General features: G+C 63.3%; 58 protein-coding genes, 2 tRNA genes and 1 pseudogene (2 of these 61 running past the window's edge). 40 read left to right on the top strand and 21 right to left on the bottom strand.

The features are described 5' to 3' along the window. Together K3146_RS02520 and K3146_RS02525 are read right to left on the bottom strand one after the other, a co-directional pair. Positions 1–192, bottom strand: the beginning of a protein-coding gene (locus K3146_RS02520) for an acetyl-CoA acetyltransferase (RefSeq protein WP_221544620.1). It extends 1,320 nt beyond the left edge of the window; only the first 192 of its 1,512 coding nucleotides appear in the window; it begins with the start codon at positions 190–192; its stop codon lies off the left edge, out of view. A 46-nt stretch (positions 193–238) separates the two neighbouring features. Further along, positions 239–313: transfer RNA gene (locus tag K3146_RS02525), tRNA-Gln, on the bottom strand. A gap of 80 nt (positions 314–393) precedes the next feature. Here K3146_RS02525 and argE point away from each other — a divergent pair. After that, the gene (gene argE, locus K3146_RS02530; protein WP_221544621.1) at positions 394–1,545 is read left to right on the top strand and encodes an acetylornithine deacetylase; all 1,152 of its coding nucleotides are present in this window, start codon (positions 394–396) and stop codon (positions 1,543–1,545) included. Here the strand turns inward: argE and yghU are convergent. Then, complete coding sequence (yghU, locus tag K3146_RS02535; protein ID WP_221544622.1) at positions 1,542–2,393, bottom strand: glutathione-dependent disulfide-bond oxidoreductase; 852 nt, start codon at positions 2,391–2,393, stop codon at positions 1,542–1,544. The two genes, argE and yghU, sit on opposite strands and share 4 nt — an antisense overlap. Positions 2,394–2,489: 96 nt before the next feature. Here yghU and K3146_RS02540 point away from each other — a divergent pair, with 96 nt between their 5' ends. From K3146_RS02540 to K3146_RS02550, 3 genes are all read left to right on the top strand, one after another. Further along, positions 2,490–3,491, top strand: coding sequence for a DNA topoisomerase IB (locus K3146_RS02540; RefSeq protein WP_247710988.1), 1,002 nt, complete (start codon positions 2,490–2,492; stop codon positions 3,489–3,491). A gap of 274 nt (positions 3,492–3,765) precedes the next feature. After that, positions 3,766–5,826 (top strand): NAD(+) synthase, encoded by a 2,061-nt coding sequence (locus tag K3146_RS02545; protein WP_221545203.1) that lies wholly within the window; start codon positions 3,766–3,768, stop codon positions 5,824–5,826. A gap of 157 nt (positions 5,827–5,983) precedes the next feature. Continuing rightward, positions 5,984–7,276: an MFS transporter gene (locus K3146_RS02550; protein ID WP_221544623.1), complete on the top strand. Its 1,293-nt coding sequence runs from the start codon at positions 5,984–5,986 to the stop codon at positions 7,274–7,276. A gap of 73 nt (positions 7,277–7,349) precedes the next feature. Here the strand turns inward: K3146_RS02550 and K3146_RS02555 are convergent, their stop codons facing one another. Genes K3146_RS02555 through K3146_RS02565 form a run of 3 tightly spaced genes read right to left on the bottom strand, consistent with a single transcriptional unit; the run spans position 7,350 to position 9,082 of the window. Continuing rightward, positions 7,350–7,745, bottom strand: coding sequence for a DoxX family protein (locus tag K3146_RS02555; protein ID WP_221544624.1), 396 nt, complete (start codon positions 7,743–7,745; stop codon positions 7,350–7,352). Positions 7,746–7,771: 26 nt separating this feature from the next. Next, on the bottom strand, positions 7,772–8,365 hold the full coding sequence (locus K3146_RS02560) for an FMN-dependent NADH-azoreductase (protein WP_221544625.1): 594 nt from the start codon (positions 8,363–8,365) through the stop codon (positions 7,772–7,774). 15 nt (positions 8,366–8,380) lie between these two features. Continuing rightward, positions 8,381–9,082: a pirin family protein gene (locus K3146_RS02565; protein WP_221544626.1), complete on the bottom strand. Its 702-nt coding sequence runs from the start codon at positions 9,080–9,082 to the stop codon at positions 8,381–8,383. Positions 9,083–9,189: 107 nt separating this feature from the next. Here K3146_RS02565 and K3146_RS02570 point away from each other — a divergent pair, with 107 nt between their 5' ends. Next, on the top strand, positions 9,190–10,119 hold the full coding sequence (locus K3146_RS02570) for a LysR family transcriptional regulator (protein ID WP_221544627.1): 930 nt from the start codon (positions 9,190–9,192) through the stop codon (positions 10,117–10,119). Here the strand turns inward: K3146_RS02570 and K3146_RS02575 are convergent. Further along, on the bottom strand, positions 10,116–11,195 hold the full coding sequence (locus tag K3146_RS02575) for a branched-chain amino acid aminotransferase (RefSeq protein WP_221544628.1): 1,080 nt from the start codon (positions 11,193–11,195) through the stop codon (positions 10,116–10,118). The two genes, K3146_RS02570 and K3146_RS02575, sit on opposite strands and share 4 nt — an antisense overlap. A gap of 434 nt (positions 11,196–11,629) precedes the next feature. After that, on the bottom strand, positions 11,630–12,013 hold the full coding sequence (locus K3146_RS02580) for a hypothetical protein (RefSeq protein ID WP_221544629.1): 384 nt from the start codon (positions 12,011–12,013) through the stop codon (positions 11,630–11,632). A gap of 226 nt (positions 12,014–12,239) precedes the next feature. On the opposite strand from K3146_RS02580, the gene K3146_RS02585 reads away from it, so the two are divergent. From K3146_RS02585 to mce, 5 genes are all read left to right on the top strand, one after another. After that, entirely contained in the window at positions 12,240–12,977 is a 738-nt protein-coding gene (locus K3146_RS02585) for a TlyA family RNA methyltransferase (protein ID WP_221544630.1), read from the top strand. A 98-nt stretch (positions 12,978–13,075) separates the two neighbouring features. Continuing rightward, on the top strand, positions 13,076–13,702 hold the full coding sequence (locus K3146_RS02590) for a hypothetical protein (RefSeq protein ID WP_221544631.1): 627 nt from the start codon (positions 13,076–13,078) through the stop codon (positions 13,700–13,702). Beyond that, positions 13,702–13,935 carry a helix-turn-helix domain-containing protein gene (locus tag K3146_RS02595; protein ID WP_221544632.1) on the top strand — a complete coding sequence of 78 codons (234 nt, stop codon included), beginning with the start codon at positions 13,702–13,704 and terminating at the stop codon, positions 13,933–13,935. Before K3146_RS02590 ends, K3146_RS02595 begins: the two co-directional genes overlap by 1 nt. A gap of 55 nt (positions 13,936–13,990) precedes the next feature. Continuing rightward, entirely contained in the window at positions 13,991–15,523 is a 1,533-nt protein-coding gene (locus K3146_RS02600; protein WP_221544633.1) for an acyl-CoA carboxylase subunit beta, read from the top strand. A 246-nt stretch (positions 15,524–15,769) separates the two neighbouring features. Continuing rightward, the gene (gene mce, locus K3146_RS02605; protein WP_221544634.1) at positions 15,770–16,219 is read left to right on the top strand and encodes a methylmalonyl-CoA epimerase; all 450 of its coding nucleotides are present in this window, start codon (positions 15,770–15,772) and stop codon (positions 16,217–16,219) included. 6 nt (positions 16,220–16,225) lie between these two features. On the opposite strand, the gene K3146_RS02610 is transcribed toward mce, so the two are convergent. Next, positions 16,226–16,690, bottom strand: coding sequence for an Lrp/AsnC family transcriptional regulator (locus tag K3146_RS02610; RefSeq protein WP_221544635.1), 465 nt, complete (start codon positions 16,688–16,690; stop codon positions 16,226–16,228). 118 nt (positions 16,691–16,808) lie between these two features. Between K3146_RS02610 and K3146_RS02615 the strand changes: the two genes are divergently transcribed. From K3146_RS02615 to K3146_RS02640, 7 genes and pseudogenes are all read left to right on the top strand, one after another. Then, the gene (locus K3146_RS02615; protein ID WP_221544636.1) at positions 16,809–18,281 is read left to right on the top strand and encodes a serine hydrolase domain-containing protein; all 1,473 of its coding nucleotides are present in this window, start codon (positions 16,809–16,811) and stop codon (positions 18,279–18,281) included. 37 nt (positions 18,282–18,318) lie between these two features. Continuing rightward, entirely contained in the window at positions 18,319–20,571 is a 2,253-nt protein-coding gene (scpA, locus tag K3146_RS02620; RefSeq protein ID WP_221544637.1) for a methylmalonyl-CoA mutase, read from the top strand. Between the two features lie 14 nt (positions 20,572–20,585). Next, entirely contained in the window at positions 20,586–21,044 is a 459-nt protein-coding gene (locus K3146_RS02625; protein WP_221544638.1) for a DUF6998 domain-containing protein, read from the top strand. Between the two features lie 159 nt (positions 21,045–21,203). Continuing rightward, positions 21,204–22,007, top strand: a complete 804-nt coding sequence (locus K3146_RS02630; RefSeq protein WP_221544639.1) for a heme-dependent oxidative N-demethylase family protein — start codon at positions 21,204–21,206, stop codon at positions 22,005–22,007. Beyond that, a pseudogene (locus K3146_RS13640) lies at positions 22,007–22,267 on the top strand (winged helix-turn-helix domain-containing protein); the annotation flags it as partial. The gene K3146_RS02630 and the pseudogene K3146_RS13640, both read left to right, overlap by 1 nt. Before the next feature lie 114 nt (positions 22,268–22,381). After that, entirely contained in the window at positions 22,382–24,436 is a 2,055-nt protein-coding gene (locus tag K3146_RS02635) for an ATP-binding protein (RefSeq protein ID WP_345723801.1), read from the top strand. Between the two features lie 179 nt (positions 24,437–24,615). After that, positions 24,616–24,864, top strand: a complete 249-nt coding sequence (locus K3146_RS02640; RefSeq protein WP_221544641.1) for a hypothetical protein — start codon at positions 24,616–24,618, stop codon at positions 24,862–24,864. A 6-nt stretch (positions 24,865–24,870) separates the two neighbouring features. Here K3146_RS02640 and K3146_RS02645 read toward each other — a convergent pair whose 3' ends face one another. From K3146_RS02645 to K3146_RS02660, 4 genes are read right to left on the bottom strand one after another with little or no spacing between them, the layout of a single operon-like run. Next, positions 24,871–25,329 carry a GNAT family N-acetyltransferase gene (locus K3146_RS02645; RefSeq protein WP_221544642.1) on the bottom strand — a complete coding sequence of 153 codons (459 nt, stop codon included), beginning with the start codon at positions 25,327–25,329 and terminating at the stop codon, positions 24,871–24,873. After that, on the bottom strand, positions 25,326–26,096 hold the full coding sequence (locus tag K3146_RS02650) for a cyclase family protein (protein WP_221544643.1): 771 nt from the start codon (positions 26,094–26,096) through the stop codon (positions 25,326–25,328). The genes K3146_RS02645 and K3146_RS02650 overlap by 4 nt, the downstream gene beginning before the upstream one ends. A gap of 11 nt (positions 26,097–26,107) precedes the next feature. Further along, entirely contained in the window at positions 26,108–27,217 is a 1,110-nt protein-coding gene (aroB, locus tag K3146_RS02655) for a 3-dehydroquinate synthase (RefSeq protein ID WP_221544644.1), read from the bottom strand. Then, the gene (locus K3146_RS02660; RefSeq protein WP_221544645.1) at positions 27,208–27,777 is read right to left on the bottom strand and encodes a shikimate kinase; all 570 of its coding nucleotides are present in this window, start codon (positions 27,775–27,777) and stop codon (positions 27,208–27,210) included. The genes aroB and K3146_RS02660 overlap by 10 nt, the downstream gene beginning before the upstream one ends. Positions 27,778–27,846: 69 nt before the next feature. Here K3146_RS02660 and K3146_RS02665 point away from each other — a divergent pair, with 69 nt between their 5' ends. The 5 genes from K3146_RS02665 to K3146_RS02685 all read left to right on the top strand — a co-directional run bounded on the left by K3146_RS02665 (position 27,847) and on the right by K3146_RS02685 (position 33,273). Further along, on the top strand, positions 27,847–27,987 hold the full coding sequence (locus K3146_RS02665) for a hypothetical protein (RefSeq protein ID WP_221545242.1): 141 nt from the start codon (positions 27,847–27,849) through the stop codon (positions 27,985–27,987). Further along, positions 27,984–29,837, top strand: a complete 1,854-nt coding sequence (locus K3146_RS02670; RefSeq protein ID WP_221544646.1) for a hypothetical protein — start codon at positions 27,984–27,986, stop codon at positions 29,835–29,837. Before K3146_RS02665 ends, K3146_RS02670 begins: the two co-directional genes overlap by 4 nt. A 10-nt stretch (positions 29,838–29,847) precedes the next feature. Next, positions 29,848–30,726: a tyrosine recombinase gene (locus K3146_RS02675; RefSeq protein WP_221544647.1), complete on the top strand. Its 879-nt coding sequence runs from the start codon at positions 29,848–29,850 to the stop codon at positions 30,724–30,726. 10 nt (positions 30,727–30,736) lie between these two features. Further along, positions 30,737–31,681 carry an acetyl-CoA carboxylase carboxyltransferase subunit alpha gene (locus tag K3146_RS02680; RefSeq protein ID WP_221544648.1) on the top strand — a complete coding sequence of 315 codons (945 nt, stop codon included), beginning with the start codon at positions 30,737–30,739 and terminating at the stop codon, positions 31,679–31,681. Positions 31,682–31,800: 119 nt separating this feature from the next. Beyond that, positions 31,801–33,273 carry a M48 family metalloprotease gene (locus tag K3146_RS02685; protein ID WP_221544649.1) on the top strand — a complete coding sequence of 491 codons (1,473 nt, stop codon included), beginning with the start codon at positions 31,801–31,803 and terminating at the stop codon, positions 33,271–33,273. A gap of 91 nt (positions 33,274–33,364) precedes the next feature. On the opposite strand, the gene K3146_RS02690 is transcribed toward K3146_RS02685, so the two are convergent. Together K3146_RS02690 and K3146_RS02695 are read right to left on the bottom strand one after the other, a co-directional pair. After that, positions 33,365–33,544: a Flp family type IVb pilin gene (locus K3146_RS02690; RefSeq protein WP_221544650.1), complete on the bottom strand. Its 180-nt coding sequence runs from the start codon at positions 33,542–33,544 to the stop codon at positions 33,365–33,367. A 124-nt stretch (positions 33,545–33,668) separates the two neighbouring features. After that, complete coding sequence (locus K3146_RS02695; RefSeq protein WP_221544651.1) at positions 33,669–33,845, bottom strand: Flp family type IVb pilin; 177 nt, start codon at positions 33,843–33,845, stop codon at positions 33,669–33,671. Positions 33,846–33,952: 107 nt separating this feature from the next. On the opposite strand from K3146_RS02695, the gene K3146_RS02700 reads away from it, so the two are divergent. Together K3146_RS02700 and K3146_RS02705 are read left to right on the top strand one after the other, a co-directional pair. Next, complete coding sequence (locus K3146_RS02700) at positions 33,953–34,354, top strand: (deoxy)nucleoside triphosphate pyrophosphohydrolase (protein ID WP_221544652.1); 402 nt, start codon at positions 33,953–33,955, stop codon at positions 34,352–34,354. Positions 34,355–34,398: 44 nt separating this feature from the next. Next, positions 34,399–34,475: transfer RNA gene (locus tag K3146_RS02705), tRNA-Arg, on the top strand. Between the two features lie 113 nt (positions 34,476–34,588). Here K3146_RS02705 and K3146_RS02710 read toward each other — a convergent pair. Continuing rightward, positions 34,589–34,987 carry a metallopeptidase family protein gene (locus K3146_RS02710; RefSeq protein ID WP_221544653.1) on the bottom strand — a complete coding sequence of 133 codons (399 nt, stop codon included), beginning with the start codon at positions 34,985–34,987 and terminating at the stop codon, positions 34,589–34,591. 94 nt (positions 34,988–35,081) lie between these two features. Here K3146_RS02710 and K3146_RS02715 point away from each other — a divergent pair, with 94 nt between their 5' ends. The 5 genes from K3146_RS02715 (at position 35,082) to K3146_RS02735 (ending at position 38,764) form a co-directional block, all read left to right on the top strand. Beyond that, positions 35,082–35,573, top strand: a complete 492-nt coding sequence (locus K3146_RS02715; RefSeq protein ID WP_221544654.1) for a hemerythrin domain-containing protein — start codon at positions 35,082–35,084, stop codon at positions 35,571–35,573. A 2-nt stretch (positions 35,574–35,575) separates the two neighbouring features. Next, positions 35,576–37,141 carry a phospholipase D-like domain-containing protein gene (locus K3146_RS02720; RefSeq protein ID WP_221544655.1) on the top strand — a complete coding sequence of 522 codons (1,566 nt, stop codon included), beginning with the start codon at positions 35,576–35,578 and terminating at the stop codon, positions 37,139–37,141. Then, positions 37,138–37,746, top strand: a complete 609-nt coding sequence (gene folE / locus K3146_RS02725) for a GTP cyclohydrolase I FolE (protein WP_221544656.1) — start codon at positions 37,138–37,140, stop codon at positions 37,744–37,746. The genes K3146_RS02720 and folE overlap by 4 nt, the downstream gene beginning before the upstream one ends. 424 nt (positions 37,747–38,170) lie before the next feature. Next, positions 38,171–38,596, top strand: coding sequence for a PEPxxWA-CTERM sorting domain-containing protein (locus tag K3146_RS02730; RefSeq protein WP_221544657.1), 426 nt, complete (start codon positions 38,171–38,173; stop codon positions 38,594–38,596). Positions 38,597–38,608: 12 nt separating this feature from the next. After that, positions 38,609–38,764, top strand: a complete 156-nt coding sequence (locus K3146_RS02735; RefSeq protein ID WP_221544658.1) for a hypothetical protein — start codon at positions 38,609–38,611, stop codon at positions 38,762–38,764. Between the two features lie 85 nt (positions 38,765–38,849). On the opposite strand, the gene K3146_RS02740 is transcribed toward K3146_RS02735, so the two are convergent. From K3146_RS02740 to K3146_RS02750, 3 genes are all read right to left on the bottom strand, one after another. Beyond that, positions 38,850–39,026 carry a hypothetical protein gene (locus K3146_RS02740; RefSeq protein WP_221544659.1) on the bottom strand — a complete coding sequence of 59 codons (177 nt, stop codon included), beginning with the start codon at positions 39,024–39,026 and terminating at the stop codon, positions 38,850–38,852. Between the two features lie 87 nt (positions 39,027–39,113). Then, positions 39,114–39,371, bottom strand: coding sequence for a hypothetical protein (locus K3146_RS02745; RefSeq protein WP_221544660.1), 258 nt, complete (start codon positions 39,369–39,371; stop codon positions 39,114–39,116). A gap of 99 nt (positions 39,372–39,470) precedes the next feature. Then, a complete protein-coding gene (locus K3146_RS02750; RefSeq protein ID WP_221544661.1) occupies positions 39,471–39,950 on the bottom strand; it encodes a peroxiredoxin in 480 nt (159 codons plus the stop codon). Positions 39,951–40,125: 175 nt separating this feature from the next. Here K3146_RS02750 and K3146_RS02755 point away from each other — a divergent pair, with 175 nt between their 5' ends. The 11 genes from K3146_RS02755 to K3146_RS02805 all read left to right on the top strand — a co-directional run bounded on the left by K3146_RS02755 (position 40,126) and on the right by K3146_RS02805 (position 55,029). Continuing rightward, on the top strand, positions 40,126–40,584 hold the full coding sequence (locus tag K3146_RS02755) for an S-adenosyl-L-homocysteine hydrolase (RefSeq protein WP_221544662.1): 459 nt from the start codon (positions 40,126–40,128) through the stop codon (positions 40,582–40,584). 153 nt (positions 40,585–40,737) lie between these two features. Continuing rightward, positions 40,738–42,147 (top strand): adenosylhomocysteinase, encoded by a 1,410-nt coding sequence (gene ahcY, locus K3146_RS02760; RefSeq protein WP_221544663.1) that lies wholly within the window; start codon positions 40,738–40,740, stop codon positions 42,145–42,147. A 136-nt stretch (positions 42,148–42,283) separates the two neighbouring features. Then, a complete protein-coding gene (locus K3146_RS02765) occupies positions 42,284–44,626 on the top strand; it encodes a sensor histidine kinase (RefSeq protein ID WP_221544664.1) in 2,343 nt (780 codons plus the stop codon). After that, positions 44,623–45,060, top strand: a complete 438-nt coding sequence (gene tsaE / locus K3146_RS02770) for a tRNA (adenosine(37)-N6)-threonylcarbamoyltransferase complex ATPase subunit type 1 TsaE (RefSeq protein WP_221544665.1) — start codon at positions 44,623–44,625, stop codon at positions 45,058–45,060. Before K3146_RS02765 ends, tsaE begins: the two co-directional genes overlap by 4 nt. Continuing rightward, positions 45,057–46,043 (top strand): aminoglycoside phosphotransferase family protein, encoded by a 987-nt coding sequence (locus K3146_RS02775; protein ID WP_221544666.1) that lies wholly within the window; start codon positions 45,057–45,059, stop codon positions 46,041–46,043. The genes tsaE and K3146_RS02775 overlap by 4 nt, the downstream gene beginning before the upstream one ends. Further along, on the top strand, positions 46,040–46,762 hold the full coding sequence (locus tag K3146_RS02780; RefSeq protein WP_221544667.1) for a nucleotidyltransferase family protein: 723 nt from the start codon (positions 46,040–46,042) through the stop codon (positions 46,760–46,762). Before K3146_RS02775 ends, K3146_RS02780 begins: the two co-directional genes overlap by 4 nt. Continuing rightward, a complete protein-coding gene (gene addB / locus K3146_RS02785) occupies positions 46,755–49,790 on the top strand; it encodes a double-strand break repair protein AddB (protein WP_221544668.1) in 3,036 nt (1,011 codons plus the stop codon). The genes K3146_RS02780 and addB overlap by 8 nt, the downstream gene beginning before the upstream one ends. Then, positions 49,787–53,263 (top strand): double-strand break repair helicase AddA, encoded by a 3,477-nt coding sequence (gene addA / locus K3146_RS02790; protein ID WP_345723590.1) that lies wholly within the window; start codon positions 49,787–49,789, stop codon positions 53,261–53,263. Before addB ends, addA begins: the two co-directional genes overlap by 4 nt. A 54-nt stretch (positions 53,264–53,317) precedes the next feature. After that, positions 53,318–53,638 (top strand): thioredoxin, encoded by a 321-nt coding sequence (gene trxA, locus K3146_RS02795; protein ID WP_221544670.1) that lies wholly within the window; start codon positions 53,318–53,320, stop codon positions 53,636–53,638. Between the two features lie 67 nt (positions 53,639–53,705). Continuing rightward, on the top strand, positions 53,706–54,491 hold the full coding sequence (locus tag K3146_RS02800) for a LysR substrate-binding domain-containing protein (RefSeq protein ID WP_221544671.1): 786 nt from the start codon (positions 53,706–53,708) through the stop codon (positions 54,489–54,491). A gap of 10 nt (positions 54,492–54,501) precedes the next feature. Next, positions 54,502–55,029, top strand: a complete 528-nt coding sequence (locus K3146_RS02805) for a GNAT family N-acetyltransferase (protein ID WP_221545204.1) — start codon at positions 54,502–54,504, stop codon at positions 55,027–55,029. Here the strand turns inward: K3146_RS02805 and K3146_RS02810 are convergent. Continuing rightward, on the bottom strand, positions 55,026–55,733 hold the full coding sequence (locus tag K3146_RS02810) for a helix-turn-helix transcriptional regulator (protein ID WP_221544672.1): 708 nt from the start codon (positions 55,731–55,733) through the stop codon (positions 55,026–55,028). The two genes, K3146_RS02805 and K3146_RS02810, sit on opposite strands and share 4 nt — an antisense overlap. A 48-nt stretch (positions 55,734–55,781) precedes the next feature. Then, a protein-coding gene (locus K3146_RS02815; RefSeq protein ID WP_247710990.1) for a GNAT family N-acetyltransferase crosses the window boundary here: on the bottom strand, positions 55,782–56,089 show its 3' portion. 295 nt of this gene lie beyond the right edge of the window; the window shows 308 of its 603 coding nt (coding positions 296–603); the start codon falls outside the window, past its right edge — the gene reads right to left on this strand; the stop codon is at positions 55,782–55,784.

The raw sequence follows: 56,089 nt of genomic DNA on the forward strand, positions 1-56,089 counted from the left end.
GCCGAGCTGTGACACGACTGCCAGCGAATCGCGTGATGCCAACCAGTCGCCACCGGCATCCTCGTCTGCGCGCCGCAGCGCTTCTGCCATGAGCCCGATCGGATCTAGGCCGTCTGCCGGATCGTCGGGGCGATCGTTGATCTGGCCTACGCCGATGATGACGGGAACTGCGTGCGGATCCGTTTCGCTCATGCGCAAGGGCTTAGCGAGACAGGAGAATTTGGCAAATGCGGGAAAGTGGCTGGGGTGGCAGGGATCGAACCTGCGAATGTCGGTACCAAAAACCGATGCCTTACCACTTGGCTACACCCCAGCAGGCGGGCGCTCCTATAGCGTGCTTGGCGGCAATGTGAAGGGGTAGCGGCCAGCAATCGGATGGGCGATAGCAGGCACATGACCGATGTTGCCGCCGCCCGCTCGATTCTCGAAACGCTTGTCGGTTTCGACACCACCTCTTCGCGCAGCAATATCGATCTGATCGACTGGGTCGAAGCCTATCTGGCGCAGCATGGCGTGGCCGCGACGCGCGTACTCGGAGAAGGCGGGAAGAAGGCCAATCTCTTCGCTACGGTCGGGCCGATGGTAGAGGGCGGGGTGATCCTTTCGGGGCACAGCGATGTCGTGCCGGTGGAGGGGCAGGACTGGTCGAGCGATCCCTGGACGGTGCGCGAGGCAGACGGGAAGCTCTTTGGGCGCGGCACCTGCGACATGAAGGGCTTCATCGCGCTGGCGCTCGCCTATGTCCCGCGTTTCCTTGGCGGGTCGAAGCCGGTGCACCTCGCGATCAGCTATGACGAGGAGGTCGGTTGCAAGGGTGCGCCCGCGATGATCGAGCGGATGGCTGCTACCATTCCGGCGCCTCGTCTCGCGGTTGTTGGTGAGCCGAGCAGCATGAAAATTATCACCGGCCACAAGGGTAGCGCGACCTTCGAGGTCTCGGTGCGGGGCCACGAAGCCCATAGTTCTCTCGTCAATCATGGGATTTCTGCCAACATGGTGGCGGTCCGGCTAATGAGCGAACTGCTCGAGATTGCGCGTGGACTGGAAGAGACTGCTGACCCCTACAACGGTTTCGACCCGCCGCAGGCCACGCTGACGATCGGCAAGATGGCAGGCGGCACGGCGAACAACATTCTTGCAGGTCACGCGTCCTTCCTGTTCGACTTACGCTGCCCTCCGGCGATCGATCCGGAAGCGGTCATCGCTCCCTTCCGCGATAGCTGCGCGGCAATGGACAGCGAGATGAAGGCGCGCTTTCCTGATGCCAGCGTGAGCTTCGAACAGCGATCGTCGATCCCGCCCATGGTGGCACATGGGAGCGAGGATGCGGTGGCTTTCGTGCGCACGCTGACCGGCGAAAATGCACCGCCCTCGCAGGTCGCTTATGCGGCGGAGGGCGGGCAATTCCAGCAAGCCGGTTTCCCGACCGTGATATGCGGTCCGGGCTCGATCGAGCAGGCGCACCAGCCCGACGAGTGGATCGCGATCTCGCAGTTCGAGGAAGGCGCCCGCTTCATGGAGCGCCTCGCCGAAGCTCTCGCTTAAAGCTTCTTGCCCTCGAAATCGGCCGCGGAGTGCCGTTCGAGAAGCTGCGTATCCTCATCGCCCCAAGCCTTGTTGACGATGCGCCCGCGCTTCACCGCCGGACGCTCGCCGATCTGCTTGGCCCAGCGGCCGACGTTCTCGTACTCGTCGATCGAGAGGAACTTGCGCGCCTCGTTATAGATTGTGCCTTCGACGAACGGCGCCATCCACGGCCAGGCGGCGATATCGGCGACGGAGTAATCCTTGCCACCGAGGAATTCGCTGTCCGCCAGCCGCTTGTCGGCCACATCGAACAGGCGCTTGGTTTCCATCGCATAGCGGTTGATCGGATATTCGTATTTCTCCGGCGCATAGGCGTAGAAATGGCCGAAGCCGCCGCCGATGAATGGTGCGCTGCCGATCTGCCAGAACAGCCAACTCAGCACTTCGGCGCGGGTGTGGTCGGTCGGCAGGAAGGCTCCGAACTTTTCTGCCAGGTGCAGCAGGATCGCGCCGCTTTCGAAAATGCGCACGGGCGTGTCGCCGCTGCGATCGAGTAGCGCGGGAATCTTGCTGTTGGGGTTCAAACCGACAAAGCCGCTGGTGAACTGCACGCCATCGCCGATGTTGATGGTGTAGGCGTCGTACTCCGCGCCCGAGTGGCCGGCCTCGAGCAGTTCCTCCAACATCACCGTCGCCTTCACGCCATTGGGCGTGGCGAGCGAATAGAGCTGGAAGTCATGCTCGCCGCTGGGGAGCTCCTTTTCCTCGCGCGCGCCGGCGGTGGGGCGGTTGATGCTGGCGAACCTGCCGCCGTTCTCGGCGTCGTTGGTCCAGACTTCGGGCGGAGTGTAGGTAGGATCGGCCAAATGAGTTCTCCTCTTCGGATGGGGTGGCTATTACGCCCAACCGTTCGTCGCAAGATGGGGAACGGATACAGCGATCCCACGGTTCTTCGCTTCGTCATGACGAAGCTCATCTATGTCGACGATCAACTGCCCGGCATCACCCGCAAGGGTGCGGGCAAGGGGTGGGCCTATTACGATCCGCAAGGAGAGCTAATCACCGACCGCGCGGAGAAGACGCGCCTCAACGCCATCGCGCTGCCGCCTGCCTATGTCGATGCCTGGTTCTGCCCGGCGCCCAATGGTCACATCCTTGCCACCGGGATCGACGCCAAGGGACGCAAGCAATATCGCTACCACCCCGATTTCCGCAGCCAGCGAGAAAGCGAGAAGTTCGACAACTGCCTCGCATTCGGAAACCTGCTGCCACTCGTGCGCAAGAAGGTCGAAGAGGATTTGAATGGGCGCAAGCTCACGCGCCAGCGCGCGGTTGCAAGCGTGGTGCGGCTGCTCGACCTCGGAGCCGTCCGCGTCGGGAACGAGGGTTATGCGGAGCGCAACAAGAGCTTCGGCGCGACAACCTTGCGCCGCCGCCATGCCGAGGTCACGGGCAAGACGCTCAAGCTGCGTTACAAGGGCAAGTCCGGCATCCGCCGCGAGGTAACGCTGACCGATGGCAGCCTCGCGCGGATCGTGCGCAACATGCAAGACCTGCCCGGCCAGAACGTCTTCAAATATGTCGACGACGATGGCGAAGTACAGGCAGTCGGATCGTCCGATGTGAACGAGTATCTCGAAGCCTGCATGGGTGAACGCTTCACGGCGAAGAATTTCCGCACCTGGCATGCCAGCGTGATGGGCTTCGAATGCTTGCGTACGGGCGAAGGGCGCTTGCCGATGAAGGACGTTCTCGAATGCGTGGCAAAGCAGCTCGGCAATACGCCAGCCGTGACGCGCAAGAGCTATATCCATCCTGCGGTCATTGATCTGGTCGAGCGACAGGAGGATTGGCGCGAGGGCCTGCAACTGCCGCGTGCCACGCGCTGGCTGACGCGCGAAGAGCGCGGGCTGATCGATCTCCTGCAGGAAAGTCCCAGCGCCGCAGAATTGCTCGCCGCCTGAGCAGGTCTTGCAGTAATTATCTTTTCGAGATAATTGCTCTTGCATGCATAAGGCAGGACAGAAACTCAAGGCATGGCGCCTCTCGCGTAATCCGCCCCTATCGGCAGAGGAATTCGCCGGGCGCTATGGCTTCAAGACGCAGACCGTATTCGGCTGGGAAAGCAAGGGGCGGATCGCACGCGCCGATGCACAGCGCAAGCTGGCCGATCTCGGCATCTGCCAGCCCGCCGACTGGATCACGCCCGCCACAACTTCCGCAAAGGATAGCCAGCCAATGGCGAAGAGCGCCACGCATCACTTTTACGATCTGCACACGCACGGCTTCGTTCGCGTGGCGACCGCTACGCCCAAGGTGCGAACGGCCGATGTCGCCTACAATGCGGAGGGAATCCTGGAGCAGGCGCGCGCGGCGCATGAACGCGGCGTCGATTTGCTGCTCTATCCCGAGCTCTGCCTGTCGTCCTATGCCATCGATGACCTGCACCTGCAGACAGCGCTGCTCGAAGCGGTCGAACGCCACCTGGCCGACATTGTCGAGGCCTCGCGCTCTCTTTCTCCCGCGCTTGTGATCGGCGCACCGCTCCGCCGGAATGGACGGATGTACAACTGTGCCATCGTGATTGCGCGCGGCCAGCTGCTCGGCGTAGTTCCGAAAAGCTACCTGCCCAACTACCGCGAATTCTACGAAAAGCGCTGGTTCAGCCACGGGCGCGAATGCGTTGGGCTGGATATCGAGGTGATTGGCGAGACTGTACCCTTCGGTACCGACCTCGTCTTCGACGCGGACGATCTGCACGGTTTCACTTTCGGTATCGAGATCTGCGAGGATTTCTGGTCGCCCAATCCGCCCGGCACCCTCGCAGCGATCGCGGGAGCGACGATCCTGCTCAATCTTTCCGCCTCGAACATCACCATCGGCAAGTCCGACGAAAGGCACATGCTCACCCGCGCCAGTTCGAGCCGCTCGGTCTGCGCCTATGCCTATTCGGCCAGCGGCTATGGAGAGAGCACGACCGATCTCGCGTGGGACGGGCAGGGCATGATCTACGAACTGGGTGACCTTCTCGTCGAAAGCGTGCGTTTCGACCATGCGCCCGAGCTCTGCGTTGCCGATGTCGACACGAAGCGCATCCTTGCCGAGCGTATGCGGATGCAGACATGGGGTGATGCGGCCGACGCCGCCGGTCGGCCCGAGGACTGGTATCGCCGCGTCTCCTTCGAGCTTGGCCACGCGCCCAAGGACATCGGGCTGGAGCGCCCGATCCGCCGGTTCCCCTTCGTTCCCAACCGCCAGGAGAAGCTCGACGAGGACTGCTACGAGGCCTTCAACATCCAGGTCGATGCCATCATGCGCCGGATCGAGGCGACGCGGCCCAAATCGCTAGTCATCGGCATCTCGGGCGGTCTCGACAGCACCCATGCGCTGCTCGTGGCAGCGAAGGCGATGGATCGGCTCGGCCGCCCGCGCACGGACATTCGCGGCTACACGATGCCGGGATTCGCGACCTCGGACGGCACCAAATCCAACGCCTGGAAACTGATGGACGCCTTCGGCATCACGGCGGAAGAGATCGACATCAAGCCTACTGCCAGGATGATGCTGGAGAACATCGGCCACGCCTTTGCCGATGGCGAGCCGGTCTACGATACAACCTTCGAAAACGTGCAGGCGGGCCTTCGCACCGATTACCTTTTCCGCCTGGCAGGGCAGCACGGCGGCTGGGTCATCGGGACAGGTGACCTTTCAGAACTCGCGCTGGGGTGGTGCACCTACGGCGTCGGCGACCAGATGAGCCATTACGGCGTCAATGCCGGCGTGCCCAAGACGCTTATCCAGTACCTCATCCGCTGGACGACAACGACGCACCAGTTCGATGACCATGTCGATGAAGTGCTGCTCGACATCCTCGAAACCGAAATCAGCCCGGAACTGGTCCCGGCGGACGCGGACGGCACGATCCAGAGCACGCAGTCGATCATCGGGCCCTACGAGCTCAACGATTTCTTCCTCCATCACATCATCCGCTGGGGACAAAGCCCGAGCCATGTCGCTTTCCTTGCATGGCATGCCTGGAGGGACATCAAGGCGGGGCAGTGGCCGATCGATTTTCCGGAAGGGTCCAAGAACGAGTACGACCTCGCCACCATTGCCAAGTGGCTGGAAAACTTCGTCAAACGCTTCTTCGGCTTCAGCCAGTTCAAGCGCAGTGCGCTGCCGAACGGGCCCAAGGTGAGTGCGGGCGGGGCGCTGTCCCCCCGTGGCGACTGGCGCGCACCCAGCGATGCCGTAGCCGACGTTTGGCTGGAAGACTTGCAGAGGAATCTGCCCCGCTGACCTTGCGGCCCAGGTTCGATTAGGGCAGCAACCAGCTGTTCGGATCGTAGGGACGCGAGCGGCCAAGGGCAGAAAGCCAGCCGCCACTCAAGCTGGGGGCCTTGCGATGGCATCTGCCGCGTCGAATAAGTCATTGATCCTGGAAAACAGCCAGCGGTTGCGGCTTTTTACACTCTTCATCCTTTATGTCGGGCAGGGAATGCCCATCGGGCTTTTCTGGTTTGCCATCCCTGCATGGATGGCGGTTAACGGCGCATCGGCGGCCGATGTCGGATCGGTTGCGGCGCTCACCGCACTGCCGTGGTCACTCAAGTTCACCAATGGCTTCTTCATGGACCGATACACCTACCTGCCGATGGGCAGGCGGCGCGCATGGATACTCGGCGCCCAAGGCCTGATGATCGTCGTGCTGATTGTGGGGGCGTTGCTGTCACCTGCTGTGACCGATATCGCCATCCTCGGCGCATTGGGCTTCATGCTCAACACGGCCACTGCTTTCCAGGACGTCGCTGTGGACGGGCTGGCGGTCGACATCATGACCGAAGAGGAGCGCGCCCGCGGCAGTGGAATGATGTTCGGCGGGCAGTCGATCGGTATTGCCGCGGCCACCGCCATCTGCGGCTTCGTAATCGAGGATTTCGGCGCGCCCGGCGCCTTCTTGACAGTTGCCGCAATACTGCTGGCGCTCTGTGTTTATACAACCGCTTTTCGCGAACGGACTGGCGAGCGGCGCTATCCGTGGAGCGAAGGTGATGCCCATTCGCGAAATATCGACATCCAGCTCGACGCATGGTGGCCGATACTGCGCTCAACCTTCGTATCGCTGTTCGCCGGCAAGAGCCTCTTGTGGATGATCGCGATGTTCAGCGCGGGTATCCTCTATGGCGGGATGACCGGGGCCGTGCCGCTGATCGGGGCGAACTATGTGGGCTGGGATGTCTCTACCATCTCCTCGCACAATGCGAGCGCGGGGCTGGTCGGAGGCATCTTGTGCATGACGCTCGGCGGCTGGCTGGGCGACCGCTATGGCGCGAAGCGGATCGGGATCATGTGGATTGTCATCACTCTCGCGCTCCTGTCCACCATGTACCTTTCGGTCTCCTATTGGGGAGTGCCGGCGCTTTTCCTCGTCTTCGTATATGGGTGGATGGCGCTCAATGTTCTGCGCACCGTGGCCCTTCTGCCGGTGTCGATGCGGCTGTGCGACCCCACGGTCGCCGCAACCCAGTTCACGATTTACATGGCGGTCGCCAATTTCGGCATTTCCTTCGGAGCATTCATGCTGGGCCAGTCGGAGAGGTTGGGCGGGCTCCAGTCCATCTTCGTCGTCTGCGGTGCGGGACTGATGGTGACGCTTATCTTGCTGCTGACGGTACAATTCCCGCGCCGCCCCGAATATTACGAAATCCAGAAGCGGCGCGAGATATTGGCAGCTCACAAGCCGGCCTGAATTCGTGGGCCAAAATCGAGAACCGCCGGGGAGCAAAGGCGCCCCGGCGGATTGTTCTCAACGGTGGGAGGCCCTACTTTCGGTCGAAAGACAAGCTACCCGGACCGAATGCCGCGATCTGCAGCAGGCCACCCGCAATCGCAATGTTCTTGAAGAACATCACGAATTGCATCTGGTCACCCAGCTGGTTGTGGAACACGGCGGCAGTCACCAGGCTGAACGCAGCCAACACGATGGCGGCAATCCTAGTTTTGAAGCCCGCGATGAGCGCCAGGGCGCCAAGGACCTCGATTGCGACCGCTCCCCAAAGGGCGAGGGTGGGAGCGGGCATTCCGACTGACTGGATGTACCCGATGTTCCCGGCGGGATCGGCGATCTTGCTCAACCCCGCGAGAAGGAAGATCGCTGCGATCATGATCCGCGCAGCAAGCGGGAGCCAGCTTTGGCCAAGGGTGGACTCGGTGCTCATGCCATTTCCTTTCTCTTGCTCGGCCCTCAGGCGGCCAGTTTTTCGACTTCTTCGTGAGCCTCGGCGATCTTCTCTTCGCCGCCCTGGCCCATAATGCCGTCGGCGGCGACGAGTTCGACATCGTGCATGCCGAGGAAGCCGAGGAAGAACTTCAGCCAGGGTGACATGAAGTCGATCTCGCTTCCCATCGCCGTGCCGCCCGATGCTGCGGTAATGTAGACCTTCTTGCCCGTGAGCAGGCCTTCGGGGCCATTCTCGGTGTAGCGGAAGGTCGTCCCGGCGCGGGCAACGAGGTCGGCCCAGGCCTTGACCGTTGCGGGCACCGAGAAGTTGTAGACGGGCACGCTGAAGACGATGGTGTCGGCAGTTTGCAACTCATCGATCAGTTCATCCGCGACCCTTGCCAGCTCGTGCTGCTCGGGAGAACGCTCGGCATAGGGTGCGAGGTTGGCCGCGAAGCGCTCGGCGTCGATGAAAGGGATGTCGTTCTTCGACAGGTCGCGATGGACGACCTTGGCATCCTGCTTCGCTGCGAGGCCCTCGACGAGCTTGGTGCCGAGGCTGCGCGAAACGCTTTCGCCGTTGCGGATGCTTGCGGTGATGTGGAGGATATTGGTCATGTGAGGTTCTCCTGCTCAGGCCGCGTCGACGAGGACGAGTTCGCTGTCCTCGAGCGCGGTAATGGTGATGCTGTCTTCCTTGGTGATGGCCAGGCCGTCGCGGGCCTGCGCCTCGATATCGCCGACGCGGATGCTGCCGGTGGCGGGCACGAGATAGAGGTGCCGGTCGGCGGTGCGGGGAGTGTAGGTGACGCTCTCGCCTGCCTTCACCGTTGCACCCAGAACGCGGGCATCGGTGCGGATGGGCAGGGCATCGTCGTCATTCGCCACTCCGCTGGCGAGTGGGACGAACTGGCCGGCACGGTCCCCCTTGGGGAACTGCCGCGCGCCCCAGCCGGGATCGCCGCCACGTTCGGACGGAATGATCCAGATCTGGAAGAGCGTGGTTTCCTCGTCCTCGAGGTTGAATTCGGAATGCTGGACGCCGCGACCGGCGCTCATCACCTGAACGTCGCCGGCTTCGGTGCGGCCTTCGTTGCCCATGCTGTCGCGGTGTGTGATCGCGCCTTTGCGGACATAGGTGATGATTTCCATGTCCTGGTGCGGGTGGGTCGGAAAGCCGCTGTTGGGGGCAATGCGGTCGTCATTCCACACACGCAGCGCACCCCAATTGACGCGCGACGGGTCGTGGTAACCGGCAAAGGAGAAATGGTGGTTCGCATCAAGCCAGCCATGATTGGCCTTGCCGAGCGTGTTGAAGGGACGATGTTCGATCATTGTGTGGTCTCCTCGGAAGGAATGCTTCGTTGGGCCAACAGATAGCCATTGCGCCGTGTTCCGATAACTGCGATAAAACGCGGCAAGATGTTCAGGAAATCCGAACAATGAAATTGGGGGAGCCAAGTCTCGATCAGCTCCGCATCTTCCTTGCGGTGGCGGAAGAAGGCAGCTTTGGCGCCGCCGCGCGCAAGATGGGACGCGCCGTTTCGGCAGTCAGCTACGGCATTGCGCAGATGGAAGCGCAACTTGGCGTCAGGTTATTCGAACGCGAAGGCTCGCGCCGGCCGGTGTTGACGGACGAAGGTCGGGGCTTGCTCGCGGAAGCCAAGGCCGTGGCAGACGGCATCGACACGCTGCTCGCCAAGACGCAGAGCTTGCACGCTGGGCTGGAAAGCGAGGTGTCGCTGGTGGTCGACGTGATGCTCCCCGGCGAAGCCACTGCAAGCGTGTTGCGGGACTTCCGCGAAATGTATCCGAACGTGGCACTTCGACTGCAGGTCGAAGCTCTTGGCGCGGTCGAAGCATGCCTGCTGGGCGGGAGCGCCGATCTGGCTATCGGAGGGCCACTGATGGCCGATCACGCCGAGCTGGAGCGGCAGGCGATCGGCGCAGTCGAGCTCGTGCCGGTGGCCGCGCCGACGCATCCGCTCGCTCGCACGGGCATTCGCCCTGGCGAAAGCCGCAAACACCTCCAGTTGGTCCTCTCCGACCGTTCGCAACTATCCGAAGGCCGCGAGTTCTCGGTTCTCTCGCCGCAGAATTGGCGGCTGGCCGATCTCGGCGCAAAGCACGCGCTGCTCAAGGAAGGCATCGGCTGGGGAAACATGCCGCGCCACATGGTCAGCGCAGACATTGCCGAGGGGCGGCTATGCGAACTGGACCTGCCGGAAAAGCCGGGCGCGAACTACACGCTCAGCGCCTTGTGGCGACGCGATGCAAGACCCGGACCTGCGACGAGCTGGCTGATCGACGCGATCCGCGATCGGTTGGGAGCGTGTAGTGGTGTGGAGCCCTCGGTAACTGCCGAAAGCTAGAGCTTCATCGTCCAGCCGTAGGTGTCCTCGACCGCACCCTTCTGGATGCCGACCAGCTTTTCGCGCACCTTGTTCGTCATCTGACCGGTGCCGCCGCTGCCGATGGTGAACTCGCCGTCGGGGCCGAGCACGGTGCCGACCGGAGTAACGACTGCCGCAGTACCGCAGGCCATGGTCTCGAGCAGCTTGCCTGTAGTCGCATCGGCGCGCCACTGGTCGATGCTGTAGGGCTCCTCGCGGACCTGCAGGCCTTCCTCGCGCAGCAGCTGGATCAGGCTGTCTCGGGTGATCCCGGGCAGGATAGTGCCGGTGAGCGGCGGGGTGATGACCGTACCGTCGTCGAATACGAAGAACAGGTTCATACCGCCCAGTTCTTCGATCCACTTCTTCTCTACTGCATCAAGGAACACGACCTGGTCGCAGCCGTGTTCGATGCCTTCAGCCTGCGGGACGAGGCTGGCCGCGTAATTACCGCCAGTCTTTGCCGCGCCCGTGCCGCCGGGTGCGGCGCGCGTGTAGTTGCGGCTGACCCAGATTTTCACCGGCTTCGCGCCGCCCTTGAAATAGGGGCCAACGGGGCTGGCAATGAGGATATATTTGTATTGCCGCGCCGGACGCACGCCGAGGAATGCCTCGGAAGCGAACATAAAGGGGCGCAAGTAGAGCGAGCCGTCCGGATCGCCCGGCACCCAGTCGCGGTCTGCGGTGACCAGCTGGCGGATCGACTCGAGGAAAAGTTCCTCGGGCAGTTCGGGCATCGCCATCCGCTTGGCGCTTTCGTTGAACCGGCGCGCATTCTGTTCCGGGCGGAACAGGGCGAGCGTGTCGTCTCCCTGCTTGTAGGCCTTCATGCCTTCGAAGACTTCCTGAGCATAGTGCAACACCGCAGCAGCCGGATCGAGGCTGATCGCCTCGCGCGGGCCGAGCGTCGCCTTGTGCCAACCACCCTTGTCGGCATCGTAATCGATTACGACCATGTGGTCGGTGAAGAGCTTGCCGAAACCCGGGTCCTTCAGCGCCTGCTGACGCGTTTCGGCGGGGGTCGGGGCGGGGTGCGAAAGATGCTCGAATTCCATGCCCGCGCGGTTAATGCGCGCCGCGTTGCAGGGCAAGGCCTGTCGCCACAAAATGAGAAGGGCAGCTTCACCCTGAGGAGAAGCTGCCCTTCGCATGGTCAGCGGCGGAAGTGCCGCTCACGAAGTCTCTAAGGGTAGGGTATTACCGATAGTACCTCGCGCGGAAACTTGCCGACCTCTCTGCTGAACCATGAGACATCGGATCACCTCCTTTCGCGCTTGTGAGCTAAGAGCCACCTTTTCATCGGGACCCGGGACCGCGTTTCGCCGCTGATCTTGAGTTCAATTTGAGTCGTTTTCGGTTGCAAAACAAGGCTTGCAAAAAAGTTTTCCCACGTCAGAATTGTCGTTTGTGGCTCGGAGCATTCTCCGGGCCTTTCTCGTGGGTGACAGAGGCAACGTTCACAGGGCGGTGAGCGGGCGCGTGAATCGCCTCAGCGACAATCCTCGATCACGCGCGTCACTTCGGCCCATGCAGGCAGGTACAGCGTCGACATTCCGTCGGTTTCCACAGCGAATCGACCGCGGGTAAGTGCGATCGCGTCGAACAGCGGGTCGTTCGCCGCGATGGACACCGACAAGCGCCCGGGCGAACTGGTGCGAACTTCGCCAATGACCGAACGAGCGGCCGTCTCAGTCGAGATGCGCATTGGGGTTGCTGCTGGAAACTGGCCGTGCCTGATCAAGTCAATCTGTTGACGGGTCCTGTCGCACCACAGCGTGAACAGCGGCCGATCCGCCGTCGACCCATAGCTTGCCGCGCCGCCCATTGCAGTGACGAGATAGCGCCAGTTACCTGGCGTGCGTGGGGCATCCATCCAGTCTTCGTGATGTGGCGATGCGATCGGGGTGGGCGTCGGCGATGGCGCCGGTGGAGGAGGAGGTGCGGCCGTTTGCACAGGCGCGGGGGATGGCGTCGGGGTAGACTCCGGTGCGGGTACACAAGCGGCTATGATGATCGTGGCCGACAGGGCAAGGACCCGGGCAATGGTGCTATGGGAGGCTTTCATGGCCCCTCAATGATCGCTAACGGCGATGTTTCCAATGGCAAAAAAACGTCGCCTCGATCAGATGCTCGTCGACCGCGGGCTGGTGGAAAGCCGGACGCGGGCGCAGGCGCTGGTGATGGCGGGCCTCGTCTTCTCGGGCGAGCAGAAGCTGGCCAAGCCCGGCCAGCAGATGGCGGAAGACGCGCCGCTGGACGTGCGCGGGCGCGACCATCCCTGGGTGAGCCGCGGCGGGATCAAGCTCGCCCATGCGATCGAGCATTTCGGGCTCGATCCCAAGGGCGTTATCGCGATGGATATCGGCAGCTCGACCGGTGGTTTCACTGATGTGCTGCTGCAGGGCGGGGCGGAGCACGTCTTTGCGGTCGACAGCGGGACCAATCAGCTCGCATGGAAACTGCGGCAGGACGAGCGCGTGACCGTGCTCGAACAGACCAGCGCGCGGATTTTGACGCGGGAGATGATCGACCGGCCGGTGACCTGGGTGGTGTGCGATGCGAGCTTCATCGGTCTCGCCAAGGTGCTCGAACGTCCGCTCGAACTGGCCGAGCGGGAGTGCCGGATGGTTGCCCTGATCAAGCCGCAATTCGAGGTCGGGCGCGAGGAAGTGGGCAAGAAAGGCGTAGTCAGCGACCCGGCGCTCCACGCGCGTGTCTGCGAAGAAATCCGTGAGTGGGCAAAGGGGTTCGGTTTCGATGTGCAGGGCATTGTGGACAGCCCGATCACAGGGCCGGAAGGCAATGTGGAGTTCCTGATTTCGGCTCTACGGAGTTAGTGCTTCGCGACACGAAGTTTACGTAAAACATAAAAAATATGTTGCGAATCGTTTGATTCGCGATCATTGAGCCTCCACAGCAGTTTGGAGAGGTAGCAATGAGCGCGAAGCTTATCCGTCGCATCGTCGAGATCGCGATCGGCGTGTTTTTCATCGGGGGCTTCCTGATGATCGGCCGGGCGACGGCACATATATTTGACGGCAAGTTCGGCACTGTCACCTGGCCGGTCCAGGCCGAGGCTTACGATCTCGAAGTGGCCATGGGCGAGCAAGCGAGAACGATATTCATCGATGGCACGCTGTCGGTTTCGGGCATGCCCTTCTGGCACGCGATCGACCTGACGTTTTCCATCGCTACGATCGCGATCTTCATCACTGCCCTGATGCTGTTGCGCGGTGTCCTGGCGAGCTTCACAAGCGGCGACCTGGTGACGGCCGAGAATGCCGGCGCCTTGCGCAAGATCGGTTGGATATTGCTTGGCGCCTGCGGCCTCTCGGTCCTTCATGCGCTTGTCCTGCAACCTGCGATCATCGCTGCAGTGACGCCCGTAGAGGGAACGATCCTGCATCCCTCGCTGTCATGGAATGTGAAGGGCGCGACGAATATCTGGCTCCATTACGATGTGCCGATCTTCACCTTCGTCCTCGGCGGCCTTGCCCTTCTGTTTGCAGAGGCCTTCCGGGTCGGAACCGCCTATCGCGAAGACAGCGAGAGCGTGGTCTGATGGCGATCGTCACCAACCTTGATGTCATGATGGCGAAGCGGAAGGTCAGCTTGAAAGAGCTGGCCGACCGCATCGGCATTTCGAACACCAACCTCTCGCTATTGAAGACGGGCAAGGTGCAAGGCGTGCGCTACAAGACACTGAACGCGCTATGCCGCGAGCTCGACTGCCAGCCCGGCGATATCCTCGAATATCGGCCCGGCGATGAAGAGGAGGATGGCTCCGGCGATTGACGTTGCCACGCTCCCCGCTCTAGGCGCTTGGCCGAGAGTTCAAACGGAGAGACATGTGTCCGCCAATATCGCCGAAATGGAACGCCGCCGCGAAGCTGCCCGTATGGGTGGCGGCCAGAAGCGCATCGACGCGCAGCACGCCAAGGGCAAGCTGACCGCGCGCGAGCGGCTCGATGTGCTGCTGGATGAAGGCAGCTTTGAAGAGCTGGACACCTATGTCGAACATGACTGCGTCGATTTCGGGATGCAGGACCAGAAGATCCCTGGCGACGGCGTGGTCACCGGCAGCGGCACGATCAACGGCCGCCTCGTCTATGTTTTCTCCCAGGATTTCACCGTCTTCGGCGGCTCCCTTTCCAAGCGCCATGCAGAGAAGATCTGCAAGGTGATGGACACCGCGATGAAGGTCGGCGCGCCGGTCATCGGACTCAACGATTCCGGCGGCGCGCGCATCCAGGAAGGTGTGGCTTCGCTCGGCGGTTATGCCGAGGTGTTCCAGCGCAATGTCCTCGCCAGCGGCGTGGTGCCGCAGATCAGCCTCATCATGGGGCCATGCGCGGGCGGCGCGGTGTACAGCCCCGCGATGACCGACTTCATCTTCATGGTGGAAGACAGCTCCTACATGTTCGTCACCGGCCCCGACGTGGTAAAGACGGTGACCAACGAGGTCGTCACGCAGGAAGAGCTGGGCGGCGCGAAGACGCACACCACCAAGACCTCGGTCGCCGACAACAGCTTCGAGAACGACATCGAAACGCTGCTCGCGACGCGCGATTTCTTCGATTACCTGCCGCTCTCGAACCGCGAGGAGGTGCCCGAGCGTCCGACCAGCGATCCGTGGGACCGCATGGAGGACAGCCTCGATACGCTGATCCCCGACAACGCCAACCAGCCCTATGACATGCATGAAGTCATCCGGAAGACGCTGGACGAGGGCGATTTCTTCGAGATCCAGCCGAACCATGCCGCCAACATCATCTGCGGCTTCGGCCGAGTCGAAGGGCGCACGGTGGGCGTTGTGGCGAACCAGCCGATGGTGCTCGCCGGCGTGCTCGACATCAACTCATCGAAAAAGGCCGCACGTTTCGTGCGTTTCTGCGATGCCTTCGAAATTCCGATCCTGACCTTTGTCGACGTGCCCGGCTTCCTTCCCGGCACGGCGCAGGAGCACAACGGTATTATCAAGCACGGCGCGAAGCTGCTCTTCGCCTATGCCGAGGCTACCGTGCCCAAGATCACCGTCATCACCCGCAAGGCCTATGGCGGCGCCTATGACGTGATGGCGAGCAAGCACCTGCGCGGGGATTTGAACTACGCCTGGCCCACCGCCGAAATCGCCGTGATGGGCGCCAAGGGCGCGGTGGAGATCATCTTCCGCCAGGATCGCGACGATCCCGACAAGATCGCCGAGAAAACCAAGGAATACGAAGACCGCTTCGCCAACCCCTTCGTGGCGGCCCAGCGCGGCTATATCGACGAGGTGATCTACCCGCACTCAACGCGGCGGCGGATCGCGCTGGGGCTAAGGAAGCTGCGGACGAAGCAGCTCGAGAACCCGTGGAAGAAGCATGACAATATTCCGCTCTAAGGCCAAATCGGCGTCGCTCACTCGGATCGAGTTCTTCATCAAGAATGAGGAGGCGGAGCCCCTTCATATTATGACAGAGCCGGGTTGCGAGGAATTCGATTTGCAACAGGGGGACAAGCTGCGAATTCGGATTCCAATTGCGGACCTTCAGGACCCTTTCGATCCTCTTCAATTTGATACTTGGCCAAACAACAGGCACATCTCGATCTGGGTGCCGACATTCACCAATTGTGAGGTGATCAAGAAATGAAACTCGGCCGTCTCAACCATATCGGCGTCGCCACGCCCTCGATCGAGGAATCGATCCGCTACTACCGCGATGTCATGGGCGCGACCTCGTTCCACAAGCCCTTCGATCTCGAGGCGCAGGGAGTGAAGGTCTGCTTCGTCGATACACCCGGACAGGAAGGCACGCACGGCACGCAGATCGAGCTGATCGAGCCGCTCGGCCCCGACAGCCCCATCGCCAAGTTCCTCGAAAAGAACCCCGCCGGCGGGCAGCACCACCTGTGCTACGAGGTAGAGGATATCGAGGAAGCGCGTAGCTGGTTCGAGGGGCTTGGCAAGCGCATACTCGGCCCCACGCGCATCGGCGCGCATGGCACGCCGATTTTCTTCCTCCACCCCAAGGACATGATGGGCCAGCTCACCGAGATCATGGAAACGCCCAAGGACAATGCGCACTGGTCGAACTGATGTCGATCACACGGGGATAGCGGTCTCGAACTTGACGGTGCGGAAGGCAAAGGTGCTGTCGCAGCGCTCGACGTCGGGGTCGGTGATCACGTAGTCATCTAGCCACTGGTCGTAGGTCGGCATGTCCTCGAAATGGCCGATCAGCACGAAATCGGCCTCGCCCGAAGTGTTGTAGACCTGGCTGATCGCTGGGCATTCGGCCCAGCGTGCTTCGAGCCGGGCATAGCTGTCCCGGCTTTCGGTTGTGCACCGCATCCCGATAATCACCGTGAAGCCGTTGCGATTGCGATCGAGCAGCGCGACCTCGCTGGCAATCAGCCCCGATTTGCGAAAACGCTGGAGCCGACGACGCACCGCGCTTTCCGAAAGATTGACCTTGGCTGCCAGGACCAGATTGCTCTGCCGATTGTCGCGCTGGATTTCATCGAGCAGGGCCCGGTCGAAAGAATCAAGTGCGATCGTATTCGTCATCCCACTCACCATATCTGACGAATCTCGCAATCACCACGCCGAAAAACGACGAATTCATTTCTGGCCGGGTCTTTCTGGCTCACCTATCAAGCGACTGAAATTAGGACGGAGATTGATCATGAATTCGGGTCGCCTGATGCTGGCGGCGCTGCTTCTGGGCTGCGCCGGACCGGTCTCTGCGCATGGTGGGAATCCTGCCGACGCTGCTGCAGAATACCGCTTCGGAGATGAGGCAAGCCTGGACCGGCGTATCGAGGAAGTACGAGCCGATTACGGTATCATTGGCGGAGCTGTCGCGGCAGGCCGGTCCGACCGCGTACTGTACGAGCGCGCATTCGGTTTCGCCGACCGCGAGGAAGGCAGGGCGGCGACCACCGATACCCCGTTCGCGCTTGCCTCGGTAACCAAACCGATCACCGCCATCGCCATCATGATGCTGGTCGATGAAGGGAAGGTCGATCTCGACGCTCCGGTCAATCGCTACCTCGGCGACAATGGAGTGCGCGCCACCTTCGGCGGGGCGGATGAGATCACGGTCCGCAGGGTGATGAGCCATACTGCCGGCCTGCCGTTCCTATACGAGCTGAGCTATGCGGACGCGCGGCAGCCGCTTCCCGATTTCGCGGGTTTGATGGATCGCTATGGCTACACGATCCTGCCGCCCGGCGTGTCGAGCCAGTACTCGAACCTGGGCTATGAAATTCTCGCCGAAATCGTCACCCGCCAATCGGGGATGCCATGGCACGATTTCGTCCACAGCCGGATTTTCGGGCCGCTCGAACTGTCCAGCGCCAGCATCGCCTTGGCCGCTGCAAGGCCCGAAGGCGCGGCGCAGCGCTACATGGTCGACGGGTCGATCGTGCCGGGCGCCGATACTTCCCACCGCGGAGCTGCAAGCGCCTATATGTCGGTCTCGGATCTGCTAAAGCTGGGCCAATTCTGGTTACGCGCCTATCGCGGCGAGAGCCGATTGCTGAGCCGGGCGAGTGCGGTTGCCATGGCGACCAATTCCGAAGGGGAGCTGGCGGCCGGCGCGGGTCACGGCTTCTTCATGGAGGATTACAAGGGCACGCTCTATGTCAGCCATGGCGGCTCGATGGCCGGGACCAAGGCTCGACTCGGCATCCTGCCCGAGAAGGACCTCGTGATCGCTGTCCTGCTGAACGAGCAGAATTCCTACGCCGAGGCGTTCTTGGGCGAAGAAATGATCCGATCGTTCGAGCCTGCGCACAACTTCTATTGGGATCCGCCGAAAGCCCCGTCGGCCCTGCAGGGCAAATGGTCGGGCACGATAGGCGGCAACGGTCCGATCGCGCGGCTCGATCTGGACTTCACCGATCTCGATCACCCGCTTGCGCGGATCGACGGGAATGACGTCGCGATCCGATCCGCTGGGGGAGAAGGTCCCTACAGGTTCCGACTGGATGGCGCGATTGACGGCGCGGGGTTTGGAGTGCCGCACGACCTGCGATTCTTCCTTATCGAGCACGAGGAAGGCCTGGTTGGAGAAGTTCGCCTGGAACCCCTCCCGCAAATGGACCGGGCGAACGGCGGTGTCGGATATTGGGTGAAGCTCTCAAGGGTCGAGTGATTGGCAATCGGCATGGGCGGCGCTAGAGGTGCCGCCCATGAGTGAGAGAACCCCCAAATACGAAGACTGGAAGCCCCTTGCCGACAAGGAAGTGAAGGGCCGCGACCTCACCTGGCATACGCCCGAGGGCATTGCGGTGAAGCCGCTCTACACCAGCGAAGATACGGCTGACCTTGATCCCGGCGTACCGGGAATCGCGCCGTTCACGCGCGGGCCCTATGCCTCGATGTACACCGGCCGTCCGTGGACTATCCGCCAGTATGCGGGCTTCTCGACTGCCGAGGAATCGAATGCCTTCTATCGCCGCAACCTTGCAGCAGGGCAGAAGGGGCTGAGCGTCGCCTTCGACCTTGCCACACACCGCGGCTATGACAGCGACCACCCGCGCGTGGTTGGCGATGTCGGCAAGGCGGGCGTCGCCATCGACACCGTGCGCGACATGGAAATTCTGTTCGACCAGATCCCGCTCGACACCATGAGCGTGTCGATGACGATGAACGGCGCGGTAATCCCCGTGCTCGCCTTCTACATCGTCGCGGCAGAGCGGCAGGGGGTGAGCAAGGACAAGCTTGCCGGGACCATCCAGAACGATATCCTCAAGGAGTTCATGGTCCGCAACACCTATATCTACCCGCCCGAACCGAGCATGCGGATCGTCTCGGACATCATCGCATATACCTCGGCCAACATGCCGAAATTCAACAGCATTTCGATCTCGGGCTATCACATGCACGAGGCGGGGGCGACCGCGGTTCAGGAACTCGCCTTCACCATCGCCGACGGCAAGGAATACGCCAAGCGCGCGATGGAAGCGGGGCTCGATATCGACGCCTTCGCGCCGCGCCTGTCCTTCTTCTGGGGCATCGGCATGAACTTCTTCATGGAGATCGCCAAGATGCGCGCCGCGCGCCATTTGTGGCACGATGTCATGACCGATCTGGGCGCGCAGAACCCCAAGTCGAAGATGCTGCGCACGCATTGCCAGACGAGCGGTGTGAGCTTGCAGGAGCAGGACCCCTACAACAACGTCATCCGCACCACGATCGAGGCGATGGCGGCGGTGCTGGGGGGCACGCAGTCGCTCCACACCAACGCTCTGGACGAAGCCATCGCGCTGCCGACCGACTTCTCCGCCCGCATCGCCCGCAACACGCAGCTGGTGATCCAGGAAGAGACCGGCATCACCCATGTCGCCGATCCGCTGGGCGGCAGCTATTATATCGAAAGCCTCACTGCCGCGCTGGTGGAGCAGGCCCGGGCGATGTTGGACGAGGTCGAAGCGGCGGGCGGCATGACCGAATATGTCGCCAGCGGCAAACCCAAGGCGCAGATCGAGGAAGCGGCGGCTGCCAAGCAGGCGAGCGTCGACAAGGGCGACACGGTCATCGTCGGCGTGAACAAGTACCGCCTGCTCGAAGAGGCCGAGATCGACACGCTCGATATCGACAACCACGCGGTGCGCGAAAGCCAGATCTCGCGCATCCAGAAGGTGCGCGAGGGCCGCGACGAGGCGGCGTGTCAGGCCGCGCTCAAGTCGCTGACCGAGGCGGCAAGGTCCGATCCTAGCGCCGCCCGTGCGGCACTGGCTGACGGTCGCGACGAGCGCGGTGTGCCGCTGCGCCCCTCGCAAATGGCCGAGCTTCAGGCGGGCGGGGATGCCAACCTCCTTGCCCGTGCGGTCGAATGCGCGCGCCAGAATGCGACGCTGGGCGAGATTTCCGCTGCGATGGAGGCGGCCTTCGGGCGCTATGACACCACTCCCAAGCCGGTGAGTGGGGTCTATTCCAAGGCCTATGCGGGCGATCCGCGCTATCTGCAGGTGGTCGAGGGCGTCCACGCCGTCCAGCGCCGCCTCGGTCGCGCCCCGCGTCTGATGGTCGCCAAGATGGGTCAGGACGGCCACGACCGCGGCGCGAATGTGATCGCCTCCGCCTTCGCCGACATGGGCTTTGAGGTCGTCTCCGGCCCGCTGTTCCAGACACCCGAAGAAAGCGCCCGCATGGCGCTCGACCACGATGTCGACGCTATCGGCGCGAGCAGCCTTGCCGCAGGTCACAAGACGCTCATCCCCGAACTCATCGGTCACCTGCGCGACGCAGGCCGAGCGGACATAAAGGTTATCGCCGGCGGCGTAATCCCGCAGAAGGACTACGACTTCCTGCGCGATGCCGGGGTGCAGGGCATTTATGGGCCGGGCAGCAATGTCGTCGAATGCGCGGCGGATGTGCTCCGCCTGCTAGGCCACAATATGCCGCCTGCGGGCGAGGATCTGGACGAGGCGGCGGAGTGACTACGAGATTCAAGTTGCCCACGCACGTCCGTGAGCTTGTCGCTGCCAGAAACAAACTTAAGGACCATTTCTCGGATTATGATCTCAGGTTCACATTCGATGGAAATTTAGTTGGTGACTTGGGGGAGGCTGTCGCGGCTGACTTGTTCGGTCTCACTTTGACGGGCCGAAGCAACGAAGGCATCGATGGCTACGCACATGACGGACGCTCAGTTCAGGTGAAAGCTAGTGGAACGCGTCGCGGTCCCGCTTTTCGTCCGGTCGAAACGAAAGCAGACCACCTCATTGTCTTGCATCTCGATTACGATGCTTGCGAAGGTGAAGTTATCTACAACGGACCCGAAGAGCCTGTTGTCACGCAGCTCTTGCCGGGTGGTTGGCGGGATCAGCGCACCGCCAATCTACGCGGCCTAATCAAACTCAATGACAGCGTCGCCGACCATGAACGGCTTCCTATCGTCAAAAGCAACTAATGACCCAAATCCGCACCGACTTGACCCGCGAGGCCGTAAAGTGAGCCTTCCGATTCCACGTCACGCCGGACTTGATCCGGGGTCTCGCTTTTCTTCGGGCGGGGTCACAAAGGTAGCGGGACACCGGCTTGGGGGCCGGGGTGACGGTGGAGTGAATAGTTGACCCTCGGCTTCTCCGTCGACGAATTGCTGCCCAGAGCTCGTGGCGGAGGCGTGCTCAAGATGGGGCTTGCCAAGCTGGACGAGAGCGAGTGGCTCCAACCCAATCCTGACCTCGCGGTACGCGAAACGGGGTTTGAAGCCTATCCCGAAGGCATCCAGATTTCACCAGAAGGCGAGGCTCCGGGTGCGGAACTTGCCGCCATGCTCGGCCTGTCGGGCGGCCTGCCCGAAGCGGCTCGTGCCCATCACGAGGACATGTGCCTCTTGACCCTGCAACCCGGGGACGAGCAATACCGCCTTGTCGGCGCCGCAGTTGCTTGGCCCTCCGACTGGACACCCGCCGACAAGATGGGGCTGCCCTTGCGTGCGCTCCATGCACCGATCCAGGGCTATGAAGAGCAGCTCGCGACCGGTGTCGATCACTTCATGGCCAAGCTCAAGCCGGGCGCGATCTACGGGCGTTGCAACTGGTTCATCGCCGCGACCGGCGACAGGCGCTGGGTAGCCGGGCCGCCGGAGCAGGCCTTTGCCCATGTCACCTGCGACAATGCGGGCGAAACGCTGTTCGTGCGCTCTGAACGCCAGACGCTGCGCCGCCTGCCCGAAACCGGCTCGATCCTGTTCACGATCGGCATATACGTTTCGCCGCTCGGCGAACTTTCGCACGACAACCAGCAGCGCCTCGCCTCCGCAATCGCCTCGCTTCTGCAAGGCGAGGGCGACCGTCGCGGCGCAGGGGCTTACGCGGAAGCATTAATCGGCTATGCGGCCGGTCAGAGAGAAGAGAATTCGAGGTATTAATGCTGCTGCTACCGCGCACACCTGACGTTGAAGAGGCTCTTTTACACTTGCTCCAAGAGTTAGGTGGGATCTCGAAACCAGCGGAAGTCTATGGCCCCTTGGCAAGGTTGTTCGGGCTGAGTGAAGAAGCGCAGAATGCTTTGATGCCCCGACAGAATGAGCGGCACTGGGATAACCGCGTGAGGACAGCAAGAAAGCATCTAGTTGAAAGAGGACTCCTCGACAATTCCGTTCACGGTACGTGGTCACTCACGGCGGACGGACGCGACGCCCAAACAGCATCCGCGCACGAGTTCAGTCGACGTGAGAAAGAAGAGGTCAAGTCAGGTGGATTTGAACCAGGGAGGACGGGTTTATCTCAACCATTCAAGAAGATCCTGATCGCCAACCGCGGTGAAATTGCCTGCCGTGTCATCAAGACCGCGCGCCGCATGGGCATCCAGACGGTTGCCGTCTACTCCGATGCCGATGCGCGCGCGCCTTTCGTGCGCATGGCGGACGAGGCGGTGCATATCGGACCCGCACCTGCGGCGGAAAGCTATCTGATCGCGGACAAGATCATCGATGCCTGCAAGCAGACCGGCGCGGAAGCGGTGCACCCGGGCTATGGATTCCTCTCCGAGCGCGCGAGTTTCGTCGAGGCGCTCGAGGCGGAAAACATCGCCTTCATCGGCCCTCCGCCGAACGCCATCGCGGCGATGGGTGACAAGATCGAATCCAAGAAGCTGGCCAAGGAAGCGGGCGTCAATGTCGTCCCCGGCTTCGTCGGCGAAATCCGTGATACGGACCATGCCGTCGAAATCAGCAACGACATCGGCTATCCGGTCATGATGAAGGCCAGCGCAGGCGGCGGCGGCAAGGGCATGCGCCTTGCCTATTCTGAGAAGGACGTGCGCGAAGGCTTCGAGGCGACCAAGCGCGAGGGCCTCAACTCCTTTGGCGACGACCGCGTTTTCATCGAAAAGTTCATCGAAAACCCGCGCCACATCGAGATCCAGATCCTCGGCGACAAGCACGGCAACGTGATCTACCTCAACGAGCGCGAATGCTCGATCCAGCGCCGCCACCAGAAGGTGGTCGAGGAAGCGCCGTCGCCCTTCGTGACGCCCAAGATGCGCAAGGCCATGGGTGAACAATGCGTCGCGCTGTCAAAGGCGGTGAACTATCACAGCGCGGGCACGGTCGAACTGATCGTCTCCGGCGCGGACAAGTCGGGGGAGAGCTTCTACTTCCTCGAAATGAACACCCGCCTGCAGGTGGAGCATCCGGTCACCGAGGCGATCACCGGCGTCGACCTCGTCGAGCAGATGATCCGTGTCGCGGCCGGCGAGAAGCTCGCCATGACGCAAGACGACGTCAAGATCGACGGCTGGGCGATCGAGAACCGCGTCTATGCCGAAGACCCCTATCGCGGCTTCCTGCCCTCGACGGGCCGCCTGGTGCGCTATCAGCCGCCGGTTGAGCCCTGGACCGATGATGGCGAGGCCAATGGCCGCCGCGGTCTGGCGGGTATTCGCGTGGACGATGGCGTGTTCGAAGGCGGCGAAGTCTCGATGTTCTACGACCCGATGATCGCCAAGCTGGTGACCTGGGGCGAGACACGTGACGAGGCTGCCGACCTGCAGATCGCCGCGCTCGATGCCTTCCGTATCGAGGGGCTCGGCCACAATATCGATTTCCTCAGCGCCATCATGCAGCATGAGCGCTTCCGTTCGGGCGAACTCACCACGGGCTTCATCGCCGAGGAATATCCAGATGGCTTCGAAGGCGCTCCGGCGAGCGACCAGCTGAAGCGGGTGCTTGCAGCCGTGGGCGGCGTGATCGCAACCGCGGATGCCGACCGCGCACGGCGGATCGATCAGCAGCTCGACGGCGAGGAATATGCTCCCGGCGACTGGACGATCCGCATCGGCGAGCGTGCAGAAGGCTCGACCACGCACGAAGTGGTGCTCGAGGAGAACGCGCTCACGGTCGATGGCGAGCAGGTCACGATCGAAATGCAGTACACGCCCGGCGATGCGATGGTGGATGTTGTCCTGTGGGATAACGAGGCAGGCGAGGATGCCGATCCGCTCGACATCTATACGATCCAGCTCAAGCCTACGCGGACGGGCTATGCGATGACCGCGCGCGGCGCGACGCACCAGCTGCGCATCCTCCAGACGCGGATCGCGCATCTCGTGGGGCACATGATCGAGAAGGAACCGCCCGATCTTTCCAAGATGCTCATCTGCCCGATGCCCGGGCTGTTGGTGAAGCTGCACGTCGCAGAGGGTGAGGAGGTCCAGCCCGGCCAACCGCTCGCCACGGTGGAGGCGATGAAGATGGAGAACATCCTGCGCGCCGAAAAACAGGCCACGGTTGGCAAGATCAACGCGGGCGAGGGCGATTCGCTGGCGGTGGACGAGGTGATCCTGGAACTCGAATAGGCCAGCAGGCCGTTCCGTTAACCAAACTATAGCGCAAGAATGCTCGCAGAAGTGCGCAACATTATTGCATAATAGCCTGAATTAACTGCGATTCGTGGTAAACGCGCTGGTAAGGACTTGGCGTGCCGGGAATCATGAGGGTGTGAGTCGGATCACACATTCATGCAGGAGCGACTGGCATGGCACGTAAAGGCACCGGCTTCTTCGATGCGAGAGGCCACTATTACAAGACGCCGGAAGAGGCGACGGTCAGCGACCTCGCAGGCATTCTCGGCAAGATCGGAGACGGCGAAAGCCTCGCCCCCGGCATCGCGCACATGATGCTCGACCGCCGCAGCGAAATCGAACGGCTGTTCGCCGAACACGACACGATGATGGCCGAATACCAGCCCGTCGGCGCGGGGAAGGTCACCCGTCTCCGCGCCTGATCTTAGTTACAGCTCGAGGTGGTAACACTGGTTGTGCGGGCCGTTCTCGTATTCCGAGAAGGCCTCGCCCACCTCGAAGCCGTGGCGCGTGTACAGCCCGATCGCGGGCCTGAACTCCTCACTGGTGCCAGTCTCCAGGCTTAGCCGGTGATATCCTTCCGAACGCGAAACCTCGATAAGCTGCGCGAGCAATGCCTTGGCGACACCCTTGCCAAGATGGTCGGGATGTGTGCGCATCGACTTGAGCTCTGCAGTTCGTTCATCGAGCCGCTTGAGTGCACCAATGCCGACCAGCGTCTCGCCCTCCCAGGCGCCCAGAACGCTTACCGCGGGGCCGGTCAGCCCGGACAGGTCCAGCGCCCAGCTCGTACCCGGCGGCGACATCGCCTCCATGTCCTGCTGATGGTAGGCAATCATCTCGCGCACATCGGGATCGTCGAGGCTGGCGCGAGCGACGCGGATCATTCTTCCACCATCGCTACCGCGCGGATCCAGCCTGCGCTGGCGCGTTCGATCTTCACCGGGAAGCAGCTGAAGGTGAAGCCATGCGCGGGGAGGGCGTCGAGATTAGTCAGCTTCTCGATCTGGTAATAGGGGCGGATGCGGCCCGCCTTGTGGCCTTCCCAGATGATCGACGGGTCGCGTTTTTCCGCCCAGCGCTTCGCCGTGTGGCTGAAAGGGGCATCCCAGCTCCACGCATCGGTGCCGACCACTTCCACGCCGCGCTCGGTCAGCCAGAGCGTCGCTTCGGCGCCCAGACCCACACCCTGATCGGTGAAATTCTCCGTCCCATAGATCGCGCCCGACTGGACGAGCACGATGTCGAGCGGCTGGAGGTCGTATCCGATCTTCTCGAACGCTTCTGCCACCTCATCGGAACTCACCACATGGCCGTGTGGCAGGTGGCTGAAATCGAGCTTCACACCCGGGCGGAAGAAGCGGTCGAGCGGAGCTTCGTCGATGCTGGGGGCGGGCGAGGAACCGCTATCGGTGGTCGAATGGTAATGCCATGGCGCGTCCATATGCGTGCCATTGTGCGTCGACAGTTCCAGCATCTCGACTGCCCAGCCTTCGCCATCGGGCAGATCCTGTTTCTCCAGCCCCGGGAAGAACATTGCGATCTGCTCCCACGTGTTTTCGTGGGTCATGTACTGGATTTTCGGCCGCATCACTTCCGGGTCGGAAACGACATCGTTGGTGATGGGGATCGAGAGGTCGATGAAGCGCGTCATGGCGCGGCAACCTAATGCGCTTGCAACTGCTCGTCGAGAAAGGCCGCGATGTCGGATAGCTCGACGTCCTTCGCCAGCCAGGCCTCGCCGATGCCGCGCAGCAGGATGAAGGGCAGGGTGCCCGCATCCATCTTCTTGTCGTGCAGCATGTGGTCGGCAAGCGTCTGGCCGTTGCAGGTCATGCCGAGCGCAGCAATTTCGGCGGGCAGCCCGGCGGCATCGACTGAACGGGTCACGCGCGCCGCATCCTCGCTGCTCATCTCGCCTCGCCTCGCCGAATAGCGCGCCGCCAGAACCATGCCGAGCGCCACGGCCTCGCCGTGCAGCAAGCGATCGGAGAAGCCGGTTTCAGCCTCCAGCGCATGGCCGAAAGTATGGCCGAGGTTGAGCAGTGCGCGCGCCCCGCTCGTTTCTCGCTCGTCCTCGGCGACGATCCGCGCTTTTGCGGCGACACTGGTGGCGACGGCGTATTCCAGCGCTTCGGGCTTCAACGCGAGAACATCGGTCCCGTTCGCCTCGAGCCAGTCGAAGAACTCCGCATCGCCAAGCACGCCGTATTTAAGCACTTCGGCATAGCCAGCGCGCAGTTCGCGCGGGGGTAGGGTGCCGAGAGTGTCGAGGTCCGCCAGCACGAGTGAAGGCTGGTGGAACGCGCCCACGAGGTTCTTGCCAGCGGCTGTGTTGATCGCGGTCTTGCCACCGACCGAACTGTCTACCTGCGCCAGCAGGGTCGTCGGCAATTGCACGAAGCCGCACCCGCGCTTGAGGATGGCGCAGGCGAAGCCCGTCAGGTCGCCGACTACGCCGCCGCCCAATGCCAGCACGTGGTCGCCGCGTTCGACGCCCTCGGCCAGTAGCCAGTCTGTGAGCCGCGCCAGGCTGTCCCAGCTTTTCGAACTCTCGCCGGGGGCTACATCGTACCAGCGCGGCTCATTGCCGGCCGCGCGCAGCGATGCCTCCACGGCATCGCCCCACTTCGCCCGCGCATTATCGTCTGCGACGATCGGCACGGACTGTTTGCGCAGGAAGGGTGCAGCCTCCTCCGAAAGATTTGCCAGCAGACCACGCCCCACCCGCACTTCATAGCTTCGGCCTGCCAATTCGACCGGAATCACTGCCATGCGGCCAGCTCCTGCAAGATGCGTGCGACGGTCGCTTCATGCGGTCCGTCATCGGTTACGACATGGATCTGCGCCTGCGAATAGGCGGGGCTGCGCTGTTCCTTGAGGTTGAACAGGATCTCGCGGGGGTCGCCGGTTTTCAGGAGCGGCCTCGTGTTCTTGCGCGAGGTGCGCTCCACCAACGTGTCCAGATCGCAATCGAGCCAGATGGCGATGCCCTGTTCCAGCACCAGTGCCCGCGTCTCCGCATCGACGAAGGCGCCGCCGCCCGTGGCGATCACGCCGTGTCCCTCTTCCATCAGCCGCGCGATCACCCTGCGTTCGCCGTCGCGGAAATAGGCCTCGCCATGCTCCTCGAAAATTTCCGAGACGCTGCGATCAGCCGCGCGCTCGATTTCCTCGTCGGCATCGACGAAGCTGCGATCGAGCGCGCCCGCCAGCCGCCTGCCGATGGTCGATTTGCCCACGCCCATCAGCCCGACCAGCACCAGCGGACGGTCGATCCGAGCGGCAATCGCGGCGGGTTCCAGCTGGTTTGAGGATGGATACGCGTTGTTCATTGCCGCTCGGCCTATAGATGCGCTAGGGCGCGAGCAAGACATAGGGATTTGAGCGAGGATACGAAAAACTTGGCCGCCAAACGTTCGCGCATCGTGTGGATCGTCTCGCTGGTGATCGTCGCAATCCTTGTCGTCGCCTGGATCGACGGGGGTGAAGAGCCCCTGCGCCAGATAACCCAGCCGGTAGATTTGCCGGAGGGTGCGCAATGACGCGCGGCCTGTTGCTTGCGGGCGCGGCCATCGCGTTCACTTCCGGTGTCGTGCTGGCACAGGATGCTCCGGAAAGCCTGCTTCCGCCAGGATTCGACCAGCCAGCGCCGTCGCCGACGCCTACACCAACGCCAGTTCGCACACCGACCCCTTCCACCACGCTCGCGCCGGGTGTGACTCCTGTGGCGCCCGGCGGATCGGAAGTCGTCCAGCCCATTCCGGCCGATCCGGGCCCGGTCGATGTATCTGGCGTCGCGTTGACCGACATTCCCTCCGCCGAAGAGCTTGAGGCGATGACCAGCGAGGAGCTGGACGATCTCTTCGGTCTCAAGCCGAAATACGATATTCCGCCCGCCGCCCGCCGCTCGACCGAAAGAGTCGGGATCATCGATGCGGATGAAGGCGGGCTTCCTGTTGGGTCGCTGGCCCGCCAGCCCGCCTCGATCGTGCGCGCGGCGCTTGCGGCCACCAAGGGCCCGCTCGTTTCGCGCTGGGGCCACATCCTGATGCGCCGCGCTCTGGCCAGCAGGCTGGCCGCGCCCGATGGGATGGATCCGGTCGAATTCGCCGCGCTCAGAGCCTCGGCACTCAATGCGATGGGCGAGCACGTCGTGGCCCGCGCGCTGGTACAGGATGTCGATACGGCGAACTATAGCGCGGCGCTGACGAATGCCGCGCTTGGCGCCTATCTTGGGACGGGCGACATCGTGGGTGCTTGCCCGGTAGTCCGGCTCGGCCGGGTCGAGGGCGACACCACCCGCTGGGAAATGTTCGAGGGCATCTGCGCCGCCTATACTGGCGAGACGACCTCGGCGAACAACGACCTCCGCAGGCTGCTGAGCCGGACCGAAGAGGACGAGCAGATCGATGTGCTTCTGGCGCAGCGATTTGCGGGTGCTGCAGGGCAGGGCAATCGCGCGGTGACGATCGAATGGGACGGCGTCGAGCAGATGAATCCCTGGCGCTTTGCGCTTGCGAGTGCGCTGGGCGAGCCGCTGCCGGAGAACCTGTCCGAAAGCCTGGGCAATTACTATCTGAAGTCCTCCGCGTTGATTCCCGCGCTGCCGGTGTCGCAGAAGCTGCGGGGGGCTGAAGTCGCTGCAAACTCGGGCATTTTCTCTGCTCGGGCCATGGTCGACCTTTACTCACAGCTCTACGCCAACCGCCAGGAAGAAGAGGATAGCGCTGGTCTTGAGCTGGCAACGCGCCTGCGCGACGCCTATACCGATCCGGCTCCGGCAGCGCGGCTTGCAGCGATCAAGGATGTCTGGGGCGGGGGAACACCCGAGTATGGACGGCTCGTGCTGACCGCCTATGCGGCGGCGCGCCTCACGCCGAGCGGGGATTTCGCTTCCGATGCGAGCCAGTTGATTGCTTCCATGCTGACTGCCGGTCTGGAACGCGATGCCATGCGCTGGTCGGGCGTCGTGGAGGATGGCAGCGTCGCATGGGCGCTGCTCGCACTGGCCAATCCGCGTGGCGCGATGGTTACGGACGGACAGCTCGATTCCTTCGAAGGCAATGACGGTTCTTCGGGCCAGGCGAAATCGCAGATGTTCCTCGCCGGGCTTGCCGGGCTCGGCCGCACCGATGCGGACAATATCGCTGAATATAGTAACCGGCTGGAGGTCAATCTGTCGGCGCCGACCAACTGGACGCGGATGATCGATAAGGCAGCCGAGGCTGACAACGCTGTTCTCGTGGCGGTGCTGGCGGGGCTGGGCATGCAAGGCACCAGTTGGGACCAGATGACCCCGCGCCATCTCTTTCACATCGTTTCGGCTCTCAATCGCGTGGGGCTGGAAGCCGAAGCCCGGATGATCGCCGCGGAGGCGGTCGCGCGGGCGTGACCCCGCAACGATGAGCGCGATCGATGATTTCCTCGCCATGCTCGCGGCAGAGCGGGGCGCGGCGCGCAATACCTTGCTCGCCTATGGCCGCGACTTGCACCAGGCAGAAGGCATGGTCGACGGCTCGCTCGCACAGGCCACTCCGGCACAATTGGCGCGGCTGGGGCAGGGTTGGTCTTCGCTCGCTCCATCGACACTGGCGCGCAAGATATCCGCGCTGCGACAGTTCTACGGCTTCCTCGTGGACGAAGGCGAGCGCGAGGACGATCCGACCCACGCACTCCCGCGCCCGGCGACCCGGCGTCCGTTGCCGAAAATTCTCTCCCATGCGCAGGTGGAAGCACTATTCGCTCGCGCCGAGGACGAAGCATCGGGGGAGCGGCCTGAAGCCGTGCGCCTGCTTGCCATGCTCGAACTGCTTTACGGCTCCGGCCTGCGCGCGACCGAGCTGGTTTCATTGCCGCTGTCGGCCGTGCCGCGCGACGAACCTTTTCTCACCGTCACGGGGAAGGGAGGGCAGGCGCGCCTCGTGCCGGTCAGCACGCGCGCCAAGAAGGCGCTGTCGCGCTGGCTGGCGGTCCGGCCGAGCGATACGAAATGGCTGTTCCCATCGCGCACAAGCCATCTTTCGCGCATCCGCCTCTACCAAATGCTCAAGGAACTGGCTGTCCGGGCCGACCTGCCACCCGAGAAGCTCAGCCCCCACGTGCTGCGCCACGCCTTTGCCACGCATCTGCTGGAGGGCGGGGCGGACCTGCGCGCACTGCAAACGCTGCTTGGGCATGCCGATATCGCGACCACGCAGATATATACGCATGTGGATGCCGCGCGGTTGGTGAAGCTCGTCAACGAGCGTCATCCGCTTGCGCGCGCGCGCCGCAGCGACTAGCGGACGTGCGATGATTTCCTATCTCGAATTCGAAAAGCCGGTCGCCGAGCTTGAGCAGCGGATCGCCGAACTGCGCGCCGCATCGGAAGGCGACGATGTCGACATCTCCAAGGAGCTGAAGCGGCTCGAGGAGAAGAGCGCAACGCTGCTCGCCAGCACCTACGAATCACTTTCGCCCTGGCAGAAGACACAGGTCGCTCGCCATCCCTCGCGCCCGCATTTTCGCGATTTCGTCGAGCATGCGTTCGAGGATTTCATTCCGCTCGGCGGCGATCGTGCCTTCGGCGAGGATGAGGCGATTCTTGGCGGCTTCGCGAAGCTAAATGGTCGCAAGGTCGTGCTGATCGGGCACGAGAAGGGCAATGATACGGCGAGCCGGATCCGCCACAATTTCGGCATGGGCAAGCCCGAGGGCTATCGCAAGGCCATCCGCCTGATGGAACTGGCAGACAGGTTCGGCCTGCCGGTCGTCACGCTGGTGGATACTTCAGGCGCATTCCCGGGCGTCGAAGCCGAAGAACGCGGCCAGGCAGAGGCCATTGCCCGCTCGACCGAGGCTTGCCTCGCCTTGGGCGTGCCCATGGTGGCGACCATCGTGGGCGAGGGCGGTTCGGGTGGCGCGGTCGCACTGGCCAGTGCCGAACGCGTGCTGATGCTCGAACATGCGGTCTATTCGGTGATTTCCCCCGAGGGCTGCGCCTCGATCCTGTGGCGCACGGCCGAAAAGGCTCCCGATGCCGCCGAAGCGATGAAAATTACTGCGCAGAATCTCCTGGAACTGGGCGTGATCGACCGGATCGTGAAAGAGCCCGTCGGCGGCGCGCATCGCGACCCGGAAGCGACAGCGAAGCTGCTCGCCGATGCCATTGGCGAGGAACTCGACATGCTGTCGCGCAATGCACCCGATGAACTCAGGCGCATGCGCGAGGAGCGTTTCCTCCAGATGGCGGGCTGATTTCGCTCGTGCACGGGGTGGGAACAAAGCGCCCGCCCGCCAAGTTTCCCCTTTCAGAGACAGAACTTACGGGCCGCGAGCAAGGATCCCGCGAGCCCGGTGCAAGGGGAGCCTATTCAATGCCCAGAATCAAACATCTCGCCGCAGCATCGACCGCGACGCTCTCGCTCGCGCTGACGGGCTGCATGGGGGTCGGTGGAAGCATCCCCGATGCCTCGACCCCGATCACGCAGGACGAAGCCAAGATCGGCGCCGAAGCGCATCCGCAGCTGCTTGCCGAGTTCGGCGGAGCGATGACGGGCAGCCAGGCGCAATATGTCGAGCAGGTCGGCAAGACGATCGCGGTTCAGTCGGGCCTCGGCAATGCGCGTGACAGCTTCACCGTCAGCCTCGTCAACAGCCCGGTGAACAATGCTTTCGCCATCCCGGGCGGTTATATCTACACCACCCGCCAGCTCGTTGCTCTGATGAATAACGAAGCCGAACTGGCAGGTGTGCTCGGCCACGAAGTTGCCCACGTCGCATTGCGCCATTCGCAGCGGCGGCAGGCAGCAGCCCAGCGCAACTCGCTGCTCGGTGCAGCGGGCGCAATCCTTTCGGGCATCCTGCTTGGCGGCAACCCGCTCGGCCAGCAACTCGGCCAGGCCGCGATGCAGGGCTCGCAGATGCTAACGCTGAAGTTCTCGCGCAGCCAGGAGCTCGAAGCCGACGAAGCCGGTATCCAGTATCTCGGTACGGCGGGCTACGATCCGCGCGCCATGGCAACCGTACTGGCGAGCCTTGCGGCGCAGAACGCACTCGACGCGCGTCTCCAAGGTCGCGATGACGCGCGCCTTCCGGAATGGGCATCGACGCACCCTGATCCCGCGAGCCGTGTGCAAACTGCGCTGAGCAAAGCGCAGGGCATGACTGGCGTGACCAACCGCGACACCTTCCTCAGCCGGATCGACGGGCTGACCTATGGTGACGATCCCGCCCAGGGCGTGGTGGAGGGACGCCAGTTCATCCATCCCGAACTGCGTCTCGCTTTCACGGCACCGCAGGGCTTCTACATGGTCAATGGCACGCGCGCCGTGACGGTGAACGGTCAGAGCGGGAAGGCGCAGTTCACGCTGGCGCAGTACAATGGCAATCTGCAGACCTATGTGAACAGCGTGTTCGCCAGCCTCAGCGACCAGCAGCAGATCAGGCCGACGAATATCCAGACGACCACGGTGAACGGGCTGCCGGCGGCCTATGGAACCGCGCGAGTGAACAATGGCAGCCAGCAGGTCGATGTGACCGTGTTTGCCTATGAGTTCTCGAACGACCGCGCCTATCATTTCCTGGCGCTTACCCCGGCAGGCAAGGCGGGGACGTTCAACCAGATGTTCTCGTCCGTGCGGCGGATTTCTTCGCAGGAAGCGGCCAATGTTGTGCCGCGTGTGCTCGACGTCGTGACGGTGCGCAGCGGTGATACGGTCAGCTCGCTCGCGAGCCGGATGGCCTATACCAGCGCGCAGGAAGAGCGCTTCCGCGTGCTCAACGGCCTCAGCTCGAACGACGGTGTCCGCGCCGGGCAGAAGGTCAAGATCGTGGTGCGGGGCCGCTAGGACCTCGGCACTACGAGCTCGCTTTCATTGCTGGCAAAAGAAAAGGCGGCGAGGTTTCCCTCGCCGCCCTTCTTTTGGCTTGCGCCGTCTATTAGACTGCAGCGTTAGCCGTAGCCATTTCACCCGAAACGGTGTTGAAGGTGGTGCTCAGCTCGTTGCCGAGTGCGCCCATTGCAGTGATAGCAGCAACAGCGATCAGAGCAGCGATAAGGCCGTATTCGATAGCGGTTGCACCTTCTTCGTTGCGGCGCAGCTTGTTGATGAACTTCATGTGTAGTCTCCTGGTTCAGTCTTCGGTACCCGACTCTCACCGCGTCCTGACGGCTTGAGCTAATTTCGGTATGGCTTCGACAAATTGACAAACTCCTAACGGGATCGACAATTTTGCTTCCACCTTACGGACGTACAGATGCGACAGTGGTGCTGATGTTGTTCCACATCGAGATCGCCGTGTTGCCGAAGGTCTGTACCCCCCCGATCATCGCGAGAAAGATCAGCGCGACGATCAGCCCGTACTCGACGGCGGTTGCACCCTGGTCGTCACGTCCCAGACTTTTTAGAAATCGGACCATTTGGATTGCCCCCACTGTCAATTCGTAGCTGACACTGGAGAGGTACTCGGGCAGGTCTTAAGAAAGAGTTGCAGGGAAATGGTGAATTGGAAAGTAATCCGACATGGGTGCCAGTGGTCGCCCTTGCTCTGACTGACGGGGCGGGGAGGTGGTTGATGCACCGCAGGCCTGAAGAAAAACATCACGGGGGCTTATGGGAATTCCCCGGCGGAAAGGTCGAAATCGGCGAGAATCCGCCGCAAGCACTGATTCGCGAGATTGGCGAGGAGCTGGGAATTGCGCTGTCGCCAGCCGACCTGGCGCCAGTTGGTTTCGCGCAGGAATCGTTCGAATCGAGCGCTCGGCCGATTGTCATCCTTCTTTACAGATGCGCACGATGGGAGGGGGAGCCGCAGGCACTCGAAGGCGGGGCGGTCGGGTGGTTCACACCGGAGGAAGTGGCCTCGCTCGACAAGCCCCCGCTCGATGTGTCGCTGGCGGGCGCGCTATTCCAAAAAATGCCCGATTAGGTGTTGCCAAGCTTGGAGCACCTGCCTATGTGCCGCCCTCCAACGCGCCAGTAGCTCAGCTGGATAGAGTACCTGACTACGAATCAGGCGGTCGGAGGTTCGAATCCTTCCTGGCGCGCCAGAAAAGCCCATGACCCCAAATCGGGGTCGTGGGCTTTTTTGGTGGTGGAGCGCGCAGGTTCGGACTTCGGAGCCCAACAGCCGAAAGCGGCCGGCACAAAGAACCCGAACGCCCTATTCCGCCTTGTCTTCCAGCGCGTGCATGTCCTCGTCGCTGAAACCGAAATGGTGGCCCGCTTCGTGGATCACCACGTGCCGCACCAGATCGTCCATTCTCACGCCCGTATCGCGCCACTCGGCGATCAGCGGTTGGCGGAACAGCCAGATCCGTGCAGGCATGCGATGGCTTTCCCAAATCGAACGGTCGGGCAGGGCAACGCCTTCGTAGAGTCCGCTCAGCTCCCATTTGTTGTCCAGATCGACCGAAGCCAGCTGTTCGGGTGTGGCGAAATCTTCCACCTGCATCACGATCTCGCCCGTCTCCAGGCGGAATTGTTCGGGCAGCGAAGCAAGCACCGCTTCGGCCATTTGCTGCATCTGTCCTGCGGTGGGCCCTGCCTTCTCGAACGTCATGTGCCCGATATGCGGTGCTGGTGTACCGCATTCAAGCTCTGGTGGAACCGCAGCGCTTGCAGCCTGTTCTCAAAAGGAAAAGGAGACCAAGCCCATGGCCGACGCAACCGAGATTTTCGCCCGCCTGAAGAAGGACCACGACAAGCACCGCGAGCTGCTGGACAAGCTGCTGGAAACCAGCGGCGAGACCGAAGAACGCAAGGAGCTCTTCACCGAACTGACCAAGGAACTGAAGAGCCACGCGGCTGCGGAAGAGCAGGCGCTCTACTCCACCATGCTCCGCAAGCCGCCGACCACCGACGAGACGCGCCACTCGGTTGCAGAGCATCACGAGATCGACGAAGCGCTCAACGACCTTGCAGCGACCGACATGTCCGAAGGTGCGTGGTTGACCAAGTTCAAGGAATTCGACCACCAGTACCGCCACCACATCGAGGAAGAGGAAGACGACCACTTCCCCGATTTCGAGGAACACCTCGACGACAAGGATATGGAGCACATGCGCAAGGTCTTCGAACGGCGTAAGCAGGAAGAGAAGGCCGAGGCCGAAGTGACCCCGGAGAAGAAAGAGGACGCCAAGGAATAGACATGGCAGGGGAGGGGGGCTCCAAAACCGCGGACAAGGAAAAGCCCGATCCAGAGCGCGTCTCGCGCCTGGACGAGGGCCTTTCTGAAAGCGTCTGGCTTTACGCCGAGGTCGAACGTGCGGCTGTGCTTATCGATGCTGCCGAATATTTCGCCGCCATGCATGCCGCCATGCTGAAGGCCAAGCACCGCATTTTCCTGATCGGGTGGGACTTCGACACGCGCATCCACCTCGCCGAAGGCCGTCACTGGTGGGAGCGCGGTTGGAAGGACAAGTATCCTGCGCGGCTCGGCAGCTTCATCGGCTGGCTCGTCCGCCATCGCCCTACCCTGGAGGTGCGCATCCTGAAATGGAGTTTCGGGGTCTTCAAGTTCGTGGTCCGCGGGTCGATGTGGTGGGACCTCATGCGCTGGTTCCGCCACCGGCGGATCGACTTCAAGTTCGACAGCGCCCACCCCACGGGCTGCAGCCATCACCAGAAGATCGCCGTGCTGGACAACCGCCTCGCCGTGTGCGGCGGGATCGACATGACGGTGAAGCGCTGGGATACGCGCGAGCACGAGGAAGAGAACGAGCTTCGCAAGACGCCCAATGGCCGCGCTTACGAGCCCTGGCACGATGCCTCGATGATGATGGAAGGTGAGATTGCCGATGCGCTGAGCGAGCTGGGCCGCGATCGCTGGGTTCGCGCTGGCGGCAAGGCCTTGCTTCCGATCCAGGCCCGCGAAGACAGCCTCTGGCCGGAGGGCCTGAGGGCGGATTTCGAGAATGTCGAGGTCGGCATTGCCCGTACCCGGGCCGAGTATCGCGATTGGGAAGAGGTGCGCGAGATCGAGCACCTCTTCGTCGAACACATCAAGCGCGCACAGAAATTCATCTATGCCGAAAGCCAGTACTTCGCCTCTCGGGCCATTTGCGAGGCGTTGTGCGAGCGACTGCACGAGGAGGATCCGCCAGAGATCGTGATCGTCCACCCGCGCAATGCCGACGGCTGGCTAGAACAGCAGGCGATGGACCACGCCCGCGCCGAACTGGTGCGCTGTATCGAAGAGGCGGACGACAAGGGTCGATTCAGCATCTGGAACCCGGTTTCCGGAGCCACACCCATCTATGTCCACGCCAAGGTCATGATCGTCGACGACCGCATCTTCCGCATCGGCTCGGCCAATATGAACAATCGTTCGATGGGCCTCGACAGCGAATGCGACGTCTTCATCGACTGCGATCGCAAGGGTAATGAACACGCCTGCGACGCGATCCGTGACATTCGCTATTCTCTCCTCGCCGAACATTGCGGCGTAGAGGAAAGCGAAGTGGGCCAGCTGCTCTCACGCCACGGATCGATGGCAGCGATGATCGACCACACGATTACCGAAGATGGGCGGAACCTCGTGCGTTACCACCCCCCGGACCTCAACGATGCCGAGAAGGCGGTGGCCGAAAGCGGCCTGCTCGACCCCGAAGATCCCGACGACATGTTCGAGCCGTTTGCAAAGGGCGGACTTTTCCGCAAGGGAAGCCGCCTCGAGCGCATGCGAGACAAGTTCAGAAGGAAGAATGGCAAGTGAGCAGCCTGGTAGGACCCGACGAAGACGATCCGCGCGGTAAGCCCCCGGTCCCCGAAAACGTACAGGATGCGATCCGCACTCTGATCGAATGGACGGGTGACGATCCGGGCCGCGAAGGCCTGCTCGATACCCCCTCGCGCGTCGCGCGCGCGTGGAAGGAATACTGTCTCGGCTATACCGAAGACCCCGCGATCCACCTCGGCCGGGTATTCGAGGAAGTCGGTGGCTACAACGAGATCGTGCTGCTGAAGGATATTCCCTTCCAGTCGCATTGCGAACACCACATGGCGCCGATCATCGGCAAGGCCGCGATCGCCTATTTGCCCAATGACCGGGTGGTCGGCATCTCCAAGCTCGCCCGTGTGCTCCACGGATTTGCGCGCCGCTTGCAGGTGCAGGAACGCCTGACCGCAGAGGTGGCCGACTGCATCTGGGAGAACCTCCAGCCGCAGGGCGTGGCGGTAGTCATCGACGCGCAGCACAGTTGCATGACCGCCCGCGGCGTGCGCACTCCGGGGGTCGGCATGGTCACCAGCCGGATGATGGGTACCTTCCTCGAGGACCAGCGCAGCCGCAAGGAAGTGCTGAGCCTGATGGGCTATTGATCGGCAGGTTCCCGCATTTCTCGATGGGTTCCCGGCGTTTCCTGGCCTGTCCCCATTTGGGACGGATGGTGAGCTTTCAGCCGAAATTCTCTTATATTACTTGGTGTTGAAGGATTTCGCTGCTAGCTGAGGAATCCAGACGGGAGGGCATCTTGTCGAAGAGGTCGCGATGCCCGTATCAATCAGAACAGCGCTTCTAGCCACAGCCGTATGTGGCAGTTTCCTTGTGGCTCCGAAGGTCGAATCCGCCATCGTTTCGGCGATGGGGTTGAGCGATCGCGAGGCAGTGGAAAGGGTCCGACTGGATGCCGGACCGGTCGGCCAGGATCTGGCGTCGGCCAGTCTCGCTGCGCAAGTCGCGAGTTCCGCGCGCCTGGCTGACCTGAGCAAGTCCTCATTTGCAGCATCGATAAGCCGGCCGAGCATGCCCACCTTAGGCAGCGGCACCGAGCGTTTTGCATTTGCGGTTGGTCCGGGATCGCGTTTTGCCGGCGCCAGCCATCACGCCTTTCCCAATGCGGCGGGCCTGTCCGGCCATCCCGTGTTTGGATCTTCTGGCCATCCCCTGTTCGGGTCTGCGGGCTTCTTCCCGCCCTCCGGCCCCTTCGGGTTTCCTGGCGGCGATGAAAATGGACTTGGACCGATTACCAATCCGATCGAGTCACTCGAACCCGGTGCGAACGAGCCTTCGGGACAAGCGGGAGGTGGAAGCAATCCGCTGGTAGTCGCAAGCGCCGAAAGTGCGGTTCCAGAACCTTCGACCTGGTCCTTGCTTCTCCTGGGCTTCGCCAGCCTCGGCCTCGCCCTGCGGAGGAAGCGGGCGGCAACGCGCAGTATGGCCCAAACCTGAGGTGCAGAAACAATGGAATATCTGGTCGCAGCCCTGATCCTTCTCGCATTGCTTGCCGGTGTCGGCATGCTCGCCGCGCATGATTGGCGCAAGTGGCGCGACAGGAAGGCACAGATGGAAGCGCGCTGGCGCAGGAAGCGGACTGCGCAGCTAGGTTCAGGCAAGTAGGTTCACATTTTAGAGAATGATGGGGAGCCTGTCTCCCCGCGACCGGCGCTGTGCGTTCCGATCGTCCGGCCAGACCGGATGGCAATCACGCCTTCGAGCACTGGCGCGGTGTTTGGCACTCCAAATCCTTCGGATCGCTGATCGACAAGGCTGCAAAGCTGAGGGTGCGGTCCACCATTGCATTGAGATAGGCCGATACGAAGGGATCACGCTCCCGGTCGGCCCTGTCTCGCAATCTTTTCTCGACCAGTTCTGCAACCATGTTTCAACCTGCCCTTCACAAGATGAAGCAGGTCGCGCCGATTTAGTTCCACGAATTTAATGGCTTGAAGAAAATCTGGTGTGGCCTTCAGCCGCCCAGCAACCGCTCCAGCAGGCCGGGCTTTCTCGGTGGCGGAGGCGTCTCGCCGGCCACTCCGTACAGGAAATTCCCCAGTTGCACCGCTTGCTGCTTGGTCAGGAAATAGCGGTACTCGCGCACGTCGTCGTCGCTCTCTACGACCTTGCTCGAACTCTGCATCAGTAGCGCGATCTTTTCGCCTGCCGGATCGGCACGCCAACCGAGCAGCATGCCGAAGTCGTCTTTCTCACCCGAAGTCTGAGCCATTTCCCTCCTCCTGGACCCACAAAAAGACTGCGCCCCGCCGTGCCGGGAGGCAAGGCGGGGCGCAAACTTGTCCGCAATCGGGACGTGTTGGCTAGCCGATTACATCTGGCCGAGCATGTGCTCCGCGCTGGAGACCGAGAAGTCTCCCGGCTCTTCGACATTGAGTTGCTTCACCACACCGTCTTCGACCAGCATCGAATAGCGCTGGCTGCGCTGGCCCATACCGAAGCCGCTGAAATCGGCGCCGAGACCGGCGGCCTGTGCGAAGTCGCCATTGCCGTCGGCCAGCATGGTGATGTCGTCGCTGCCAGCTGCATCCTTCCACGCGCCCATGACAAAGGCATCGTTGACCGAAGTCGCGACGATCTCGTCGACACCCTTGGCCTTCAGTTCATCTGCCTTTTCGACGAAGCCCGGAAGGTGCTTGGCCGAGCAGGTGGGGGTGAAGGCACCCGGCACAGCGAACAGCGCCACGGTCTTGCCCTTGAAATAGTCACCCGACTGGACTTGCTCGGGGCCGTCGGCGGTGGCCTTGACTAGTTTTACGTCGGGTAGGCGATCGCCCACAGCGATTGTCATAGGTTAAAACTCCTGTGTCTTCCCGTCCACACATGGGAGTAGGATCGACGAAGCGTTCTTGCAAGGAGTCGGATGGTTAACAGGAATTCACCCCGCGGGTTTAAATCTCGGTAAATATTTGCAGGCATGTTCTTTCTGGCAGGCACGGGACGCTTGCCGACGGGAGACTAGGGACATGCTTTTCAAGAAGACTATCGCTGCTGGCGCAACTGCTGCAGCCCTTATGATGACGCCGACCGCAGCCAGCGCCGCGAGCCAGGACGAACAGGTTCGCAAGCTCGATATCATGCTGATGGTCACCTCGCTTCGCTGCCGTACCGGCGCGGACGATTTCCAGCCGCAGTATCGCAAGTTCTCGGCCGCTCACATCACCTCGCTCAACGCAGCCGCTCGCAAGCTCGAGGCAGGCCTCGTTGCTCGCCACGGCCAGAAGGGTGCCAAGCGCGCTCTGGACCGTATCAGCGTCGGCATGGCCAACCAGTACGGCCAGGGTCATCCGTGGCTCGGCTGTGCAGAGCTGAAGGAGATCACCACCGATCTCGCCAATTCGAAGGATCCGACAGTGCTTGCCCAGGCGGCAGACGAACTGCTCGGACCGGCGCCGCGCAGCGGGGGGCGCTGGGCACGGCGTTAAGGCCTTTCGGGATCGTATCGCGGAGGGGCTAAGGGGCTAGCTTGCCCTCTCTGCAGCGAAAGGCTAGGGGCGGCGCCATCATGGTGCCGCCCTTTTCGCATGCGCGGCACATTTCTACCGAATACTTGTTTTGAAACACGAAAAGGACCGACCGTGGCCCAGTTCACCGATTACGTCATCAAGGACATTGCGCTCGCCGATTACGGCCGTGAAGAAATCCGCATCGCCGAAACCGAAATGCCGGGCCTGATGGCCACGCGCGAGGAATACGGCGCAGCGCAGCCGCTGAAGGGCGCGCGCATCGTGGGCTCGCTCCACATGACCATCCAGACCGCCGTGCTGATCGAAACGCTGGTCGCTCTTGGCGCAGAAGTCCGCTGGGCGACCTGCAACATTTTCTCGACGCAGGACCACGCCGCCGCCGCGATCGCCGCGCAGGACATCCCGGTCTTCGCCGTGAAGGGCGAGAGCCTCGCCGATTACTGGGACTATGTCGGCAAGATCTTCGACTGGTCGACCGAAGCCGACGAAGACCTCACCGCCAACCTCATTCTCGACGATGGCGGCGATGCCACCATGTTCGCCCTTTGGGGTGCGCGTATCGAGGCGGGCGAGGAAATGCCCGAGCCGCAGAATGCCGAAGAAATCGAGATGCAGCGCGCGCTCAAGGACTTCCTCAAGCGCAAGCCGGGTTACCTCACCAAGTCGGTGAAGAACATCAAGGGCGTCTCGGAAGAGACCACCACCGGCGTTCACCGCCTCTACCACCTCGCCAAGGCCGGCAAGCTGCCGTTCCCGGCGATCAACGTGAACGATAGCGTCACCAAGTCGAAGTTCGACAACCTCTACGGCTGCCGCGAATCGCTGGTCGACGCGATCCGCCGCGCAACCGACGTCATGCTTTCGGGCAAGGTCGCCTGCGTCGCCGGCTTCGGGGATGTCGGCAAGGGTTCGGCCCAGTCGCTCCGCAATGGCGGCGCGCGCGTGCTCGTGACCGAGATCGACCCGATCTGCGCGCTACAGGCCGCCATGGACGGCTTCGAGGTCGTGACCATGGAAGACGCCGTGAAGCGCGCCGACATCTTCGTCACCACCACGGGCAATGAAGACGTCATCACTGCCGAGCATATGAAGGCGATGAAGCCGATGGCGATCGTCTGCAACATCGGCCACTTCGACAGCGAGATTCAGATTTCGGCGCTCGACAATTACGAATGGACCGAACTCAAGCCGGGCACCGACCTGGTGAAGTTCCCCGATGGCAAGGAGATCATCGTGCTGGCCAAGGGCCGCCTGGTGAACCTCGCCTGCGCCACCGGTCACCCGAGCTTCGTGATGAGCTGTTCCTTCACCAACCAGGTGCTGGCGCAGATCGAGCTGTGGAAGAACACCGACGATTACGAGAACGACGTCTACGTCCTGCCGAAGAAGCTCGACGAAAAGGTGGCCGCGCTCCACCTCGACAAGCTCGGCGTCAAGCTGACCAAGCTCAGCAAGGACCAGGCGGACTATATCGGCGTTCCCGTCGAGGGCCCGTACAAGCCGGAACACTACCGTTATTGACCCTTACGTGTCCCCGCTCGCTCGGGGACACAGCCATCCAGGCGCAACGCCATTTCGAACCCCCGCCCCCGTGCGGGGGTTCATTGCGTCGAACACCCCATTGCATCGAAGCAGTTAGCCTAATAGCTGGCAGGTAATGGAAACCTCGCCCGTATTCGTTTCTCTCATAACCGTCCTCATCGCGCTGTGGACGGGCGGGGCGGCGTATTTGATGTTCAAGGCGAGCCGCCAGACGCAGCGGGCGGCGGCACATCGCAAGGTCGCGCGGCGCCTGTCGCGCATGGTCGAGGAAGGTCCCGCGATCCCGCTGCTCGTCCGCGTCGACGGCCGGATCGAGGCGCCCGATCGATTTGCGAGGTGGATCGGGCTCGACAGGGTACCCGAATATCTCACCGAACTGGCTGGGCAGGACGGACTGGGGCTGTCCGAAGACCAGGTCGACCGGCTTTCTGCCCATGTCCGTCGCACCCAGAAAAGCGCCAAGCCTTTCAAGATGGCGCTGCGCCCTCCGGGCTCGGGCAAGACCCTCGCGCTGCGCGGCGCGCTGGCGGACCCGTCCGTCTCGCCCGGCGGCGCTGCGCTGATCTGGGTCTTCGACTTCACCGAAACCGAAGACGAACTGGCGAGGCTGGGCGAGGAGGCCGCGCGCGCCAAGGACGATTTCGGCGCACTGGTGGGCCTGATCGAGGCGGCCCCCATGCCGATGTGGTTCCGTGGTGCCGACATGCATCTGCGCCTCGTCAACAAGGCCTATGTCGAAGCAGTCGGCGCGAAGAGTGCTGACCAGGTGGTGGCCGACCAGATCGAACTGGTCGAACAGGTCGGCGGACGCAGCGCTGCCGAGGTTGCCCAGCAGGCTTCCGACCGTCGCCAACCGATCGAGCGTATCCTGACCGCGACTATTAACAATGCCCGCCGCACGGTGCGCGTGACGGACCTGCCGCTGGTTGGCGAGGGGATCGCCGGTTACGCGGTCGATATCGAGGAAATGGAAGAACAGGCGCGCGAATTCCGCGCCTTCCGCGAAGCGCAGCGCTCGATGCTCGACCAGCTGTCGATCGGTGTCGCCCAGTTCGACGGCCAGCAGCGCATGACATTCGCGAACCAGCCGTTCCACCGCGTTTTCTCGCTGCCGCCCGGCGTGGTGAGCGAGCGGATCCGCTTCGACCAGATGCTGATGATCGCGCGCGAGAACGGTCGCATCCCCGAGGTCCGCGACTTTCCCACCTGGCGCAAGGAACTGGGCGAATGGTTCCAGATCGACGAGCCGCGCGAATTCGACTGGCCGCTGCCCGATAGTACCCACCTGCGCGTGGTCGCACAGCCGCTTCCGGATGGCGGGTTGGTGCTCATCGCGGAGGATCGCACCGAACAGTTGGCACTTTCGGCGACCCGCGACACTCTGCTGCGGACAAGAACCGCGACCTTCGACAGCCTGTTCGAAGCACTCGCCGTCTTCGCCCCTGACGGGCATCTCGAGCTGTGGAATCGCGGCTTCCCGCTCGCCTGGGGCCTCGAAGGCGAGGTTGTTGACCAGCATCCGCAGGCCGAAAAATTGCTCGAAGCGATTGCGCCGCAGCTGGCCGATCCGAAGCTGGTTGCAGAGATCGGCCAGACTATCCGCTCCGCCACGCTCGACCGTAAGAGCCGCGATGGCCGGGTGGAACTCGCTGACGGTCGCACGTTGACCTATGCCGGGGTTCCGCTGCCCGATGGCAATGGCCTGCTTACCGTGCTCGACGTCACCGCCTCGCAGCAGGCGGAAGAGGCACTGCGCGAACGCAACCGTGCGCTGGAAGAGGCGGACGCGGTGATGACGCGCTTCCTCGCCAACATGAGCTACGAATTCCGCACGCCGCTCACCTCCATCGGCGGCTTCGCCGAACTGCTCTCGCAAGGCGTGGCGGGCGATCTCAGCCCGCAGGCAAAGGAATATGTGCAGGCGATCACCATGTCGGTGGGCAAGCTGACCGAGCAGGTCGAGAATGTGCTCGACCTCTCACAGTCCGAAGCGGGATTGATGCCGCTGCGCAAGACCAAGCTCGAACTAATGCCCTTCATCGAGCAGATCGTGCGCAAGCGCGAACAGGCGATCGTCAATGCGGGCCTGACGCTCGATCTCAACGGTAATGCGACCCGCACGATAGAGGCCGATCGCCAGCAGTTGCAGCGTGCCATCGGGCAATTGCTCGACAACGCCATTACCCATACGCCGCGTGGCGGACGCATCCTTATCGATACCGCCAAGCGGCGCGGCCTCGTGCGCATTGCGATATCGGACAACGGCAGCGGCATGAGTCAGCACGAACTGGCGCGCGCTCTGGAAGGCATAAGGATGAGCCGGGACGGAAAGGGTATCGAGCGGCGGCAGGGCCTTGGCATCCCGCTCGCGCGGCAGCTCGTCGAGGCGCATGGCGGCACGCTGGAATTCCAGACGCGCAAGAACGCCGGGACGACGGCGACGATCTCGTTGCCGTGATCGAGGCATTGCCGGACCTTGCGGCCATGGAGGCCTTCGGCGCGCGGATCGCGGCGCGGCTCGAACCTGGCGACGTGGTGGCGCTTTCTGGCGGCCTCGGTGCAGGCAAGACCACGCTCGCCCGAGCCATTATTGCAGCGCTTGGACACACGGGCGAAGTTCCGTCACCGACCTTCACCATCGTCGAGACCTACGACCACCTTCGCGTGCCGCTGGTCCATGCCGATTTCTATCGGCTCGAGGATCCATCCGAGGCCGAAGAGATCGGGCTCGACGATTATCGCGAGGGGGCGGCGCTGCTCGCCGAGTGGCCCGACCATGCCGGCGGGTTCGAGCATGAGCCGAGCTGCCTTGCGATCACGCTGGAAATAGTGGGAGAGGGCAGGCAAGCCATTGTGAAGCCGGGCGATGCTTGGCAAAGCCGCTTGCCATGAACGCGCTTCCCGACGGCATCCACCAGTTCCTCGGCGACACCGAATGGGAAGGGGCCGAAATCGCCCCGCTCGTCGGCGATGCCAGCTTCCGCCGCTATTTCCGCCTGAAGATGGGCGGGAAGAGCGCCATGCTGATGCATGCACCACCGCCGCACGAAGATCCGAAGCCCTTTCTCCACGTCGCCCATTGGCTCGAACAGGAGGGCATGCGCGGGCCTGCGATCCTCGCGGAAGATGCCGCAAATGGCTGGGTGCTGACCGAGGATTTCGGCGATACGCGCATGAAGGAGTGGATCGACGACCATCCCGGCGAAGAGCGCGATATCTACGCGCAATCCATCGATGCACTGGTCCGTCTGCACCGATTGCCGCCCGGTCCCTTCGATCCCTACGACATGGCGGTCTACCGGCGCGAGGTGGACCTTTTCACCGAATGGTATTGCCCCGCCGCCGGGCTTTCCGTCGATCAAGCCGGGTGGGCCGCGGCGTGGGAAGAAGCGCTTGCCCCCATGCTTCCGCGTCAGCAGCCCGGCGTCACCGTCCTGCGCGATTACCACGCGGAGAACATCATGCTGCTCGAACCCGGCAAGCTGGCGGGCGAGCAGGGGCTGATCGATTTCCAGGACGCGCTGGTTGGCCACCCTGCCTATGACATCGTCAGCCTGCTGCAAGATGCGCGCCGCGACGTTTCCGAACAGCTCGAACACGACATGCTGTGCCGCTATCGCGCCGCCGCCGATCCGGGCGAGCATTTCGAGGCCGATTACGCGCGCCTCGGGGCACAGCGGAATGCCAAGATCGTCGGCATCTTCACCCGGCTTTACAAGCGTGACGGCAAGCCGCGCTATCTCTCCATGATCCCGCGCGTCTGGAAGGCGATGGAACGCGATCTGGCCCATGAAGCGATGGCGCCCGTGGCCGCCTGGTTCGAAGCCAATATCCCGCAGGCGCTGCGCGATGCCCATGGCGGAGAGATTTTGTGACCAGGCTCGTCTCCGATACCGCTATGCTGATGGCCGCGGGACTGGGCAAGCGCATGCGCCCGCTAACCGCAACCATGCCCAAGCCGATGGTGCGCGTGGCGGGCAAGCCGCTGATCGACCGCGCGCTCGACCGGCTCGAGAGCGCTGGCATCGAACAGGCGGTGGTCAATGTCCACTACCTCGCCGAATCCATCGAAGCGCATATCGGCAAGCGCGCTGCGCCCAAGGTGACCTTCTCGGACGAGCGGGCTGAGCTGCTCGAGACCGGTGGGGGCATGATGAAGGCGAAGGGTGCCGGCCTGCTCCCCGATCCTTTCTTCGCCTGTAATGCCGACAGCATCTGGCTTGACGGACCGCGCAATGCCTTTGCGGACCTTTCGGCGGCGTGGGATCCGGAGCGGATGGATGCGCTTCTGCTGGTCGTGACCCACGCCCGCGCGCGCAATTTCGACGGGACGGGCGATTTCTACATGGACGGGGCGGGGCGGCTGAGCCGCAAGAAACCCGATCGGATCGCGCCCTTCATCTACACCGGCATCCAGCTGGTCTCGCACCACCTGCTGCGCGAGGCGCCGGAAGGAAAATTTTCGACCAATGTGCTGTGGGACCGCGCGATCGAGGAAGACCGCCTGTTCGGCGTGGCCTTCACAGGCATGTGGTACGAAGTGGGCACGCCTGCGCATATCAAGCCGACCGAGGAGGCGTTGACGGGTGGCTGACGGGCGCGAAGGGCCCCAAGTCTATTCCATCGCCGCGCACCGGGGCTTTGCCGATGCGCTCGTTGCCGGGCTGGTCCCGCGATATGGCGACGATGAACTTGGGCTCGCCCGGCTGACGCTGCTCCTGCCCAGCTCGCGTGCCCGCCGTACAGTCTCAGAGGCCTTCATCCGGCACGCAGGTGAGAGCGGGCGCGCCGGCCTGCTGATGCCGCGCATGGCGGTGGTGGGGGATCTCGATCTCGATGAGGCTTTGGGGCCTCTGCTCGATCCCTTGGGGACAAGCGACATCCCGCCAGCCGTCGATCCGCCGCGCCGACTGTTTGCGCTGGCAAGCCTGATCACGGAGGAGATGGGCGACGAGGCCTCCAAGGGGGCGACTCTTTTGCGCCTCGCCCGCGAAACCGGGGCGACGATGGACCGTCTGCTGGTCGAGGATATCGGGCCCGAGCAACTGGTCGACGAGAAGGTGGTGGACGTCTTCCCGAACCTCTCCGCCCACTGGCAGAATTCCATCCGGCTGTTCGCCAATGTGCAGGCAAAATGGCTCGCATGGCTCGGTTCGCAAGGCATGCTCGATGCGGCTGCGCGGCGAAACCGGCTGTTCGATGCGGCGCGCACGGCGTGGAAGGCCGAACCGCCCGCTACGCCGATCGTCGCGGCGGGCGTCACCAGTGCATCTCCGGCGCTGGCGAAGTTGCTGCGCGTTGTGAGCGAGCTGCCGCAAGGCGCTGTAATCCTGCCCGACTTCGACCTCACCATGGATGCTGCTGTGTGGGAGGAGCTAGGCCGCGCCGGTGCTGCGCCCGCGCCCGGTGACACGGCTTTCGCCCGCGACGATGCGGTGACCCATCCGCAATATCACCTCAAGTTGCTGCTCAACCGCATGGGGGTGGGGCGAGAGGAAGTGCAGCCTTGGCACCGCAAGGGCATGACCGCCGCGCCGCCCGAGCGCAGCCACGCGATTTCGGCGCTCTTCCTGCCTCCCGAGGCAAGCCGGGTTTGGGTGGATTTGCCTGCGGAGAAGCGCCGCCTGTCGGGCGTGCGGATCATGCAGGCTGCAAACCCCGAGGAAGAGACCCAAGCGATCTCTCTGCTGGTCCGTGAGGCACTGGCCGAGCCGGAAAAGCGCGTGGTTGTGGTGACGCCCGATCGTCCTCTCGCCCGCCGCGTGGTGCATCATTTGGCACGCTGGAACATCATCGCCGATGACTCTGCTGGTCGCCCGCTGTCGCAGACACCGGCTGGCAGGGCATTCCTGCTCGCCGCCGAGGTCATGTCGGAGGGCGCGCGGGCGGTTCCGCTGATGGCGCTGCTCGGCCACCCGCTGGTCGATGGCGGAATGGAACGTGGGCGCTGGCTGCGACGGTTGCGGCGGCTGGAGCGGGCGCTGCGCGGGCCGAGGCTTGCTCCCGGCCTCGAACCGGCTCGGGCGGAGATTGGCAGGCTCGCCGAGACTCACCCGGACATGGCGGAATGGTGGGCGATTGCCGAGGTGCACTTGCTCCCGCTGGTGGAGATTGACCGCGACAGCCCCGCAAGCCTCGCCGAACTGATTGATACCCTCGCCGCCTGTGCCGAAGGTTTGTGCGGCGAGAAGCTGTGGGCGCAGGAAGACGGGCGCACGCTCGCCGCTTTCGTCGAGGAGTTCCGCCTCCACGCCCGCGAGGCCGGTTTCGCTGTGGCACCGCGCGATATCGCGATCGCGCTTGCCGATGCCATGGAGGAACGCGCGGTGCGCCCGCCCTATGGCGGCCATGCGCGCGTGCAGGTGCTCGGCCTGCTAGAAGCGCGGATGAACCGGGCGGATCTCGTGATCTGTGCGGGCCTCAACGAGGGCATCTGGCCCCCACGCGGAAGCGTCGATGCGCTGCTCGCCCCGCCGGTGCTGCGGGCGCTCGGCGTTCCGGGCGGGGATTTCCGCATCGGCCTATCCGCGCACGACCTTGCCGGTGCGATGGGCGCTCCGGAAGTCGTGCTCAGCCGGAGCGAGAGAGATGAGGGCGGCCCGGCCATCCCCAGCCGGTTCCTGCTGCGGGTGCAGGCGCTCTTGAGCGATACGAGGAAGGAAAGCGATCTGTCGGATCGGCACCGGGAAGCTGGCGCTATCAATCTCGCCCGCGCCATGACACGCGCCGAGCCTGCGCCCGACTATCCGCGCCCGATGCCCAAGCCCAGCGCCGACCAGCGCGATGTCGACATTTCCGCCACCGCGCTCGACCGGCTGCTGGGCGATCCCTACCAGTTCTTCGCGCAGAAGATCATGGGCCTGTCCGACCTCGACGCGCTCGATGCGGAACCCAATCCACTGTGGCAGGGCAATGTCGCGCACACCATCCTCGAGCGCTGGCATCTCACCCGCAAGACCGACCCCGAAGCCCGCATTGTGCCGATCATGGAAGCGGTGCTGGAGGAAGAGAATGCCGATACCTACACCCGCGGCCTGTGGGTTCCGCGGCTGGAGCAGGCGCTGCTCTGGATCGAGGAGACGGTCACCGCCTACGACGGGCGTGAGGTGCTGGCGGTGGAGGCCAAAGGGTCGATGCATTTCGACGACGTCCTCGTCCACGGCCGCGCCGACCGGATCGACCGGCTGGAGGACGGCACGCTCGCCATCGTCGACTACAAGACGGGCAAGCCGCCGAGCAAGGCGATGGTCGAGGAAGGCTACGCGCTGCAGCTCGGCATCCTTGGACTTATCGCAGAGGACGGCGGCTTCACCAGGTTGAGCGGCCAGCCCGGTGGGTATGAATACTGGTCGCTGGGCCGGGCGAAGGAGGATAATCCGCATGGCTTCGGCTATGTCGAGGTGCCGCTCAAGCTGAGCGACCGTCAGAAGGGCCTGTTGCCGGAGGACTTCCTCCCGAAAACCCGCGAAAAACTGGGCGAGGCGATCGGCAAATACATCAAGGGCGACGCTCCGTTTACCGCGCGCGAGAACCCGGATTATCCGGCCTATGACACCTACGACCAGCTGATGCGGCTGGAGGAATGGCTCCCGCGTCAGGCCGACGAGGGGGATGCCTCGTGAGCGGCAAGGTCTATCCGCTCAAGGACGCGCAGGCGGACAGTGTCGATCCGCTGAAAAGCGTGTGGCTCTCCGCCAGCGCGGGGACGGGCAAGACGCAGGTGCTTTCCGCCCGCGTGCTGCGCCTGCTGCTCCAGCCGGGCGCCGATCCCTCGCAAATCCTCTGCCTCACCTTCACCAAGGCGGGCGCCGCCGAGATGGCGGTGCGGGTGAATTCGGTGCTCGCGCGGTGGGTGCGGATGGATGCAGGCCAGCTGGCACAAGAGCTCGGCTATCTGGGCGCGCCGATCGACCCCGCCACGCAAGACCGCGCCCGATCGCTCTTCGCCCGCGTGCTCGACTGCCCCGGCGGCGGGCTACGGATCGATACAATCCACGCCTTCGCGCAATACTTGCTCGCCGCCTTCCCGAGCGAGGCGGGCGTGCTGCCCGGCAGCCAGCCGATGGAAGACCGCGACCGCGACCTGCTGAGCCGCGATGTGCTGTCCGAGCTGCTCGCCGAGGGCGATCCGCACATACGCGAGGCCGTGGCCGAGATGAGTCGCCGCAAGGGGCCCGATGCCGTGCTCGGCTGGCTGATGCGCTGCGCCCGCCACAAGGAGCTGTGGGAGCAGCCCGGCTGGCAGCATGACCTTCGCGATCCGGTGCGCCGCCTGCTGGGTATCCCGGTCGATGCCGACGAAGGCTGGGTGGCAGAAGGCTGTTCGGATGCGAATTTCCCCGTCGATGTGCTGCGCGGAGCGCTACAGGCCATGGATGGCTGGAAGGCGCAGGGCGCAGACAAGGTCCGCGAGTTCGTCCCTGCGTGGCTCGGGGCCTCACCCGAGCAGCGTTTGGAGCGGTTGGACGGATTCTTCGACACGTTGTTGAAGAAGGACGGCGATCCGCGCATCATGAAGGGCGCGGAGAAAAACGATCCTGACTTCGCAAACAAGCAGGCGATTATCGCCGAGGCCGTCCGCGCCGTTGCAGAACGCGCTGCCTTGCTCGGTCTCGCCGCATTCCTTGCTCCGCAACTCGAAGCGGGCCGCGCCTTTGCCGAGCGTTGGGAAGAGGCCAAGGCGCGCGAGGGACTGGTCGATTTCGACGATTTGATCCACCGCGCAGCGCGGCTGCTTTCCTCCAGCCAGATGGCAGACTGGATCCGCTACAAGCTCGACCGTAGCTTCGACCATATCCTTGTCGACGAGGCGCAGGATACGAACCAGGCCCAATGGGCCATCGTGAAAGCGCTGACCAACGAATATTTCGATGGATACGGCGCGCATGGCGACGCGATCCGGACGATCTTCACGGTTGGCGACTACAAGCAGGCGATCTTCGGCTTCCAGGGCACCAGCCCCGAGAATTTTCGCGAGGCCCGCGACTATTTCCGCGACCGTATGGAAGCGGCTGCCCGCGCCGCAGAGCAGGCGCGCGAGAATATGCAGGCCCGGCGCCTGCAAGAATACGATCTCGAACGCAGCTACCGCACCAACCAGACTGTGCTCTCCTTCGTGGATGAAGCGATCCGCGCCATCGGGCATGAAGGTCTGGGCCTCGACAAGAGTGATGGCGAGCATAGGGGCGAAAACGCGCCCGGTCTCGTCACGCTGTGGAAGGACGTGCGCATCCTCGATGGTGAGGACGACGAGGGCGAACAGGAAAACGGCTGGCTCGCGCGCCATGACCGGCTGATGGCCGACAAGATCGCGCGGCAGGTCGCCGAATGGCTAGATCCCAAAGGCGACGGCTTCACGCTGGTGAAGGGCGAAACCCGCCGCGCGCAGGCGGGCGACGTTATGGTGTTGGTGCAGAAGCGCCGCGAACTTGCCTCGCTCATCGTCGCGCGGCTCTATGCCCACGGCGTCCCGGTGGCGGGCGTCGACCGGCTCAGGCTCGGCAACCCGCTGGCGGTGAAAGACCTGATGGCGGCAATCCGCTTTGCCGCGCAGCCGCTCGACGATCTGACGCTGGCCAACCTGCTCGTCTCTCCCCTGATCGGGTGGAGCCAGGAAGACCTTCTCGTGTTCGGCTATCGCGACAAGGGCGTGCGTCTTTGGGAGCACTTGCGCATCTCCGACGAGCCGCGCGTGGCGCATATCGTCGACGCGCTGCGCGAAATCCTGCGCCGCGCCGATTACGACAGCCCGCAGCAGCTGCTCCACTGGATGCTGGTCGGCCCGATGGATGGGCGGCGCAGGCTGGTCGCACGGCTGGGTCGCGAGGCCAACGATCCGATCGATGAACTGCTCAATGTCGCCAACGCCTTCGCCTCGAGCCATGTGGCCAGCCTGCAAGGCTTCATCCGCTGGTTCGATGCAGGCGATGGCGAACTGAAGCGCGAGGCGGGCGAGGGCGGCGACCAGGTCCGCGTGATGACCGTGCATGGCTCCAAGGGCCTGCAAGCACCGATTGTCATTCTTGCCGATGCGGCGATCCGCCCCGATTCCTCGGGGGATCTATCGCTCGAAGAAACCCCGCTTGGGGCAGAGCAGAGCAATGTCGTGCCTCTACCCGCGCTGACCAAGGACGAGAAAGTCGGTCCGCTGCGCGCTGTGGAGGAGGAAAACGCGGCTCGCTCGATGCAGGAGCATTGGCGGCTGCTCTATGTCGCCATGACCCGCGCCGAGGAAGCCCTGTTCGTAGGAGGGTCGCTCGGCCCGCGCGATGCGAAGAACGGGCCGCACGAAGACAGCTGGTACGCCCGTCTCAAGGAACTGTTCGATGACGGGGAGGGGCTGGAAGATCCCATTTGGGGTGCACGTTGGGAGGTCGGCGAACGCGCGGCAGTCGTACCTTTCGAGGGCAGGGCGGAACTTGCGGCGCCGGTCGACCTACCGAATTGGGCGAAGCAGCCGGTCGGCCCCGAACCGCGTCCGCCGCGCCCGCTCGCGCCTTCGGGGCTGGGCGAGGTCGAAGGGAGCGACCCGCCACTGCCGCCCGAAGTCGCGGCCGGTGCCGCCCGGCGGGGTGTCCTGATCCACGCGCTGCTCGAACGCCTGCCCCAAGTCGCTCCCGCGGAGCGCGAGGCGAAGGCTACGGCGTGGCTCGCCAAACAGGCCAGCGATCTCGGCGACGCAGAGCGCGGCGAAATGCTCGCCCGCGCGATCACGGTCCTATCCGAGCCTGGATTTGCCGAGATATTCGGTCCCTCTGCGCTGGCGGAGATCCCCTTGGCCGCGACGGTGGAAGGCCAGGTCGTCATGGGCACGGCAGACCGGCTGCTGGTCACGCCCGACAAGGTAACCGTGGTCGACTTCAAGACCGCTCGCCGTCCGCCCACATCGCTCGACGGCATACCGGAAAGCACGATGCGCCAGATGGCGGCCTATGTCGCAGCGTTGCAGGTCATCTACCCCGGTCGCGCGGTAGAGGCGGCGGTGCTCTATACCCAGACACCGCAACTGATCGCCTTGCCCGCCGAGCGCCTCGCTGCCTACAAGGCCGCGTTTGCGGATCGGCAGGAAAGCTTTGCCCTGCCGCCCGTTGAGTAATTGCCCCCAGCGCCCATATGGAGCGCCAAGAAACACGCATTCAGGAGTATTCCCATGGCCACCATCAACGTCACCGACGAAGGCTTCCAGAAAGACGTTCTCGACAGCGACAAGCCCGTGCTCGTGGATTTCTGGGCCGATTGGTGCGGGCCGTGCAAGATGATCGCACCGGCGCTTGAGGAGCTGTCCGAAGAGCTGGCCGACAAGGTGACGATTGCCAAGATGGACATCATGGAAAACACCGGCGTTCCGGGATCGATGGGCGTCCAGTCGATCCCCTACCTCGTGCTCTTCAAGAACGGCGAGCCGGCTGCGCACATGCGCGGTGCGGCGCCCAAGGGCCAGCTCAAGCAATGGCTCGAAGGCGCGCTCTGACCCCTTTCCGGCCATAGTCCCGCCGCAATCTTGTTTTGCGGCGCAACATTGCTAAAGGCGTGACACGATGAAGCGCACGCACCTGCCCCTGAACGCCCTGCGCGTATACGATGCCGCGGCACGCCACCTCAGCTTTACCCGCGCGGCGGACGAGCTGGCGGTGACGCCGGCGGCAGTCGGTCAGCAGATCCGTGCGCTGGAGGACCACCTCGGCACCGTGCTGTTCCGCCGGACCAGCAAGGGGCTGGAGCTGACGCAGGAAGGCGCGGCAGGGCTCGATGCGCTGCGCGAAGGCTTCCTCAAGTTCGAGGAAAGCGTGTCCGCCATGCAGGCGGGTCAGGCTTCGGACAGCTATACGATCGCCTGCCCGCGCGAATTCTACGCGCAGTGGCTCGCCCCGCGGCTGGCGGAATTCTCGAAAGAGAACCCCGAGATCAAGTTCGCCTTCGTGGCGGACGAGAATGCCGATTTCACCGAGGCGAACCTCGACTGCGCCATCCGGCTGGTCGACGGGCCGGGCGATTTGCAGGGCGTCGAACTGGCCGCCGCGCGCCGCGTGACGGTGGGCGCACCCGGTGCGCCCGACCGGTGGATCGACTGGGGCCTGCCGCTGCAGGACGGCGTGCAGGCGCATGTCACCGTCAGCAATGCCGGACAGGCGCTGTCGGGCGCGATGGCGGGGCTGGGCAAGGCGATCCTGCCCGAACTGCTCGCCAAGGAAGCGATCGAGGCGGGCCGTCTCGAGGTGCTCGACGGGCCGGAGCAGGGCACGCGCGCCTACTGGCTTGTCGCCCCCACGCCGCAATGGCGGACCAAGAAGGTCAAAGCGCTCGTCGCCTTTCTCGCCGGTTAGTCTTTTGCCGATGCGCGACGTCGCCACTCTCCACACCGACCGTTTCACCCTGCGCCCGCTACAGCGCAGCGATGCGCACGCGCTCTTTCCCACGCTTTCGGACGCGCAGCAGTGCCTCTACCTCACGCGGCCTGCATTCGCCGATGTCGAGGAATTGTGGGGCTGGCTCGCCGAGCCGGGCTGGAACGGCCGGACCTGGATCGCCGAGGACGCGGCAGGTGCGGTCGCCGCCCGCTTCGTCGCGGTGCCGGGGCACGAGGACGGAGTCGAGGAAATCGGCTACATCACCTGCATGCACCGGCAGGGCGAGGGCGTGGCGAGCGAATGCACCGCGGCGCTGATCGACCACCTGCTGGTGACCGGCACCCGCAAGCTCACCGCCGAGGTGGATGCGGACAACACCCCCTCGATCCGCCTGCTCGAACGGCTCGGCTTCACCCGCGAGGCGTTCTTCCGCGAACACGAGACCACCCATGCGGGCCTGCGCGACGTGATGATCTATGGCCTGCTGGCGAACGACTGGCCCGCGCGCGGCTAGATCGTTACCAGCTTCAGTTTCAGCGCCTTCACCGTGGCGCCCACCCGGTCGCTGACGCCGAGCTTGGCGTAGATCCGCTTCACATAGGTGGAGACCGTTTCGGACGAGATCTCCAGCAGCTGCGCGATCACGCTGTTCGACTTGCCCTGCGCGATCAGTGCCAGCACCTCCACCTCGCGCTGGGATAGCGCCACATCGCCTTCCTCGATCGCGACGAGCTGGCACACGCGGTCATGCGCGGTGCGCGCCACCAGGGTCAGCGACACGATCTGTTCTTCTTCCGGCGTGTGATCCTCGGGAAAGCCGAAAGCGGCATAGGCGTCGCGATTATCGGGGCCGAACAGCGGGACGCCGAAGCCGTTGGTGATGCCGTATTCGCGCAGGGCCGCAACGAAGCGGCGGATTTCCTCGGTCTGCTCCACCCGTTCGAGCGCCTCGCTCCAGGAGATCACATGGCCCGCCCGCATTACCGCATCGGGGATCGGATCGGTTTGGCGGAATTCGGCGCTTTCGTAGAGGTCGAGCCACTCGACCGAGAAGCCGCGCGCCATCACCTGCGTTTCCCGCGAGACCTGCGAGCCGAAAATGGGAGTGAAATGGTAGCTGAACTTGTCGGCGCCATATTCGTCCACCGCGCGCCGCACATTTTGCCACAGAGTGGTGACGCAGGGGCTGGTGGCGATGTCTGTCAGGACCTGGTTCATGGCATACTCTAATACCACAAAACCAAAGACCGGACTTGTCCCCGATCGTCAAGTCACTTCGGCGAAAGCCCTGAACACATCCGCCATGCCCGGCGGGTCGCATTCCTCGCGCAGCGCGGCGATGGCGCGCTCGATATCGAGCTCGAACACCATCACCCCGTCCTCCAGCCGCTCGTATTCGGCGCCGAGCGACTTGGCGAAGTCCCGCGCGCTGCGGTTCTCGGCGAGGATATTGACGGCGAACTCCGCCAGCCCCTCGGTCCGCGCATGGTGGAGGATGGTGGCGGTCAGCAGCTTGCCGAGGCCCAGTCCGTGATATTCGTCGAGCACCCCGACCGAGAATTCCGCGCAATCCT

The sequence above is a fragment of the Qipengyuania vesicularis genome, from assembly GCF_019711415.1.
Classification (GTDB): Bacteria; Pseudomonadota; Alphaproteobacteria; order Sphingomonadales; family Sphingomonadaceae; genus Qipengyuania; species Qipengyuania vesicularis.

Coding starts and splice junctions, on each gene's coding strand:
- K3146_RS02690 (WP_221544650.1), bottom strand. CDS start 33,544: ATGAAGTTCATCAACAAGCTGCGCCGCAACGAAGAAGGTGCAACCGCT.
- K3146_RS02575 (WP_221544628.1), bottom strand. CDS start 11,195: ATGGAATTCGAGCATCTTTCGCACCCCGCCCCGACCCCCGCCGAAACG.
- K3146_RS02745 (WP_221544660.1), bottom strand. CDS start 39,371: ATGGCTCAGACTTCGGGTGAGAAAGACGACTTCGGCATGCTGCTCGGT.
- argE (WP_221544621.1), top strand. CDS start 394: ATGACCGATGTTGCCGCCGCCCGCTCGATTCTCGAAACGCTTGTCGGT.
- K3146_RS02580 (WP_221544629.1), bottom strand. CDS start 12,013: ATGGATGCCCCACGCACGCCAGGTAACTGGCGCTATCTCGTCACTGCA.
- K3146_RS02750 (WP_221544661.1), bottom strand. CDS start 39,950: ATGACAATCGCTGTGGGCGATCGCCTACCCGACGTAAAACTAGTCAAG.
- K3146_RS02730 (WP_221544657.1), top strand. CDS start 38,171: ATGCCCACCTTAGGCAGCGGCACCGAGCGTTTTGCATTTGCGGTTGGT.
- K3146_RS02805 (WP_221545204.1), top strand. CDS start 54,502: ATGCGCGACGTCGCCACTCTCCACACCGACCGTTTCACCCTGCGCCCG.
- trxA (WP_221544670.1), top strand. CDS start 53,318: ATGGCCACCATCAACGTCACCGACGAAGGCTTCCAGAAAGACGTTCTC.
- K3146_RS02800 (WP_221544671.1), top strand. CDS start 53,706: ATGAAGCGCACGCACCTGCCCCTGAACGCCCTGCGCGTATACGATGCC.
- K3146_RS02660 (WP_221544645.1), bottom strand. CDS start 27,777: ATGAACAACGCGTATCCATCCTCAAACCAGCTGGAACCCGCCGCGATT.
- mce (WP_221544634.1), top strand. CDS start 15,770: ATGAAACTCGGCCGTCTCAACCATATCGGCGTCGCCACGCCCTCGATC.
- K3146_RS02675 (WP_221544647.1), top strand. CDS start 29,848: ATGAGCGCGATCGATGATTTCCTCGCCATGCTCGCGGCAGAGCGGGGC.
- K3146_RS02735 (WP_221544658.1), top strand. CDS start 38,609: ATGGAATATCTGGTCGCAGCCCTGATCCTTCTCGCATTGCTTGCCGGT.
- K3146_RS02555 (WP_221544624.1), bottom strand. CDS start 7,745: ATGAGCACCGAGTCCACCCTTGGCCAAAGCTGGCTCCCGCTTGCTGCG.
- K3146_RS02565 (WP_221544626.1), bottom strand. CDS start 9,082: ATGATCGAACATCGTCCCTTCAACACGCTCGGCAAGGCCAATCATGGC.
- K3146_RS02755 (WP_221544662.1), top strand. CDS start 40,126: ATGCTTTTCAAGAAGACTATCGCTGCTGGCGCAACTGCTGCAGCCCTT.
- K3146_RS02775 (WP_221544666.1), top strand. CDS start 45,057: ATGAACGCGCTTCCCGACGGCATCCACCAGTTCCTCGGCGACACCGAA.
- K3146_RS02710 (WP_221544653.1), bottom strand. CDS start 34,987: ATGACGTTCGAGAAGGCAGGGCCCACCGCAGGACAGATGCAGCAAATG.
- scpA (WP_221544637.1), top strand. CDS start 18,319: ATGAGTGAGAGAACCCCCAAATACGAAGACTGGAAGCCCCTTGCCGAC.
- K3146_RS02560 (WP_221544625.1), bottom strand. CDS start 8,365: ATGACCAATATCCTCCACATCACCGCAAGCATCCGCAACGGCGAAAGC.
- K3146_RS02645 (WP_221544642.1), bottom strand. CDS start 25,329: ATGATCCGCGTCGCTCGCGCCAGCCTCGACGATCCCGATGTGCGCGAG.
- K3146_RS02585 (WP_221544630.1), top strand. CDS start 12,240: ATGGCAAAAAAACGTCGCCTCGATCAGATGCTCGTCGACCGCGGGCTG.
- K3146_RS02545 (WP_221545203.1), top strand. CDS start 3,766: ATGGCGAAGAGCGCCACGCATCACTTTTACGATCTGCACACGCACGGC.
- K3146_RS02740 (WP_221544659.1), bottom strand. CDS start 39,026: ATGGTTGCAGAACTGGTCGAGAAAAGATTGCGAGACAGGGCCGACCGG.
- K3146_RS02640 (WP_221544641.1), top strand. CDS start 24,616: ATGGCACGTAAAGGCACCGGCTTCTTCGATGCGAGAGGCCACTATTAC.
- K3146_RS02810 (WP_221544672.1), bottom strand. CDS start 55,733: ATGAACCAGGTCCTGACAGACATCGCCACCAGCCCCTGCGTCACCACT.
- K3146_RS02670 (WP_221544646.1), top strand. CDS start 27,984: ATGACGCGCGGCCTGTTGCTTGCGGGCGCGGCCATCGCGTTCACTTCC.
- K3146_RS02595 (WP_221544632.1), top strand. CDS start 13,702: ATGGCGATCGTCACCAACCTTGATGTCATGATGGCGAAGCGGAAGGTC.
- K3146_RS02570 (WP_221544627.1), top strand. CDS start 9,190: ATGAAATTGGGGGAGCCAAGTCTCGATCAGCTCCGCATCTTCCTTGCG.
- K3146_RS02540 (WP_247710988.1), top strand. CDS start 2,490: ATGACGAAGCTCATCTATGTCGACGATCAACTGCCCGGCATCACCCGC.
- K3146_RS02610 (WP_221544635.1), bottom strand. CDS start 16,690: ATGACGAATACGATCGCACTTGATTCTTTCGACCGGGCCCTGCTCGAT.
- K3146_RS02765 (WP_221544664.1), top strand. CDS start 42,284: ATGGAAACCTCGCCCGTATTCGTTTCTCTCATAACCGTCCTCATCGCG.
- K3146_RS02680 (WP_221544648.1), top strand. CDS start 30,737: ATGATTTCCTATCTCGAATTCGAAAAGCCGGTCGCCGAGCTTGAGCAG.
- K3146_RS02720 (WP_221544655.1), top strand. CDS start 35,576: ATGGCAGGGGAGGGGGGCTCCAAAACCGCGGACAAGGAAAAGCCCGAT.
- K3146_RS02590 (WP_221544631.1), top strand. CDS start 13,076: ATGAGCGCGAAGCTTATCCGTCGCATCGTCGAGATCGCGATCGGCGTG.
- K3146_RS02715 (WP_221544654.1), top strand. CDS start 35,082: ATGGCCGACGCAACCGAGATTTTCGCCCGCCTGAAGAAGGACCACGAC.
- aroB (WP_221544644.1), bottom strand. CDS start 27,217: ATGGCAGTGATTCCGGTCGAATTGGCAGGCCGAAGCTATGAAGTGCGG.
- K3146_RS02685 (WP_221544649.1), top strand. CDS start 31,801: ATGCCCAGAATCAAACATCTCGCCGCAGCATCGACCGCGACGCTCTCG.
- K3146_RS02615 (WP_221544636.1), top strand. CDS start 16,809: ATGAATTCGGGTCGCCTGATGCTGGCGGCGCTGCTTCTGGGCTGCGCC.
- K3146_RS02695 (WP_221544651.1), bottom strand. CDS start 33,845: ATGGTCCGATTTCTAAAAAGTCTGGGACGTGACGACCAGGGTGCAACC.
- K3146_RS02650 (WP_221544643.1), bottom strand. CDS start 26,096: ATGACGCGCTTCATCGACCTCTCGATCCCCATCACCAACGATGTCGTT.